We start from the raw sequence: 51,781 nt of genomic DNA, 5'->3' as shown, positions 1-51,781 counted from the left end.
CCCTTTCATTTATTATCAAACTTTCCTATTTTACCAGAGAAATCCATATTTACATCTCAAATGGAATTGCTATAGAGGGATGATATGGAGAAAAAGTAGCAGGAAATGCCCAGAATGCAAATCCAATAAAACAGTGCGTAAAGTTTTGTAACTTTGATATATTGGTATCTTGGATGCAATCTAGAGCCTTCTATATCAGAAGTTGAAAAAACGGATGAACGCTATAATTATTGGTTGTGGCTATGTTGGAAGTGCCGTTGCCCAGCATTGGCGGAACCTGGGTCACGTAATTACTGCAACGACGACAACGCAAGACCGGATGGGGGAGTTACAGAAAGTGGCCAACGAGGCGATCGTCCTGAAGCGCTGCGATGAAGAGACATTACACACGATCCTGCAAAATCAAGATGTGGTCTTCCTGAGTCTCGCTCCTACAGCAAACCACCAAGTAGATTCCGATATGTACGAGGAGACATACCTGCATACGGCCAACAACCTTGTTCTTGCCTTGAAGCATTTTCCCAACATAAAACACCTCATATATACCAGTAGTTCGGCGGTGTATGGCAATAGTAATGGAGCCTGGGTGAGTGAACTTTCACCTGTGGCACCAGCTAACAGACATGGAGAGATTTTACATGAGACAGAGCAAGTTTTGCTGTCAGCATCCAGCCAAGATTTGAAAGTATGTATCTTTCGCCTAGCAGCCATTTATGGACCCGATCGCGAGTTCAAGAAACGGTTAAGTAAGCTTGCAGGCACAACTCGCCCAGGCACAGGCAATCATTTCACGAACTGGATTCATCTGGACGACATTGTATCAGCAAGTGAGTTGGCGCTCGCTCGTCAATTACAAGGAGTTTATAACCTAGTGAATGATGTTCCAATTACTGCTCGTGAATTGTTTAAACAACTCTGCGATCGCTACGAATTACCTGAAGTAGAATGGGATGGGTCAGATACAACCGAGCGATCGAATAGTCGGCGCATATCGAATCAGAAGCTCAAAGCAGAAGGATACCAGCTCATTCATCCAGAAGTGGAAATTTGAGGCTGTTAAATGGCGAATACATCAGCCTTTTGATCCGGTTGTTCGTAGATTAAAGTACAGCTTCGCTGTGTATCAGTGGTATCTGGGGTCCAACGCATGGAGGCATAATATGGAGTCTTGAATCGATCGCTCGAAAGAACAACCTCTATGGCATCTGGAAATTGGATTTGTATAAAATCGCCTTGTATTTCACTCGGTTGAGGAGGAACTGGCAGTTGAGCCATCTCATCCAATGAAACATAGGTCGCGCCTGTGGTTTGAGCAGGAAGCTTGAGGCCGTTGACTCGATCGATCCTGCAGTGAGTTTGTTGGGACCACCAAGGTTCCGCTACCTCTTCCTTGCTCTCTCTAAACAATGAAAACAGGTGAGGCTGAGAGATATTGGCGGCGTCTTTGTAGTACATCACCACCACACTTGTTCTTTTTCCTGATGCCAAGAGGTAAGGCTCAAAATAGAATCTTGAACCTGTTCGATCGTGCCCAACCATTGTGTCAGAAGAATGGGGATTAAAAAGCAGATAAGCCTCTGGATCGACCGGATGGATAATCAGCGGAGTACCCAAGGTCAAAACCCATTGTTTCTGCGTTACTGTTTCTGTCATCCGACTCCTGAAGTCGAGGGAATGGGTGACAGTTTGCCGATCGTCAGAAGGAATGAAACTCCGTACAGAATCAAGAATATCGAGAACCTGCCCTGCGGCATCATATCTAACCAATACCCCTTGCCAACGTCCGCAGTGATCGGCCATGAAAGTTTCCCACTGCTGTTGAGCAGTTAAAGGTACTTTGGCGGTGATGGAAACTCTGTTCTCTGACATAGGCGTATCCCTGTTTTCCCTATAGATTGTTGTCAATAATTTAGTTTGGCGGATTTAACCTGCTCATTTATCCTACTCAAGACTGAGCCAGGATTATTTGCAACTGAGACTGGTATCATCGACTTCGACGCTTGTTTAACTGCAACTGACAAACCCTGATGATCTGGCGCCCATAATACCTATCCTACTCTCGGACGAAACCATTTTTGCTTCTCCTGATTTAAGATTGCCGATCGGTTCTCAACTATTATTGTAATTAAGGAAAATCTAATTTGCGCGATCGCCCAGTTGCGGATTGAGTTTGTGTTGATAGCGACAGGTTTCAAGCTGCCGCTAAAATCAGTATCTAAGCTGATACAGGATTAATGTTTAATTGATGAATTCAAAATTCACGCACTCAAAACTTAAGACTACTTTAAGCTTGAGTATTTTTAATTAGAGCCAATTCAATTTTGTCACCAGCCTTTTGACTCACTTGTGCGCGCAAACCTGGTCCAAAAAAAGTAGCTATTTTGTCTTGCTTTTCTTCCCACAGGTCGCTCGGCATTAGCGGCGAATAAAACTCTAGAATTAATCCATAAGCACCGTCAACATTAACTTCCCGCAACCCTTGCAGGAGTGGTCGTTCCTCGTCTGTCGGGGCCAGGCCCAGGCGCTCCAAAGCATCATCTAAGTGCGCTGGTTGGCCGTAGCGAAATCGGGTGATATCTTTGCGGACTTGGTTTTGAGTATCGGTGGCTTGACTTTCTCGCAGGAGAAGAACTTCGGGAGAAGTCGGTTCCGTGAACTCCACTGGTTCGAGTTCAGCCGCTTTCAGGGCCAAACCTCCCAGCAACAGCGGAATTCCATAAAAAAAACCGGCTAGGTTCAGGGTAGGTCTGTCTGTGAAGTAGGCTCCGAACCCGACTGCTGCTATAATACCGCCCACAACTAAGGCTAGGTTTGCTAAAGAAATTTTGCGTAACATATTAGTGAGGTAGTTAGCTGGAATCAACAATATACTTTAATTATTATCTGTCAAAAAGTCTTGAATAAATTTAGTTTTTTTGCCAAAAGACCTGCAAAAACTGCTAGCATCTATGAGCGCGGGAGCGGTGTGCATCCACAGTCTTGTCTCTAGGTTCAGAAGCTTATCCTGCCGGACTCGCCCGGGCACGCCATCGGTAAATATCCGTGTTAATTGCGCGGCGTTGGTTCCAGAAGGCAATCGAGATCGGCAGTATCATCAAAGTATACAGAGTGGCGATCGCAGACACTCTTGCCCTTTCAACCATTTTTCGGACATGATTAAAGACGAAGACAAACAAACTGCTGGAGCAAACAAGGCGGTTTTGGAGCAGATTAACTCGCTCAAACGCGAAGATGAAAGGCTTTATAATATCTTAGCGATCGATGTCTGGGCCCTAGCCAAGACGATGGATGAATATCAACCGGGATTTTGGGCTGCTTTTATGAAAAACCGGGAGAAGGCACTGAAGCGATTTTTAGCTGGAATGATGAAAAATAAACCCGCAGATACCAAACGTCCGCCTTTTTTGCGCTAAAATTTGGCTGAAGTTTGGGGGACGTTTTGATGTACAATCAAACTATAACACAGACCCAAAAACCCTGAGCAGGTTCATCACTTCCCATATAAAAACAGTGAAGGATTTGCCCAAAAAGGTATGTCGGTGGATTAAGAATCCCCGTCTGTTCGCAGGGGGGAATGTCAAATATTTTTGTTAATAGTAGCAAAGGCAAAAAACCATGGATGCACAAACACTCAAAGATCGCGTAGCACAGATCGAGAGCAAGCGGGAATCCCTCGTGCGGCTTTTAGATCGATCGGACTTGGGAGCCCTGAGAATAGATGTGAGTCAGGCGATCGAAGAAATTGATGATCTCTTAGAAGAATTCAAGCGCACTTTTAACAGTTAAGTAGTCAGTAGTCCGTTGTCATTAGTCATTAGTCAGTAGTGCGCTAACCTGCCGCGCATTTAATTTGCAAATAGCAATCCTTTCGTCAGTTATAAACGTGATTTGGGTTTCTAGTCGGGACGGGCTAGAAGCCCATCCCACAACTGGGAGGGACGGGCTAGAAACCCATCCCACAAATCCTGCAAGGATTGCTATAGTTGTGTTTACTAAAAATCTTGTGGGGTGGGCCGGAGAGCCCGCCCTAAAAGTGAAAATTAAATGCAGTACAGCTTAATAGCTAACCAGAACCGACCACTGCTAACTGCAAATTTGACTACTGACTAATGGCCACTGACAACTGACTGACTAATTCATCACCATATCCATCAAAATTTGCTGAGAACTCACCTCCGGGCAGTTAGCAGGCGGCCGCCGCTGAGAGTAGTGTCCCCCAGACTGCAAATCCCAAGCTTGGCGGTTGTCAGCCAGCATTACTCCCAAAATTTCTTGCAATTCCATGGCAATTGTCGGGTCTTCCACCTGAACTATGGCCTCAACCCGTCTGGTGAGATTGCGCTGCATCCAGTCAGCAGAACCAATATACACCTCTTCGTTGCCACCGTTGAAAAAATAAAACATCCGAGAATGCTCTAAAAAACGACCGATAATACTGATAACTCGGATATTTTCGCTAACACCCTCAACGCCGGGACGCAAACAGCAAATCCCCCGGATAATCAAATCAATTTTAACTCCCGCTTGCGAAGCTTCGTACAAAGCAACAATGATTTGAGGGTCAACTAAAGCGTTCATTTTAGCGACAATGCGGCCGCAGCTACCGATACCGCCTTCAGCCTGCAAGCGGCAGAATTCGGCTTCGCGGCGGATTAAAGCTAAAAATCGATCGCGCATATTGACAGGTGCCACCAATAATTTGCGATAAGATACCTGCCGCGAATAACCAGTCAAATAATTAAACAAATCCGCCAAATCAGATCCCAAATCTTCGCGACAACTCAACAAACCCACATCGGTATACAGTCCGGCTGTTTTGGGATTGTAATTACCGGTGCCGATGTGGACGTAGCGGCGGATGTACCCGTCCTCGCGACGCACTACCATCACAATCTTGGTGTGGGTTTTGAGTCCCACCAAACCGTAAACTACGTGGACTCCAGCTTGTTCTAACTTGCGAGCCCAATTAATATTATTTTCTTCGTCAAACCTAGCTTTGAGCTCTACTAAAACGGCTACCTGCTTGCCGTTTTCCGCTGCTTGAATTAAGGCGCTGACGATCGGCGAATCTCCAGAAGTGCGGTATAAAGTCATCTTAATCGCTAACACGGAGCGATCGTTCGCCGCCTCAGTAATAAACCGCTGTACCGTCGCCGCAAACGAGTGATAGGGATGGTGCAACATCAAATCCCCCTGCCGGATGGTCGTGAAAATATCCTCACCATCTTCAGCATCCAACCTCGATTTGTCTAAAATCCTTGCCGATTCAGAGTTCCGCAAGCGCGGCGGCACAACCGGAGTCCAAGGCGGGTCTTTCAGTTCCGGCACCGGCAACCCCACAAAAGACATCAAATCCTTGAGGCCTAGCAGCCCCTCTACGACGTAAACATCTTGCTCACCGAGATCCAGCTCTTCCATTAGCATATCTCGCAGCGCAGGCGGCATAATCGCTTGAATTTCCATCCGCACCGCAGAACCTCCAAACCGGCGCTTGCGGAGTTCCTGTTCTATTGCCAGCAGCAAATCCTCTGCCTCATCTTCCTCCACCGTCAAATCGGAATTGCGAGTAATGCGGAACGGGTGATATTCCTCAACGTCCATCCCCGGAAACAAAGCTTCTAAATTGTGGGCAATCACCTGTTCTAGGGGCACGCCAGTCCAAACAGGAGATTTGCCCCTCTGCTGCCACTGCAAATCCCCCGGCAGCGGCAAAAACCTCGGCAAAACCTGCGGTACTTTGACGCGGGCAAATAATTCTTCCCGGGTGTCGGGGTCTCTGACTACTACTGCTAAATTGAGGCTGAGATTGGAAAGGTAGGGGAATGGGTGGCTGGGGTCAACTGCTAGGGGAGTGAGTACGGGAAATACTTGTTCTTTGAAGTAGCGGTGCAAGTAATTGCGCTGTTCTTGATTGAGGTCAATGTAGTCGAGAATGTAGATTTCGCTTGCTGCTAGTTTCGGGCGCAGGGTTTGCTCAAAATACGAGTGCTGCTGAGTAACCATCGGCAAAAGCCGCTTGTTAATGGCATCTAGCTGTTGTTGAGGCGTGCTGCCGTCGGAGGTCAATTTGCTGACTTTTGCGTGTACTTGCTGTTTGAGGGCGCCCACGCGCACCATAAAATATTCGTCTAGGTTGGAGCTAAAAATAGCGAGAAATTTGAGCCTTTCTAGGAGGGGCGTGCGGGGGTCGAGGGCTTCGTGGAGCACCCGGTTGTTGAATTCTAGCCAGCTTTGTTCTCGGTTGAAGTAATATTGAGGATCGCTGAGGTTGATTTCAGTGTAGGTTTTGGCGGGGGTCTTTTTTGGCTTGGGCATGGTTTGGGGGAGTCTTTGGGAGGCTCGGTGATGGCATCTTTGAATTAGTATTGTAGGTTAAAGAATTTGTTCGCATCTGCCTTTGGTCGATCGCTCAAACATTGAATTTAGGCAAAACTTTCCACTATTTTTCGAGGATTACCACGAAATCCTCAATCATCACATCAAAAGTTCGAGCCAGCTTGTGGACTGCTGCAAAGTCAACCATTGCCATCCCCTGAGAACGGGCATAATTGCTAATCGTACTGTAGCCCACGCCCGATCGCTCCGCAACTTCCTTGAGCGTCCATCCCTTCTCGGCAGCCAACTCTCGAACCCGCAACCTGACTAAGCCTTTGCTCATATTCACTCTTTACAAAATTTTGGATTTAGTATAATATATCAAAAAGCGATCGCCCCCGGTCTGCAAACTAAAGACGATCGCCAGTTAAAATTAATCCCGACAGATAATTTCTGTCGATCGCACTTAGCAGAGATAGATTTAGCTACCACCACCAGATGCAACTACAATGATATCAGAAAATCAGCTAAGATCGTCAGCGATCGGCGCATCAAAAATTATTCACAAATCGTCGATCGTCAATCCGCGATCGAGATTTGTCACCGAAGAAACAGTGGCACTCCTGTTCAACATATCACCCGAACAGATATACCGGATCGAATGCTGCCACAACGTGGTGTACGTTCATGCCAAAGGCCTCAGTCGATTTGTCAGCTACGCCGATTTTCCGCCAATCCTAGAAGTAAAAGCGCCCTGTACTCAAGATTTTGTCGCATGGTACAAACGCTGGAAACGGACACAAGCACCAGAATTTTGGACTAAATTCTATACGTACAACTTCAAAGCCGCTGTTTCAGTTGACAGCTTGCTTGAGTGGGGCAAATTAGTAGCGACAGTTAAATCGGTAATTTCTGCCTCAGCACTGCAACAGCTACGAGATGTTTACGCCCAAGAAAAAGCATTGATGGAAAATTTTTAAACAGTTTTCAAGCGTAAGGTGAGCACGGAGCACCTTACGCTCAGGAGTGCGATCGACTGATTTGTCTCATTGTAGACGTTGGCGATCGACAATAAACAAGATTTATTCATAATCAGTGGTTAAAAAAAGAGATTTTGAGTGATCGCTTTTATCCGGGTGAATTGGCGGCGAATGATTTGATGGAATGAGGGAGGGGGTTAGATGTTATTTTTTGTAAAATTTGAGTGATTGACAGCGGTAGCTGTAGTGATTGAAAGCGATTAAGTTAAAATAATAAGTATTTGGATTAATCTTCAGTTAAAAAGTTGGGATTTTGACTCCGGGCGATCGCGGAATGCTCGGAGATGCATGTGTAGCAGCTAGAAGTATAAATCAACTTTGACCATGAGCAACGACGATTTGCAAGTCCGGGTGCAACATTTTGCAGCCCTTAAATCCAAGTATCAAGCAACTAATTATGAAGATTTATCACCCTCTAGTCTTCTCTATCTCATTCTGCGAAAAGCTGATTTAGAATTTGAAATTACTGACTTCGAGTGGAATTGGTTACAAGAGCAAGAGCTTTTGAAAACAATAGAAGCTATCGAGTATGAACCCCAACGTAGAGCAGAAGAACTCCGAAAAGTCGATACAGAATTTTATCAACTGAAGTCTAAGTTCAAAGTCACAAAGCGTCACGATTTGCGGCTATCTAGTCCTTTGTATCCTATCCTTTGGAAACTTGACTCTGAACATCAATTAATCCAGTCGGAAGTTAATTATCTAAAAGAGCAAGGGCTAACTGAGACGCTAGCGATTGCTCAAGAAATGGCACAGTTTGCAGCCCTCAAGGATAAATACAAAGCGACTAGATATCAAGGTGCTTTTCCTGATAGTCCGTTGTATAAAATTCTGAATAAACTGGAAGCAGGAGAGCATTTAAGCGATGCTGATTGTAACTGGATTATAACTAACGACTTGCTAGAAACACTTGAAATGTATTGGCAAGTAGAGGCTGAAAAAGAAGCTGACTTTTCCCATCTTAAGGCTAAATATCAAGTCAGTAGGAATCAGGGGAAATTTTCCGATAGCATTCTATATCCTATTCTGCAACAAGTAGATTCAGAAGAATTGCTGAATGAATATGAAATTAACTGGCTAGTGCAGGAGAAACTGTTTGAAATTGTTACTATCAATCAGCAAAGAGCGGAAAAGCGGGAATTTGCTCGATTGAAAGTTAAGTACAAAGCCAATCAGTATGAAGATTTATCGCTTTCTAGCCCTCTTTACAAAATTCTCCAAAAGCTGGAAGGAGATAATCATTTAGAGGAGGAAGAAATTTGCTGTCTGCAAGAACAAAGGCTGACTGATACTTTGACAATTGCTCATGAAAAGTATGCTACCTCCCTCAAGGAGAAAATAAAATTAGGAGAAAAATTAAATGAGTCAGAAGTTGAATGGATAAAACTTAACGAATGTAAAGATATCCTTGCTTTTTTAAAGCAAAAACACTTTGCAGCACTCAAGGCTAAGTATCAGTTTGTAGCTCTAAGGAGTGAAATACCGCCCGAAACTCTTTACGAGATTATGCTACAATTAGAGGAAGGAAAAAGACTCGATCGCTTGATGGTTGCTCAACTAATAGTTAATGATCAGCTATCCCCTAATGGAAAAATTGCTATAGCTCACCACACGCTTGAAGCAACTTTCTACGAACAGGAGTACAAGCGTACTGGCAATAAATGGAACTTGGTCAGTGCTAGCAGTGATTGGCGCAAGGCAAAAAATCCCCAAAAAGCATCGGAACTGACAAATAATTTGAATTTCAATAAAATACCAGGAGATGAACTAAAATCAGCACTGTTAACGACTAGAGGTACAGCCTTCCGAGATGTTGAAAATTTTAGTGAGGCAGAAAAGTGTGCAAAACAAGCTATTGACTATTGCCCTCACGGTTATGAACCTTACCTTCTCATGGCAACAATTTGTAAGAGACAACAGAAATACGAGGACTATGTATTTTGGGAAAACGAGGCAATTAAACGGGGTGCTGAACTGGGAGATGAGGATTACGAACTCAAACGAATGGTCAAAAATATCAAGGATGAGGTCAAGCTTCAAGAAGTTGTAGAGTATCTGCTGAAAGAAGACCCGCGTCAGTATGCTTGGGCTAACTCTTATCTAAAGCAACCAAAAGACCAAGGTAACTAAGTATAATTATAGGGAATGGGTGCTGTCGATCGCACTTATTCTCTCTAACGGATAAGTTGCGATCGCTATCCTCAAGATATAATCGCGATCGCAACTTCACGCTCACCCTTTACCTTCCAATACCCAGATATTGGAAACCAGCCGCTTCTAAAGCCTTCTTGTCTAAGAAATTGCGACCATCAATCATCACCGGATGATTCATCAACTTCGCCATTTTCTCGTAATCTAAATTGCGGAACTGTTCCCAGTCAGTCACCAACACCAAAGCATCGCAACCGTCGGCCAGTCTTTCCGGATCGGTTTCTACCAAAACTCCCGACAAACCGTGACGCATCCCTGTTTGAGAAACAATCGGATCGTAAGCTTTAACTTTCGCTCCCAACCGATTCAAATTGTCGATTAAATTCAGCGCTGGAGCATCCCGCAAATCGTCAGTATCCGGCTTGAAAGTCAAACCCAAAAGGCCGACAGTTTTTCCTTTGAGAATCTTCAAAACTTGCTGCAACTTTTCAATAGCAATCAACCGCTGGCGTTCGTTTACTTCCACTGCCGCTTTCAGCAAATGCGCCTCGTAACCGTAATCCTCGGCAGTATGAACTAAAGCTGAGACATCTTTCGGGAAACAAGAGCCGCCCCAACCAATGCCAGCTTGCAGAAACTTGCTACCAATCCGCGAATCTAAACCGATACCTTTCGATATTTGGGTAATATCTGCACCGACGCGATCGCAAATATTAGCAACTTCATTAATAAAGCTAATCTTCGTAGCCAAAAAAGCATTAGCTGCGTACTTAATCATCTCCGCTGAACTGATATCAGTCATCACCACAGGAACCTCCGGCAAAGACGGATTTTCTGCATACTTGCGATCGACAATCGGCCGGTATAACTGTAGCATCATATCCATCGCCCGCCGAGAGTTGCTGCCGAGAACAATGCGATCGGGATTAAAAGTATCGAAAACAGCACAGCCCTCCCGCAAAAACTCCGGGTTGCTAACTACATCAAATACCACACCTTTTTTTGCGGCTACTTCCTCACCCGTAGCCACATCATTGGTGTGAGCTTTTTGACGTTCCGCCAAACCGTCGAGGACAATCCTCCGCACCCAGTCCCCGGAACCGATGGGCACCGTAGATTTATTGACAATGACTTTGTAATCGCCCTCGAGGTGAGCTCCTATTCCACGAGCAACCGCTTCCACGTAGCGAGTATCGCTTTCCCCAGTAGGCAAAGGAGGCGTCCCCACGGCAATAAACAAAATGTCCCCGTGAGCCACTCCTGCTGCTAAATCCGAAGTAAATTCTAGATTGCCCGACGCAGATGCAGAGGACATTAATTCAGACAGTCCGGGTTCAAAAATAGGCGACTGTCCAGACTTCATTAATTTAACTTTTTCTTCGTTGTTGTCTACGCAAATCACGTGGTGGCCGATGTGGGCCAAACAAGTGCCGGTGACTAAGCCAACATATCCTGTACCGATGACGCAAACATGCATACAAATGTCCTCAAAGTTAGTAAAAAAATTAGATGGCAATCGGGAATTGGGAATTGGGAATTGGGAATTGGGAATAAGGAAGATTTTTTCCCTGCCCCACTCTCCCAGTCTCCCCTTCTCTCAGTCTCTACTTTTGGTTGCCCTCAATGCGATCGCGAAAATCTTTCACAGTCAACTCTAAACCTTGATCCAGCGGCACAGTTGGCTCCCACCCCAACCAAGTTTTAGCACGAGTAATATCCGGTTGTCGCTGTTTTGGATCGTCTTCCGGCAGCGGTTTAAAGATAATTTCTGCCCCTGGATTAATCATATTTTGAATTTTTTCTGCCAGTTCTAAAATAGTGTATTCACCGGGATTCCCCAAATTCATCGGCCCGATTTGGTCGCTATTCATTAAACGAATAAATCCTTCCACCAAATCAGAAACGTAGCAAAAACTCCGTGTTTGGGAACCGTCGCCGTATACTGTCAGCGGTTGATTCCGCAAAGCTTGAGCAATAAAATTGCTCACTACTCTGCCGTCATTTTCCAACATCCGAGGGCCGTAGGTATTGAAGATTCGCACAACTCGAATGTCTACCCCATTTTGACGGTGGTAATCAAAAGATAAGGTTTCAGCTACTCGCTTCCCTTCGTCATAGCAACTGCGAATTCCGATACAATTAACGTTGCCGCGATAATCTTCTGTTTGCGGATGTACGTCAGGATCTCCGTACACTTCGGAAGTGGAAGCCAGAAAGAATCTTGCTTTCACCCGTTTAGCCAGCCCCAGCATATTCATCGTGCCGATGACGTTGGTTTTAATTGTCTTGACAGGGTTGTACTGATAGTGTATCGGGGAAGCGGGACAAGCCAGATGGTAAATCTGATCTACCTCTAACCGAATCGGTTCCGTGATGTCGTGGCGGATTAGCTCAAAATACGGGTTGTCCAGCCATTTGAGGATATTGCGTTTAGTCCCCGTATAAAAATTATCCAGGCAGACTACCTCATGTCCTTGGGCCATTAAGCGATCGATTAGGTGGGAACCGAGGAAACCCGCACCGCCTGTGACTAAAATTCTCATTGTGGAAACTGCCGTTCTGTTTAGGGGTAGGACTGGGGTACAAAAATTCAGTCGCTAGAATGAAACTTACTAATAGAATAACAAAATTGCGATCGACAATGTAAAGACTTATGCGTCACTTTTATTAAATCTTTAATTAACTTAGCATTTTCAAAAAATTTGAACAAAGTGCTATATTTCGCCACTCTCAGTAGCAATTTTTATTTAAGCTTTAATATTTCCGAAAAAACACTGTTGACAATAGTTCTTTTATTTGTTATTGGTTATTTGATGACTTCGCTCTGAGGCTGGGCGATGCCCTAGGGGATAGCTGCGCTTCACGGGCTTATTTGAAAAAACCAGGGTCGATTTATCTGAAAAGCAATATGAGAGAAATTATGTCGAGCTAAAAAATTAGGTAACAATCTCTGGAAAACTGTAGTTTTGCCTGAACCATTAGGGCCGCCAATAATGTAAATATTTGGCAGAATAGTAATATTAATTTTATCGCTTGTCTCTTAGTCCCCATCTGCTGGGACGAGAGTGTGTGTAGGATTGCTTTCAACCGCCGAATACTCAAAGGGATAACTAACTATCCCTTCCCTCCCAATGACATCTGAACCCAGCGGCGGAATAGTTCGACAGTAATACAGTAGCAACCATCAACTTCTCGAACCACATCGTGGCGTTCGAGAGTTTTTAGTGCTTCCTGTAAACTTGTCTCATCCATCCCTGTTTCTTGACTCAGCGTGTCGAGGTTCATTCCTTGTAAGTGAGGTGCTAATGCTCTTAAAATCTCCTGTTGTCCGGATGGGCCTTGCGTTGCTTGACCCCAAACTCCTGTAAAATAGTAGCGACCTCTGCTGAAGAATTCCGGGTCATTGATGACAGTTGCTACGTCTTCTAGTGTAAACATTGGATCGCGGGGGCGTCCCATTTCAAATACTTGGTCGTTGTAGAGGCGGACTAACAGAAATCCTACCAATTGCGTGAGGTAGGGTTGGCCATGAGTTAGTTCATAAATGCGATCGAGTGCTTCTGGTTTGTAGTCGAGGAGAAAATCCTCATCGGGATTGGCTAAAACTTGGCGAGTTGCACCTTGACTCAGGAAACCTACTCGGATGGGGATAATGCTAGCAAAAAAAGGATTGAAATAATCCTCGGTCATTTCATCCAAGGTGTGCAATCCGGCAAAAGCAAAGGCTACTTTAGAACTCATTTGCACCATCCCTCGCAAAAAACCGATAAAATCTTGATTGATGTTCCCAGCGTCTATCAATTCTTCAATTTTTTCAAACTCGTCTAAAGCAACGATCAATCCACTTTCTACGTTTGCTATTACTTGTTCGATGTAGCGTCCAAAAGTGAGATAGGGTAAATCGAGTAAATCGCGATCGGCAGGAGGTGCAATCTTGACTGTTTTGGCAATGGCATCGGTGATGAATATTAGCAGTTCGCCGACTCCTTGAGAGCAATCTCCTACGCGCAGCAAATTGACATAAGCCACCTGTACTTTTGAGCCTAAGCAGTTGCTAGCATTCAACAAAATCGAAGTTTTTCCCATCCGCCGATGACCGTAGAGAGCCACAGATTGAAGCTGATTGCCTTTTACCCACAACTCCTCTAGCTGTCTGATGATGTCTTCGCGGCCGACAAATAGCTTGCCTTGGACTGGATCGCCAATTACATAGGGAATACGGACAGGTTGAGTAATCGAAATATCTCCGATTTTACCTGTCAATGGTAGTAATATGTCTATCCATTGTATGACAGTTTTAATAATTAAAATTCGTTCGGCTTGTGGTATAATATCTGCATTCTTGAGGATAGTTGCAAGCTGACCTAATGCTCGGTTGAGGGCAAAGGAACGGGCAGAATGAGATAAGCTATTCTGGACAAGTTGAACATCGGCAATTACCCGCCGTAGAGAGGCAATTGCTTTCCAAGAAGTCTCACGCAGCAGAGGTGGATTTGGGGAAGCAGGCAGTTTAAGGGAAGCAATCTCCGCTAGTTCTGCTGTTTGGTGAAAATCTGTGAGAATCTGCGCTAAGGTAAACATCTCGTCTCCATAAAGCAGATCTCGCACTACAGCGAAAGCCTCTGTAGCTTTGTCTGGTTCTTGCTCGTGGAGATACCAGAAACCAGCAGCAGAGGCACGCGCAGGAGTATCTAAACGAATTTCTGTTTGAAAAAGAGCTTTAATTTGTTGTAGCCAAGGTGTGATGATAAAAAAACCTGCTACTGCTTCTGACTTCATTACTTCACTGAGAGAAGCGGAGGCAAAACGCACTAACTCGCAATCATAAGGATCTTCTGATAATTGAGCGACGCGATCGATAAGTTGTTCTTTTGGCGTCTCTGCTAGCACGCTATTTACAGCTTTAACAACAGGGATAAACTGAAGGGTAAATCGTAGTAATTGGTTAATGTTGTGCAATCCTGTTTCCCAATCCCCCTTCAGCCAATTAGCTATTTGAGAAGACAGGTAGGGAAGAGGAAGTGGGGTAATGTGGGGAAATTGTCTCTTTTGCTGTTGACGCTGGAGTAGGCTAAACGGTACAGCGAAAAGCCAATTTTCAGGACGTGCGAACGCCACGCCGAACGCCACGCCCAACACCACGCCCAACCCCACGCCCAACCCCACGCCCCACGACACGCCCGACGCCATGCCCAACCCCACGCCCAACTCCACGCCCAACCCCACACCCGACGCCACGCCCGACGCCACGCCCGACGCCACGCCCAACGCCACGCCCAACACCACGCCCAACGCCACGCCCAACGCCACGCCCCACGCCACGCCCGACGCCACGCCCGACGCCACGCCCGACGCCACGCCCGACGCCACGCCCGACGCCACGCCCAACGCCACGCCCAACACCACGCCGAACGCCACGCCCAACGCCACGCCCCACGCCAGGCCGGACACCACGCCGAACGCCACGCCCAACCAAACGCCCCACGCCATGCCCAACGCCACGCCCAACCAAACGCCCAACCAAACGATAGAAATGCCTATTTCCTCGAAAAGTCTACTCAAGCCTACGGGGATAACAATGATTAATATCAAGGCTTGTAGAATTAACTGACGCTGGACGGAATTTTGACGCAACCACTCCCACTTTTCTCGCCAGGTTTTGGCGTCTTGTAAATTAGATTCCCCCCCAAAGGTAGACTCATACCACCGCACAGCTTGAGGAAAGAAAAACACCCAATATAACAATCGCAGGTAATCTAAAGGATTCCACAAAGAAAGAGGACGCTTCAGTTTGGGAGCTAAATCTAAGCGAGGAACAGGGCGATGGTTTTGACTCATAAATAGGTGGGGATGAATAAACAGAACTTACGCACGGGTGGTGAGAAACCTAGTTCTTTACCGAATCTGCGGTGCTCTAACGAAATATTTTCGTAAAAAACCCGGTTTCTGGGCCCCCATGTGTAAATCCTAGTTGATATAACGGGCATAAGTTTGATAGCACAACTGCATCAATTTCTGAGGATAGCCGCCACTTTCAGCAATTAACCCCGCAATTTCTGCCTCAGTAAAATTCACTGGCTGAGCAACAGGTGTTAACCAGGAAGCCTGGAGGCGGCTAGCAATAAATTCACGGCAGATTTTTTCATCCCATTGCTTCAGAGTTTCCTCATGTCCTTTGAAAGGAGATGTCATATTTGTTCCAGGAAATAGGATATCTAGAGAGGTGCGCGCAGCGATAACTAGACGCAAAGGTGGGTTAGATCCCTCAGTCAAACCCCGCAATAAGCTGCGTGTTGGATTAGTAAACCCATCCCATCTCATATTCTCAACTTCATCTAAAAGTAACAGCAGCGGGTTCGATTCTAAAGCCCGTGACAGATTACCTCCTTTCGCTTTCTCGATACCTGCTTTGTGGCATAAATCGCCATAAAAGTCATCTTCATCGCAAACAATTTGCAAATCGATGTAAATGGGTTGGCGTGCATAACGCAGTTGATTTGGTGCTTCTCGGTAAATAGCTTGCAGCAGAGAACTTTTGCCCATCGCGCTTTCACCAATAACTGCTACGTTACTGCCACTATTCAGCGTCTCGAATACCCGCCGAATTTCCCTTTCTCTCCCAAAGAAAAATTTTGGATCGTCTATCTTGCCATGCTGGGGAATAAAGGGATTATTGTGGTTGATATTTAGCTGTTCTAATTCTGCTATTGGATTGTTATTTGGTAATGAGTTTTGGGGCGATGGCGTTCCATTGGGTTCTCGAATTTCTTGCCAATCCAATCCTAAAGCCTTGCAAATTCCCACAAATAACTGGGACTTGATATCCTTACAGGTGAAAAAATTATTAACTGTACCAAGACTGATGCCTGTCTGTGAATGTTTGCCTTCCCCCAGCACAACACGATCGGCTAAGTCTTGGCGACTCCAGCCTTTACCTGTTTGAGCTGTTTTTGCTTTTTCGATTCCTGCCTGGGATGCTTTGAGCGTTGGTTGTGGCATAGCCAAATTACAAACCTTTTAAGTATTATAGCGAGCGATCGCCAACCAAACGCATCCTAAACGCATACCAAACTCATACTAAGTGAAACCTATACACAGGCTGACTTTCAAGCTTTTCCTCTTTAAGATTAAGACATATCCAATAAGAAAGTAGCAATCATGAAAGCTAAACCAAATATGACACTTGCTAAACCCAAATCTACTAAAATGACTCGTAAAAACACTCCTCCTCAATCTCCCTCTCCTTTCCAGTACGTCTTCGCCACTGTTATCTTTTTTACCTTACTTTCTGGAGGAGTCTCTTTACGAATTAGTACCGAAGATCGGCCATCTCCCCAACAAGCTCGCATTTTTGAGACTTGCAATAGCACTTGGAATATGGGTGTGGGTGCGATTTTCGGACTTTTAAGTAGTAAGGTAGTTCAAGATAATGATGATGATAATGAGTAATCTCTGATAGTTTATTTGCAAAAGGGCGATCGCCCTTCATGTCCAAAAGTGCGATCGCTCTTAATCTCACTTCCCTTAATTACAAAACAAACTCGGCTCTACATGAAAAAAACTCCCCAGAATCAATGCCAACTCTTTACCAATATCTCGATGGCCATTAACCACTTCATACACTCTTTTTTCAGATCCAATAACTCCCACCAAGTCAGCAGGTTGTAACTCTCTTTGTTCCATCAAAAACAGCAGTATTGAATGAGGCGTTGCTGTGGTTCCTGGTGCGTAATATTCCTGCTCAAATTTTTCAATCAATGCAATCAGCAATTCATATAACTCATTTTCTTCAGGAGTGCGCTCGCGCTGGTGCATCAACTCTTCCACAATAGCAAGAGCTTTCTCATTATCCGCTTCATTTCTAATTATTTTCGGCTGGTACTGAGACAATAACTCTTTGTATTTATCTGGATTAAAAGTAAGGGTCATTTTTCCATTTCTCCTTATCATACTCAGCATGGGTGAGAATATATTTGATATAAATTAATTGACTCTCATAATCAATACTAACTATTAATCGATAGTTGTTACCTTTGATATTAAAAACTGTAAACCCCCCAACAGCTTCGGCTTTCGGAAAAACAGATTGTACCTCAACTAAGTTAGACCATTTAGCCTTGCTAGCAATTTTAAACCAGTTATCCAAAGCTTCCCGGCAATCAGCATGAGTTTCGGTGTATTCACGCACCCGTCGGTAGCTGATTATGTGCATCTACTATAAGAAATTTAAACTAAATTTTAGTTTAGCTCAACCAATTCTTTTGGTCAATGGCGATCGCCCTTCATGTCCAAAAGTGCGATCGCTCTTTCAAAAACCCTAACTCCTACTCAGACAGTTGAGGTGCTACACTCAGAGTATTGTCACAGCCACAAACAGAATGCAAACGATTACCATCACAATTCCAGACGATCGCCTGCACAAGCTCCCAGAAACCGCCAAAATCCTCGGCGTTTCCCTAGAAGCATTACTGCTTGCCGGCGCTGAAAACTTGCTCGCACCACCCGAAGCATCCTTCCAAAATGCTATGGAATACGTCCTCAAAAAGAATGCTGAACTTTACCAAAAGCTCGCGTAATGCGCTATCTAACTTTAACAGAAATCTTAGAACTTTATCGGCGCATTATCGAGCAGTCTGGCTGCGCTGTCATATTGTTCCTAATTCTATTTGATAAATTCTGGCTCTGAAAACTAAACTTTATTATGCCACAGTGCGATCGCCCTTTTGCTCCAAAAGTGCGTGAAGCGTAGTTATCCCGTAGGGAAGCGCTCTTAATCTAACTTCCCTAACTCTTTGTATTTATCTGGATTTAAACACTCCTGGACGCACTCCGACAAAGAAACCGGGTTTTTTACCGAATTTACCGTGTGTAACGCGTCTTTCGGGAAAAAAACCCGGTTTCTGGGCCCCCACAGGGACGGGCAAGATGCCCATCCCACAAGAAAACAGACTCTTTGTGGAACAGGCATCTTGCCTGTTCTAGATGACTGCAAACAACTACAAAAAAACAGACTCTTTGTGGAACAGGCATCTTGCCTGTTCCTGACAAAATGCCACACAGATTACGAATCTCGATCGAGCTTCAGCACAGCCATAAAAGCCTCCTGCGGCACATCCACAGTACCCACAGACTTCATCCGCTTCTTACCCTTCGCCTGCTTTTGCAGCAACTTTTTCTTCCGCGAAATATCACCGCCGTAACACTTCGCCAACACATCTTTCCGCAAAGCCGGAATGTGCTCCGAAGCAATCACCTTCGCGCCAATTGTCGCTTGAATCGGCACCTTAAATTGATGGCGAGGAATCAACTCCTTGAGTTTTTCCGTCAACCCGCGGCCCACATTGTAAGCCTTATCCCGGTGTACGATCATCGCCAAAGCATCAACCGGATCGCCATTAATTAAAATGTCCATTTTCACCAACGGATTTTCGCGATAACCGATAAGGTGATACTCCATGCTCGCATAGCCGCGCGATCGCGATTTCATCTGGTCAAAAAAGTCCGTCACCACCTCCGCCAAAGGCAACTCGTAAACCAGCGTAGTTCGGCCTTGACTCAGATACTTCATATCCATAAAAATGCCCCGCCGACTTTGAGACAGTTCCATCAGCGCGCCCACATAAGTTTCCGGCGACAGCATTTCTACCCGCACATAAGGTTCCTCAATTTTCTCGCGATACTGAGGATCGGGCAAGTGGCTGGGATTGTCAATTGTTAATACTTCTCCCTTAATTGTTGTGATTTGATAAACCACAGAAGGAGCCGTAACAATCAAATCCAAATTGTATTCTCTCTCCAGTCTTTCTTGCACAATTTCCATGTGCAGCAAACCCAAGAAACCGCAGCGGAAACCAAATCCCATCGCACTCGAAGTTTCCGGTTCGTAAGAAAGCGCCGCATCGTTGAGTTCGAGTTTTTCTAAAGCTTCCCGCAAATCGGGAAATTGGTCAGCATCGATCGGGAACAAGCCGCAAAAAACCATCGGTTTTGCTTCTGTATAACCCGGCCAAGGCTCCGGTGCAGGCTTTTTGACCAAAGTAATCGTATCGCCGACGCGAGCATCAGCTACTGCTTTAATTGCCGCGCCCAGATAACCCACTTCCCCCGCGTGCAGTTCGTCTACTTGAACTTGAGTCGGTGAAAGGATGCCCAATTCATCGATGACATATTCCTTACCCGAAACCATCAACAAAACTCGATCGCCCTTTTTGACACTTCCGTCCATCACCCGGAAATACACAATTACCCCGCGATAAGGGTCGTAATAACTGTCAAAAATTAGCGCCCTGAGCGGTTTATCAACAGTATCCTGCGGCGGCGGCACCAATTCGACGATCGACTCCAAAATCTCATCTATACCAATTCCTTCCTTAGCAGAAGCCTCAATCGCCCCGCTACAGTCCAGACCGATAATTTCTTCAATTTCCCCTTTTACCCGTTCCGGTTCTGCCCCGGGCAGGTCAATTTTATTTAAAACTGGAATAATTTCCAAATTATTTCCCAAGGCAAGGTAGACATTTGCCAGGGTTTGTGCTTCCACGCCTTGAGATGCGTCTACCACCAGCAGCGCCCCTTCGCAAGCAGCGAGCGATCGCGACACCTCGTAAGAAAAGTCCACGTGTCCGGGAGTGTCGATCAGATTCAGCACGTACTCCTGACCGTCCTTGGCAGTGTAATTCATTCGAGCCGCTTGCAGCTTGATCGTAATGCCGCGTTCGCGTTCGAGATCCATATTGTCTAAAAACTGCTCCTTCATCTCCCGTGCCTGCACAGTCCCAGTCGCCTGCAACAGGCGATCGGCCAAGGTGGATTTTCCGTGGTCGATGTGAGCAATAATCGAAAAATTGCGAATGCGAGATACAGGGACGTTAGTCATGTTTTTTATCGAAGAGCTAATCGGCAAAGGATACTTTTTGTTGTATGATCACACAAGCAAGAGTAGAGTGCTTACTTCAACCTCTTACTGGGGATTGAGATGAAACCACAACTGAGGCAAACCTCAAGAGTATCAGTTATTAGCCTTTCAAGTGTCCAAACGAGCCCGGACACCCAAAAGGAAAAAACTTTTCTCTCTCTCATTGTACAGAAAGCGGTTAAGCGGTTGAGGAAAGGTTGGGTGCAAATCAGGGACTTCCAATATCTAGTCCAGTCGGTTGTCATCAAAAGAATTGAAACTTAAGAATTAAAACTAGGATTTTTAAACTATGAGCGAATCAAGAATACCTTCCCACAGTTCGTCAGAAAAAGTCGAACTGTCCATCCATATCGATTCTGAACTGCTAGACCAAATTAAGCACTTGACGAATGACCCCAGCAAAGTCATTGAAACAGCAATCAAGCAGTGGCTCAGAGGCGAGCGCCGCGAAGACGAACTGGCTCTGGGTTTGCGTCGCAACCCGCCAGTCCCGCCCCGCGGTGAATGGAACGACTGAGGTGCTCTCGCCCCCGACGGCGCGCGCAAATCTGCAGGCTGTGAAATTTAGATCGCGCGGGCGATCTCCTGCAGATTTCGTGGCTAAAGCTACAGGTGGTGGGCGAGTGAACTCGGCTAAATCACAACCTCGGAACTATTCCAGGTGAGGGAAAAAATGCGTGAGCCATTCCCTGATTAGAGTTGTTCGCAGCCTCATATTTTGGCGTAATTTTCACACTAGATAGTTAATCGGTGCAGATTCCTAATTTCTCAATCTTAATTTTTATCTTTAAATTACCCAAAACGACTGAGAACGAATAGTTTTGAGTGGTGAGTTGAGTTCAAAATTAAAGAATTAATATTTGATGAGTTCATTAATCACTCAAAACTCAACAGTAGAAGTCTAAAATTTTTGCAAATTGTGAGTTTTGAGCTATTAATGTTTTAATGAAAAAGCCAACAACTTTTTAATTGATAACTCACAAATTAACAGTAGAAGCCCCAAAAAATGGGTAGTATTGAGTTCTTTATTAAAAACTCAATACTCCAAAATCCGAACTACTTTCATCCCCTACTCTGATGGACTCTAACACAGATTTCCGGCGATCGAGCCTCGCCTCTACAGTTTTTTTTCAAGAGTTAGGGGCAGAATTAGTATTTACCCAAGACGCCTCTGGTCGATATCTATCTTTTTACTGGCAAAAAGCCGAGCAGTACAACCTTACAGCAGAACAAATTGTCGATCGCCCTCTCAGCGAAACCCTGCAACCCCTCGTCCCTGCTCCTTATCTCGATATCCTGCGGCGGGTACTCGAAACCCTCGTACCGCAAAGGTTCAGCTATCCATTTTGCCACGCCGGACAATATTTTCTCTTCGATATGACACTCACTCCGGTGATCGACTCAAACGGCAAAGCTGCAAAAGTCTTAGTTATGGGAAGGCTGCTGTCTGACAAACCCACAGACAGACGGCCCGACTCCCCAGAATTCATGCTCTATCGAGCTTTGCCGTCCCCTTGGGACGCCCGCCAACTAATGTCGCTTCCAGCGAGCCGTATCCCCGGTCGTCGATCGCTCCCTCCCTACTCGGAAATCGACCGTAAAGTCATCTCCCAAATTGCACAAAACCTGCACAAAACCCTCGATTTAGACACAATTTGGCAGCAAACTGTTAACAGCTTGGGTCAAGTTTTGAACGCGAGTCGCTGCATCATCTGTTCCTACAAAAAAGACAGCGAAAATCTCGAAACCTCCCCCTTCCTTGCCTCGGAAAATCAGCAAAAATCGACCGCCGCAACAGCCGAATTACAACACTCAATAGCTAGCGACCCCTCGCCCCCGCTTTCCCCAGCTCAAATCGAAAATCTTCAATCGAAAACTTTTAAAGTAGTAGCTGAGTACCGCCAAGAAGCTTACTCTTCTATGCTGGGATTAGAACTGCGCGCAGCCGAACAGCCAGGATGGATTCAAACTTTAGCCACCTTAAAACCAGTAGCAGTCGATTACGCCTCCCCCGCCACCGATCCCTTCCACCGCCATTCCGTACTCGTAGCAGCTACCTCCTATGAAGACCAACCCAATGCACTGATATGTTTGCACCGCTGCGGCAGTTCCCCGAAATGGAGTCATGTCGAACTCGAATTCGCCCGCGAGTTAGTCGCTCAAGTCGGCAGTGCGATCGCCCACGCTACACTTTACCAAGAATTAGAACAGGCCCGCGCCGAAGCCGTGGCTCTTTCCCAACTTAAAAGTCAATTTCTTGCTAATACTTCTCATGAACTCCGCACCCCCCTCAACGGCATCCTCGGCTTCCTAAAACTGCTTGTGGACGGCATGGCAGATGACCCCGAAGAAGCGCACCAATTTATCGAAGAAGCTTACCGATCGGCAGTACATTTGTTCAATGTGATTAACGATATTTTGGATATCGCTAAAATCGAAGCTGGCAAAATGGAGTTAGACCTCGCTCCCGTCAAACTCGGCGAACTCTTGCAGCAAGTTGAGAATTTTACGCGGGTTCAGGTGCAGCAAAAAGGATTGCAATTTCAAATCCAAAAACCCCCTGTGGAGGACGACATTATTGTGTACGGCAACTACCAACGCCTGCTTCAGGTAATCTTGAACCTCACGGGCAATGCTATTAAATTTACCGGGGAAGGGGGAATTCGCATCAGTGCCGAGGTTATTAAGAAAAAGGTGACTGTTCACAACCAGCAATTCCCCGGAATGGTGAAAATTAGAGTTGCTGATACTGGCATTGGCGTTTCTCTCGACAAGCAGGATAAATTATTTGAGTCGTTTTTTCAGGTAGACGGCGCTCGTACCAGGCAATACGGCGGCACTGGTTTGGGATTGGCTATTTCTCAAAAACTGGTAGAAGCAATGGGGGGTACAGTAAATTTTTACAGTATGGGGGAAGGACTGGGAGCGACTGTTACTTTTACGGTGCCGCTTTATCAAGAACCACTATTTAAAAATTAATCATCGGCCGTCAATCATCGGTAATCGATTATCTGGACGTTGAAGGAATCAGCAAGAAGCAAGAAGCAAGAGGGAATCAGGAATCAGGAAAAAAACAGCTATAGCGGTTCTAAACTTTCGTGAGGTACTCGCCAGCTTTCTTACCAATTACCAATTACCAATTACCAAACTGTACGTTACTTATAAAAATCGCTATATTCGTGTATCCGTGAGTTCCGTTTCGTGAATAAAGGTCATCGATAATTGATAATTATCTTACAACACAGTTCGATCGTCCCTGTATCAATTTTAACTTTTCTCCATCGCAAATCTCCCTCCTTGGGAGCTTGCAACTGAGATCGATCGCCCCTGCCACTTCCGACCCCACCCAGAATTCGCATCAATGGAATCCGGGGTACGGATAACAAAGCTCATCTTTATTTGTGCGCCGGGATCTCACAGATCCGAGTAAACCCGCGCACACCGCCAGCTTTACAAAAACTTAATGCCAGCTTATACGACTGATTCAGCTTCCCAACCCCCTACTGTAAAGGATTATTAAGCATACTGGACGCTCTCAGTTCTCTGGGAAAATCATAAAGATCTTGTAAAGACACCGAAACTACTTAGTAATGTTTAACGGCGTGTGGGAAGATTTAAGTAGAATTACGTAATCCCTAAGTCGGCCAGCGGCAGACTGGCAAATTCAGTAATTCCTGCTCTGTTGGCGGAATGGTAAACTTTTGCCAGTCTATTAGAAAAAGGGTTGCTATGAATCAGCAAATATCAGCTCAATCGCAAAAACTTTTACTCCAAATTGGCAGAAAGATTCGTCGAACCTTGGATCTCGATAGCATCTGGCAGCAAACAGTTAACAGTCTGGGAGAAACACTAGGCGTCAGCCGCTGCATCATTTGTCCCTATGAAAGTTCTAGCCTGCAAGTCAAAGTAGCTGCTGAATACTGCCAAGAACCATTTTTACCCATGCTGGGAATGGAAATCTCCCTCACAGCAGCACCTCATTTCATTCAAGCTCTAGCCACCCTCGAACCGGTGGTAGTAGAGTCCTTTGCAGCCAATGACCCTTTTGGGCCGCAGTCGCTGCTAGTGGTGGCTACCGCTTATCAACAGCAAGCTAACGGCATAATTAGCTTGCATCAGTCCAAGGGCCGATCGTCGCGGAAGGGTAAGACAGATCGACCTTGGACTCAATCGCAGATCGAATTCGCACAAGAACTTGCCGAGCAAGTAGGAAGTGCGATCGCCCTCGCCACCCTCTACCAAGAGCGCAGCAAGCGAGTACAAGGACTATCCCAGCTCAAAAAGCAATTTTTGTTGAAGGCGTCTCACGAGCTCCGCACTCCCCTAAATCACATCATCGGCTATCTACAACTAACCATAGACGATCAAGCTGACGATCCGATAGAGGAGAGAGATTTTATCCAAGAAGCTCACCGTTCGGCTATCCACCTTTCTAAGGTAATTTCCAATATCTTAGATTACATTGAGTCAAGTGAAGCTTGCCAAACTCACGCAGAGTTAGCCACTTTCAGGAGTCAGGAAAAACCTGGGCATCAGTAAACCTTCTAGTGGCGTATTTAACAAGTCTAATATTTACCGCGCCAACAAGTTTTACCTTGGAAAAAGCTGACACTTTATCGATAGATTCCCTCACTAAATTCGGTAGCTGGTTCATCAATTATTTTTAGGGAATTATAGTTTTACACAGTACAGCATAGCAACTACTACACGTAGTAGCCCGGTGTATTTATCATATTATGTCTGCTCGAACGACTTCCATCAAATAGGTTATTTGACCGGAAAGGATATTGCAAGCATAAGATTGCACTTTCGCACTTTTAATGATTTTAACTTGTGCTTGATAGAATTACCCACTGCCCTTTTTTTTCGGAGTTTTTGGAGGGCTGACATAGCGCGCCCAAAAAGGTTCCTCCATATCTTTCATAGCTGCTAGTTTTTGGCGCTCTTCCTCTATGCGCTTGCGTTCTGAAAGATCGGAAAAGATGTTGATACTGCCGACAGTCTGGCCGCCCGGATCTCGCACGCGTGCGGCCCAAAGCCAAACATCGATCGAACTACCGTCTTTTTTCAACAAAGATATTTCCAAACCGTTTTGCGGTTGGCCATTAGACGCAGACTTTAGCAGCGCGTAAAAATCTTGCTTTTGGCCTTCAGGAATATTCGGTAAAGGTTTCCCTAAAACCTCAGCCGCAGTCCAGCCAAAAAGTTGTTCGGCGGCGCGGTTCCAAACAACGGTATTGCCGTCATTGCTGGTACAGTTAATCGCCAGCGGCGCCGATGCTATCTGGGCTTGCAAAACTTGGTTAACGAGTTGCAGTTTCAATTCTACTTGCTTGCGATCGGTAATTTCCTGACAAGCGCCCCACAAACGGACAACCCGCTCAGCAGTTTTGTCCCACACCACTTGCCAGTAGTCCCGCACCCAGCGCACCTCGCCTTTTTGATTAATAATGCGATACTCATTAGCTCCAGTGCGGCTGAAATTACAGCCTTCTAATTGTTTAATTAACATTTCCCTATCGTCGGGATGAACGAGTTCGGAATTCCACCAACCAAACGATTCTAATTCTTCAGGAACGATCCCGGTGCAGCGCTCAAAAGCTTCTGTCGCCCACTCGCAGGCGAACTTGCCGTCGGGCAGTCCTTTAAAAGAATAGGCAAAATCCGAAGTAATTTGCGACATAACTCTGTAGTGGAGTTCCGACTCTCGGACTGCAATTTCGGCTTGCTTTCGTTCCCCTATTTCCCGCGAATTAATTATAATTCCCTGCACGCTAGAATCGTAAAGCAAACTGTTACCTATCGACTCCATGTAGATCCAAGAACCGTCAGCGTGGCGTTTCCGATATTCGATTGCCCCCCCAATTCCTGGAGATTCTAACAACTTACCAAAATACGTCTGCCAAGCCAGCAAATCGTCGGGATGGATTAACTCGCCGTGAAATTTGCCAATTCTTTCTTCTGGGTTGTAACCCAAAAGCCGCTGTAGGGTTCCGCTGTGGTATCGAACTCGCCCGTCCGAGCCAACAATGCTAATTAGATCGGGAGAATTACGCAGCATAGCTTGCAGTTTTGCTTCACTTTTAGTTAATGCTTGAGTGTCCCTGCGATGCTGGCTGATTTGTTTTTCCAACTGCTCCCGTAGCTGTCTGATTTGCCCTACTTGCTGGGCTACAGTGCGTTCCAAGAGGCGATTATTTTTTTCAATTTCAACCAGCTTAGCCGCGTTATTTGTGGCGCTTTCAAACAAGCGGCTCCCTGCCATTTCCTGTAAAGAATTTGATAAATCTTCCAAAATTTTTGTGAAAATTGCCTGTTGCGGCTGTGGCAATTCCCTAGCTTGTTCCTGCAATGTTTCTAAGTGTTTGTAGACAGTTTCTAGCATTTTATTAAGGGGGGAATCTAATAGTTGCCTGCGGGTGCAACCCCTAAAAAGCGGACACAAGTTTTTTCAAGATAACCCATAACTAAGACTGGTGTCTGGCTTGCGACCCATCGCGCTCTCAATAACCAGGCATTTTGTGACTTTATTTTCAAATCATAGCAACCGATAGAGAAAGTAAATTATTGTTGCGCCCTAATTGCCAGCCCAGCAGCACCGCCAACAAGTGCTCGCCAGGAGTGCGGGTAACTCCCCTACCCAGTGAATGTGGGGCTTCTCGCGGTTAAGCTAAACTAGATGGGTGTCAAGAGAAAGAGGGATTTATGACAGAGCAAGCCAACGCTCGCGATTTGTTTCGCGCTGCTTACGAACACCGCTATACCTGGGATGCCAATTTTCCCGGTTACAGTGCGGATATTGAACTCAAACAGGGCGACGAAGTATATACGGGTCATGTTTCCATCAAACCCGACATGAGCGTGGAAGTCAGCGGCATTCAAGATGAGGAAGTGCAGCAAAGCGTCTACACTCAAATGCGCGATATTGTCACCCACCGCAAACGCTCGACATTTGAAAAATCTCACGGCAAAAATAGCTTTACCCTGGGCGAGAAGGACAGCACCGACGCTGTGGACATCTTGGTGCAAGGCGACTCAATGGGCTCGAATTATAAAATCCGAGGTCTCTCAATTTGTCAAGTCAGCCGGGTGATGGGCCGCATGGCTTTCGTAATTGACACGCACAAAAGCTTAGAGACACCCGAAGGTTCTTTGGCAACCCACTACGATGCCGTTTTCCGCAACCCCCAAACCGACGAAATCATCAAAGAACTCGAATTTGAAGATACCTTTGACAAGATAGGCGACTATTATGTCATGACCAAGCAAGTGGTTCGAGCCAAAGAAAAAGGTCAACAGACAACAACCGAGTTCAACTACTCCAACGTCAAACTGCTAGAACCAGCAGTAGTGTAGCGCGATCGAAAACCCAATTTCTTAAATAAAACGGGTTTTTTTGGATAACGTATCAGAATCAACTTGATTTGGCAGCAAGTAACGCTACGATCGAACGAGAGAGCGAACTCAGATCGAGCATCAGCGTGACAGAAACCGGGTTTCCTGCCGCGGGCTCACCTGAGTGCCTAAGTATTTTATCAAAAAACCCGGTTTCTTAAATCCGCGCGGGTTGAGAATGCTGTACTTGAGTCAAATCGAACTTTCATCAACTGCAAGAAATCATCACAGAGGCGAAATATGACACTAGCACTAACCAGAGATAACGTCGAAACAGTTCTCGATGAAATGCGCCCCTACCTGATATCCGACGGTGGCAACGTCGAACTCGTAGAAATTGACGGGCCAGTGGTACACCTGAGACTGCAAGGAGCTTGTGGCTCTTGCCCGAGTTCCACAATGACTCTGAGAATGGGCATTGAACGTCGCCTGCGCGAGGCTATCCCAGAAATTGCCGAAGTCGAACAGGTAATGTAATTAGTCAGTGGGCAATTGGCAGTTGGCAGTTGACGGTTGACGTTTGACAGTTGACTGTTGACTGTTGACTGTTACCAATTACCAGTTGACGGTTGACAGTTGACTGTTGACTGTTACCAATTACCAACATTTAATTGCCAATTACCAATTACCAAATTTAATTACCAATTACCAATTACCAATTACCAAATTCAATTACCAATTACCAATTACCAAATTCAATGTCTCACCCCCTTTATGTAGCCTTCATTTGGCACCAACACCAACCGCTCTACAAATCCCGAGTATCAGGTAGCGCAGGAGCAGCCCAGTACCGACTGCCTTGGGTGCGCTTGCACGGAGTCAAAGACTACTTGGATTTAGTGCTAATGCTGGCAAAATATCCCAACCTGCATCAAACCGTAAACTTGGTTCCCTCCTTGATTTTGCAGATAGAAGACTGCATCGCAGACAGAGCATTAGACCCTTACTTGGCGGTGACATTAAAGCCAGCAGAAACTTTAAATATCGAAGAACAAGAGTTCATTTTACAACACTTCTTTGACGCCAATTACCACACCCTGATTCAGCCACACCCCCGCTACGCTCAACTCTACACTCAGCGGCAGGAAAAAGGCATTCAGTGGTGTTTGGAAAACTGGAAATTGCAGGATTTTAGCGACTTGCTGGCCTGGCACAATTTAGCTTGGATTGACCCGCTGTTTTGGGACGACCCCGAGATTGCAGGGTGGCTGAAACAAGGACAAAATTTTAGTTTGGTAGACAGAAAAAACATCTACTCAAAACAAAAAGAAATCCTCGCTCGCATCATTCCCCAGCACCGTAAAATGCAAGCTGAGGGACAGTTGGAAGTCTCCACAACCCCCTACACACACCCGATTTTACCGCTGCTTGCCGACACTAATGGCGGCCGCATAGCCATTCCAAACATGACGCTGCCACAACACAGGTTTCAGTGGGAAGAAGATATTCCCCGACACCTGAGAAAAGCCTGGGAAATGTATCAAGACCGGTTTGAGTGCCAACCGCGCGGTTTGTGGCCGTCGGAACAAGCAGTCAGCCCGGAAATTTTGCCCTACATTGCCAAACAAGGCTTTAAATGGATAGTCTCGGACGAAGCAGTATTGGGGTGGACAATTAAACACTTTTTCAACCGCGACGCGACAGGGAATGTCTACGAACCAGAATTCTTATATCGCCCTTACCGTTTAGAAACTCCTGACGGTGATTTAGCTATAGTATTTAGAGACCACAGATTGTCCGACTTGATCGGGTTTACCTACGGTTCGATGGAGCCGGAAAAAGCAGCATCAGATTTAGTGGGACACTTAGAAGCGATCGGCAGAACTCTCAAACACCGACAGTCCGACGGCCAAACCGCTTTAGAAAATCCCTGGTTAGTTACGATCGCCCTAGACGGCGAAAATTGCTGGGAATTCTATCCCGAAGACGGCAAACCGTTCTTAGAATCCCTCTATCAAACTCTCAGCGATAATCCAGATATAAAATTAGTCACAGTCTCGGAATTTCTCGACAAATTCCCAGCAACCGAAACAATTCCCGCAGCCCAACTGCACACCGGTTCTTGGGTAGACGGTTCCCTCACAACTTGGATCGGCGATCCCGCGAAAAACCGTGCTTGGGACTTGTTAGGGCCCGCGAGACAAATGCTGGCAAACCATCCAGAGGCCACAGAAGAAAGCAACCCAGAAGCTTGGGAAGCGCTTTACGCTGCCGAAGGTTCCGACTGGTTCTGGTGGTTTGGCGAAGGCCACACGTCGAACCAAGATGCCATGTTCGACCAGCTATTTCGGGAACACGTAGCGGCGATTTACGAAGCTCTCGGCGAGCCCGTACCCTCGGAAGTGCGACGGCAAGTAGAGGTCCACGAGGTTCAAGGCGACCACCTGCCGCTGAGCTTTATTCACCCGGTGATTGACGGTATCGGCAACGAACAGGATTGGGACAAAGCCGGCCGGATTGAAGTTGGGGGAGCAAGGGGTACGATGCACCGGAGTTCGGCAATTCAGCGCCTTTGGTACGGGGTTGACCACTTGAATTTTTACATTCGTGCCGACTTCAAGGTAGGGGTGCGGCCGGGAATTGATTGCCCGCAGCAGTTAAATTTGTTCTGGTTTTATCCCGATCGCACGATGAACAACAGTCTGATTCCGCTGTCGGGTTTGCCTGACCAAGCACCGCTAAACTATCGATTCCACCATCAGTTAGAGATTAATTTGCTGACGAAATCAATTTGGTTTCAGGAAGCAGGAGAGGGCGATGAGTGGCAGCCTCGCATCAGCAGGGCCCAAGTGGGAGTGGATAAATGTTTGGAGGTAGCAGTGCCCTGGGCTGATTTGCAGATTATGCCAGACTGGCAGGTGAGGCTGATTGCGGTTTTATCGGAAGGGGATTGTTACTCTAGCTGTATGCCGGAAGATGCTTTAATTGAGATCGGAATGCCGTAAAAAGTCATTAGTCATCAGTCTTTAGTCATTAGTCTGTAGGGGCGGGTTTAACAAACAAAATAGAACAGCAAACCCAAATACATATAAACCCGCCCCCCTCACTGAATTAGTCAACAGTCATCAGTCATTTTTTGAAGTAACAAACAATTAAATAATTATCAAATTTTATTGCATAGAGACTTCTACTCTGGCTGCCTAATGCCTTGATACTTTCGATATCGTCCGGTCGATATAGGGCTATAAAATTTGTTTGTAGTGAGGACTTCAGTCCTCATAAACAAGAGGACTGAAGTCCTCACTACAAACCGTATAATGGTTAATTTACCGTACATCATATCATTAGTCATGGGGAAATTAACACACTAATGAGCCGCATTTTACTCTTGGTCGATCGCCACCAACAACTTAATTTGCCGATCGCCAACCTCAACACCGAGCATGAGGTGATCGCACTCGATCGCGGTTTAGATCCAAACTCCGAATTTCCCTTTCCCCAAATCGCTTTTGACTTGTGCATTCTCGACGAGGCAAATTTCGATCGCATTGGGCCGCTGGTAGAATCATTGAAAGCTGCCGCCGAGCCGATATTTTTACCGTTTTTGCTTGTTAGTAAATCCCAAACGCCTGCTGTTTTTGAGCAGCCCTTTTCGCAGCAGGCAAAACAACTCGAACGCAGAATAGACGATTTGATAGTAAGTCCCGTCGAACCCACCCAACTGCACTTGCGGGTAGAAAATTTGTTGGCCCGCAGGCGGCTGTCGCTAGAACTCCACAGACTTCAGGAAGTAATTAAAGAAAGAACTTTTACAGAAAGTTTGTTAAAGGACTCGCTGCAAACGGCAAACGAAAACCTGCAACGGGAAATCGCCAAGCGGGCGGAGCTAGAAACTGCACTGCGAGAAAACTCCTATCTTGACTCGCTGATCAATGCCATGCCAGATATTGTCTGCTTCAAAGATGGCGAGGGCAGGTGGCAGGAGGCAAATCAAGCCCTATTGGAAGTGTTCGAGCTAGAAAAGATAGACTACCGCGGCCTCAAAGATTCTCAGCTAGGAGAACTCAGCATTTTTTACCGCGAGGCGCTACAGGCGTGCGAGGTGAGCGATCGAGAAGCGTGGGAAAAAGGTGAGCTTTCTAGGGGGGAAGAAGTGATTCCCCGCTCAAACGGTACTGTGAAAATCTACGATGTGATTAAAGTACCTGTATTTCACCCCGACGGCAGACGCAAAAGTATAGTGATTTTGGGTCGGGACATTACCGAACACAAGCAAACTAGAGACGAACTCGTGCGCTTGGCGTCGATTGTCGAGTCTTCCGACGACGGCATCGTAGGCAAAACCCTCGCCGGGACAATTCAGAGCTGGAACGCAGGAGCAGAGAAGATTTACGGCTACTGTGCCTCGGAAATCAAGGGGCAGTCGATCGAGATTTTAGCCATACCCGAACGCCCCAAGGAAATGCCTCAAATATTGGAAAATATTAGGGCGGGAGCCAGCATCGACCATTACGAAACCGTGCACTTGCGGAAAGACGGTCAACAGATAGATGTGTCCCTGACGATTTCTCCGATTAAAGACGCCACTGGAGCGGTAACGGGGGTTTCGACAATCTCTCGCGACATCAGCGACAGCAAGCGAGTCGAAAAAGCCTTTGAACAACTCCGCCACCAAACAGAAATGATTTTGTTCTCCGCAGGAGAAGGAATTTGCGGGTTGAACAAAGAGGGAAAAGTAACTTTTGTCAATCCTGCGGCGGTGAGAATGGCTGGGTGCGAATCGAAGCAATTGATCGATCGACCACTCTATGAAAGCTTACACCGTGTACAGGAAGAATCCTCAAAGCCGATCCAGCGACTCTCACCTGCAACAGACATCAATTCAGGCTCTGAACTTGTCCCACACTGCGCCGCACAGCAGGCGGGCAAACTGCTGCCGAACCGGGTAAGTTCTCAAATTTTAGCCACCTTGGAAGACGGAGAGGCGCGGCGCGTCACCGATGAGGTTTTTTGGCGGCGAGACGGCAGCAGTTTTCCGGTTGAGTACGTTGTGGCTCCGATGCGAGAAGAAGGCGAAATTATTGGAGCTGTGGTGACTTTTAAAGATATCACGGAGCGGCTTGCCGTCGAGCGCATGAAAGATGAATTCATCTCTGTTGTCAGCCACGAACTGCGGACGCCCATGACCTCGATTCACGGCGCTCTCGGCCTCCTCAACAGCGGCCTGCTGGACGCTTACCCCCAGAAAGCCAAGCGGATGCTGGAGATTGCTGTCACTAACACTGACCGTTTGGTGCGCTTGGTCAACGACATCCTAGATTTAGAGCGGATGGAGTCAAGTTACAGCACTGCCGTCAAACAAACTTGCAATGTGGCTGAGCTGATGTTGCAGGCGGCTGACGAGATGCAGGGAATGGCTCAGCAGGCGGGAGTTACTCTGTCGGTGAAGCCTGTGGGGGCGCAATTGCAAGCTGTTCCCGATCGGCTAATTCAAGCCTTGACAAATTTACTCAGTAATGCAATAAAATTTTCTCCTTCCGGCGCTACGGTTTGGCTGAGCGGGGAGTTGACCCACAATCTGGATTTGGCAGAAAAAGCAGGGCACAAGTCGGTGTCGTCTCCGTCTTTGTTGTCTCCTGAGCCTACCACCGCGCCTCCGCACTTGCTAGTTCCGAGCTCGTGGTACATCGTGATTGCTGTGAAAGACCAAGGGCGGGGTATTCCGCCAGACAAACTGGAGATGGTCTTTGAACGCTTTCAACAGGTTGATGCTTCTGATTCTCGCCAGAAGGGAGGTACTGGTTTGGGGCTGGCTATTTGTCGCAGTATCGTGCAGCAGCACGGGGGGCGGATGTGGGTGGAGAGCGTTTTGGGGGAGGGCAGCACTTTTTTCTTAAGTCTGCCACTTCTCAGGGAGGGGCTTGCAACTGAAAGTTAATTTCTACCCAGGTGTACCCAAAGTTACTGATTTTGTGCAGATTGTTCGATCGAGTCATCGACAAACAATCTCAGCCTTTTCTGCTGTTTGGGGACAGCAGGCAAAAAGCGCGATTTGAGGTCAAAAAGCGGCTTTTTCTGGGTGGGATGTTTTACAGCAACCGCGCCAGACGGTTAGGTAGGATGTTCTTAGTTGAAATCCTGCCGCTCGATTGCAACTTCGGTCTTCCTTCTTGCTTCTTTCTTCAACATCTGCTATACAGTTTTGAAAATTTACTGTAAAGTCCGATCGGCTAAAATAATTTGCTTTACAAAATATTCACATTTCGCCTCTAATCTGTGATCAGTTCTCATTTCTAAAAAAATGTTAATTTTGACTGCCAAGCGCATCTTGGTTATTGACGATGCGGAAGATATTCGGGAAGTAGCTCAAGTCAGTCTTGAACTGGTGGGGGGCTGGGAAGTCCTGACAGCGAGTTCGGGCCGCGAGGGGGTTGCTAAGGCTCTTGCCGAACAGCCTGATGCTATTCTATTGGACGTGATGATGCCCGACCAAGACGGGCCTACTACTTTTCTACAGTTACAAGCTAATAAGGCTACGCAGCACATTCCGGTAATTTTATTGACAGCTAAGGCTCTGGCTGGGGACAGGCGGATGTTCGCGGATTTGGGGGTGGTGAGCGTGATTGCTAAGCCTTTTGAACCGATGTTTTTGGCGGCTCAGGTCGCTGAGGCTTTGGGCTGGGAGCAAGAATAGATCGATCGCGCGCATTGATTTGTGCAGCTTTTCAACCAGTAGTTTTGCAGGCAAAGAGAGTTAAAAAAACTTGGTTTCTTTGGTATGGCGCCGAGCGATCGAATCGGGTCGATCGGACAGGATATATGTAGCGACTTAGGCGCCGTACCTTTCGTCCTGTCAGCTTAAGACTAAAAACATCAGTCCGGTATCAGTTTCAACCTTGTCGGTCTTGGGGTGAAATTGATACCAATTAGGAATGTCTAAGTCCCTATGGGTAGTGCCTTCATTTAACCGAATTCGACCTCAGCCATGAACTGAATATTCCTGTAGATTTCTCGGACAAATATAAGCTGGCAGGAGTATTTTACTTTTTGTGACAACCCACTCGTCTTCATAAGTTCTTCAGGTTTTAGTTTTAAGTTAAAACAGAACGTCAGGGATCGCTCCTGACTGTTGGCAGACACCTTGGGAGAAGACGACTATGCCCTCAGCTTACATTTTGCTACTAATAGTTTCTCTGGCAGCAGTCTGGATTTACTGGCAAACCTCTCAAGATATTTTTGTTCTTGTGGCTTGGGCCGGACTGGGTTGTTTTATTTGGGGTTTCTCTTGGGCTCCTTGGAGCGTTCAGCTTCTGATTGTTGTGTTGCTGTTGGGACTCCAAAAGTTCTACTTGCGAGACGCTCAAAGTTGTGAGTGAAAGAGATTTTTTATTGTTGTGTCAGAAGTTGAGATGCGCCGGCATTGGTCAATCTTTGTAATGATTCGGTTATCGCTGCATTATCTGAAAGAAGGTTTAAAATATCATGAATAGTTGCCCTTGTTGCTCCTCTAAATTACTCCGCCACGCTCGCCACAATCGCGTTTATTGGTTCTGCTCGCACTGCTGGCAAGAAATGCCGGATCTGTCGGAGATGATTTTAGGTAATAACAGTGCGGGGGTTCACAAACGAGACGCTTTGGTAAAGCTTCCTGGTTTGACTCCTAAATTGAGAATGTTGGATTCAGTAGGAATTGCTTAGTTTACTGGAGTTAGTCTCGCGATAAATATGGAGACGGAAAAGATTTTTGATTGTGCCATCTGTTGGATTGTTTGAGAAAAAATGCAAAAGCCCCCTTCCGTGTGAAGTGAAGGGGACTTATTAGCGGGGGGGCTTTTGCACTTGTGAAGGGGTCGATCGCCTGAATTTCAGCTCTTGTATGCAGTTAAGCTGATTACATCAAACCGATTTGAGAGAGAATGCCTTGACCGGTGAGGAATTCGGTAGCTAAGCCGATAACGAAGCCCAACATTGCCAAACGGCCGTTCCAGGTTTCAGCGAACTCAGTAAAGCCCAACTTTGCGTCTTTGTTTTCCATGACCAGAAACCTCGTTTAATTTCAACCTTATGTAACTAAACTTAACACAACCGTACAAAGTTTGCAACATATTTTTACATTTACTGTTCAAATGCCGGAGATAAGCGGGATGGGCCCGCAGGGAGAGGGGTTCGCGGGGGGAGGAGGAGAGGGTTTTTGATGTGGGGACGGGCGATCGGGTAAAGTGTATCAGGGCGCTCGGTGTCAAGTTAGCCACAACCTTGGTGAGATGTATAAGGATGTAAAAAAATTAGTTTGAGTTAATACTTGACATCCAATAATTAGAAGGCTAGGTTAAAAATGCAGCTAAAACTAAATATCACATTCAAAATGAAGGAATGTTGATTGAGTCGTCTTAGCTACACGGTTTATAAAACTGGGACAAGTTTCTAGCACCCCGTTGAGCGGAAAGAAGGTCTAATGTCGTTTTAACAAGTTCATACAAGCTTGAGAAAATCGAAACATTATTGAGTTCCATTTCCCTTCAACGGGCTGCTACAAAGCTCGTTCCAGTTCTGTAAACCCTGTAGCTAAGACGCTAATCAAATCCCTACAAAATTATAGTGTTTTGTTGTAACAGATTGTCCTGTGCCGAGATGTTCATTTTTGAGCAAATTCACAGATAACGTTCCATTTATGCTAGATGCGCGATATGTCGAGGCTGTCGAGTCAACCTCTTTATAGGACATAATCAAATGACGGACAATCATCGAACCACAGGCAAACAACAAACCCAGTCTCAGCTAGTTGCCATGTTGTTGGATTCTCAGGGTGTCCACTTAAACCAAAAGCAAGCTGAATTATTGGTCACTTTTGCCAAATCAAAAGGGCGTTTAGAACCACCGAAAAATTACTATAACTCGCAGCACAAAAATCAAGTTAACGACCAAATTCGGCTCGAAAAGCTGGGTTTTATTGGCGTTGATGTTCCCGATTCAGGCAAAAATAGTGCAGATAAACAATTGGTGTTTGACTGTATCAAACGAGTTGCAACTAAGCCTTCTCCTGACATAATTGTCCTAGGCTTAGCAGATCGAGACTTTGCAGGTTTAATCACCGTTTTGAATGCTTTGGGTATAAGAGTCATCGTTTTTGCACGGCGCAAGAGTGCAAGCCAAAAACTGATTAACCTTGTTGGTGAGGCTAACTTTCATGATGTAGACGAATTGTCTAGTTTGTGTGCAGGATTGAAACCGCCACTTGAAAATCAAAAAAAGTTATCAAGAGAAGCAGATAACTTATCTGCTTGAAGCAACACAGTCCGCCAGGGAATGAATTCCCTGTCTAATAGCTAAAGTCGGTTTTAACCGACTGACTGACAGTTAGAAAAACACAATCTTTAGTCCTCTTTAGAGGACTTTAGCTATGAGGCAGGGGTTTTAACCCCTGGCGGACTGACGGACTAACGGACTAATAGTATAACCGCCAAATATCTGTTAAAATTCATTTAACCGCCGATAGCAAAAATCCAGTTTATTTGATAAACTAGATTCTCCCAACCTACCGCTATCGGCGGCTCTTTCATGTCCACATAACAACAAAAAAGTCTACAAACAATAACCATTACCAAACTCCTATGCCATTAACTAATTCAACACAAGAACTCAAAATTACCCTTCCCGAATTCAAAAATGAAAAACTGCTGCGCCAAGCGCTCACCCACCGTTCCTACGTCAACGAAAACCCCACATTCCGCGAAGAAGACAACGAACGCTTAGAATTTCTCGGCGATGCTTTGCTGACTTTTCTCAGCGGCGAATATCTCTATCAGCGTCATCCAGAAATGGGAGAAGACCAACTGACTCGCCGACGTTCTGCATTAGTAGATGAAAAACAATTAGCCCGATTTGCTACTGAAATAGGTTTAGACTTAAAAATGCGGCTCGGAAAAGGAGCTTATCGAGAAGGTGGGATTACTAATCCAAATTTGCTCAGCAGCACTTTTGAAGCATTTATTGGCGCTTACTATCTCGACACGCAAGACATGGACAAAGTTCGCAACTTTGTGCAACAAATGTTTGATTCTGTTCCCGAAAATGTGGTGGAAACTAGATCGACTGTAGACTCGAAAAATCGCTTTCAAGAATGGGTACAGGCCAATGGTGACACGACTCCCCCGAAATACGTGACAGTTCAAGCAGGAGGCACACCCCACAAGCCGGAATTTCTCGCTAAAGTTTATGTTGCAGAGAAACTTTATGGAGAAGGTAAAGGCAAAAGCAAAAAAGATGCTGAGAAAAATGCAGCAGAAGATGCGCTAGCAAAGCTGAAAAAACGCGGACTGATCTAAACTTGAAAAGGGGGGTAAAAACTACTAGCTTTTTTGTGCGATTCCGGCGTTGGCCAAGCCCTCCAAGACGATCGCCCGAATTGATTGCCAGAGTACACAATGGGCTATAATCAGGACTTGTGCAAGTGTTACCGCCGTCGATTGAGGGTTGCAATGACAGAAATTCGTTGACGAGTGCCCGATGGTCGATCGTAATTTTGGGAAATATCAGAGCAATTCATGTCTACTCACAACCCGACTACTCTAACTGTTGAAGAAGCACAGCAAATCCTCAAAGATTTCACTTGTCTGGATATGCAATCTGTAGCATCGCCCCTCGAAAAAAAGGCACTCCGTCAAGCGATTTTGCTGGTAGCAAGTTTGTCGGATTATCAAATGTTGGGAGTGTGCGCTTCTTCGACGGATGAGGGATTTTTAGCTTTAGAAGCTTATTTAAAAGCTTTGGGATATCAAGTTGTTTTAGATCCCAATGCTGTCTCGACCTTTGCTGGTTCGGTTTATATTAAGTTCAATACTTTGAAGGGTTCGTATTATGTTGACGGCTATCCCGGAACTTACCGGGGCGTTTTGGTGTCGTGCCAATCTTCCTCAGAAGGTGGAGTTAGCGGAACTTACGGTCATTTACCTCTCGATTTATTTGTTGATTAATTTGTCAGTAGTCAGTCGATCGATTAAATTGAATTAAACACCGACTGATGCACCTTACTAAGCTGTAAGCTGTGTCAGCCGATCGCCCTTCGATTCATTTGAATCAAACACCGACTGACGCACCTTACTAAAATTAACCCTTGCCAACGCTCAATTCCGGCTCTTGTTGCGGAGCGGTTTCTTCGGGTGGCAGTCCCAAAATATCGCTGTACAAGTTGATGTATTTCCGGGCCGAAATATCCCAGCTAAAATCTTCTCTCATGCCGCGCTGTTGCAGTTCTCTCCACTTATCTTTGTAGCGGAAACCTTCCCAAGTTCTGATCATGCAGGTGAACAAATCGAGGGGCTCGTAGCGATCGAAACAGTAACCTGTACCAGTATTGTCGATCGGGTTGTTATGAGAAACGGTATCGACTAAACCGCCGGTGCGGCGAACCATTGGCACGCACCCGTAGCGGAGGGCGAGCATTTGGCTGATGCCGCAGGGCTCGAAACGGCTGGGCATCAGGAAGCTGTCGCAGCCTGCGTAAACGCGCCGGGAGAGGGCCTCGTTGTAAAGTAGTTGGGTGGACATCCGGCCGGGATAGCGGGCTGTCATTTGCCAGAGTTGGGTTTCGTAGTAGCGATCGCCCGTTCCGAGTACAATAAATTGAGCGTCGGTATAGGCCATGAACAGATCGAGCATTTGAATTATCAAATCCAATCCCTTCTGTTCTACCAGCCGCGTCACCATGCCGATCAAAAAAGCATTTTTATTCACTTCCAAACCGACTTCTTCTTGCAGCGCAATTTTATTAGCGGGGCGCTTTTCAATAGTATCAACACTAAATTGTTGATGGAGGTACTTGTCAGTGGCGGGGTTGTAAGATTCTGTATCAATTCCGTTCAAAATGCCCGATACTTTACCGCCGATGTAAGACAGCAAACCTTCCAAATTTTCCCCATAAGCTGGGGTTTTGATTTGTTCGGCGTAAGTCGGGGAAACTGTATTTACTCGATCGGCAAACTGTACTGCGGCAGCCATGGTATTGTGACCTTGCATATACCAAGGACACCAAGTCATCTGCTCCAAACGCCAGCGCCACGGCCCTTGATAAGCTAAATTGTGAATAGTAAAAACTGTGCTGATATCAGGATCGTGGCTCATCCAAACAGGTATCATCCCCGTATGCCAGTCGTGACAGTGGATAATTTGGGGCTTCCAATGATTCCAGGCAAATTCAGCCGCAGCATTGGCAAAGAAAGTGAACCTCCAATCTTCATCTAAACCGCCGTAAACGCGGCGCGGCAAGAAAGATGGATGTTGCATTAAGTATAAAGGTACATCGGTTCCCGGCAAAACAGTTTCAAACACCGAGAAGCTTTGGAACATGGCAGCCCCATCCCAAACAGGTTTTTTGGGAACGTCCATTTTGTCGGGGATAAAACCGTAGTAGGGCATGAAGATGCGGACATCGTGTCCCATGCGCCGCAGAAATTTAGGCAAAGCGCCGACGACATCGCCCATACCGCCGACTTTGGCGAGAGGTGCTGCTTCGGCGGATACAAATAAAATACGCATTATTTTTTTGTGTTCCTTGAAATTGTTAGTCTAGATTAAGTTTAAATGGCGAGCGACACAATATTAACGCGCCGTCCAAAAACAAGTATAAATCTGAGTTGCTGTAGCGATCGCAGTTTATTCAAGAATGCGATCGCCCTTTTTCCATCCACGTCGCTGTGCGGTGACAAAAAGAGCGATCGCCCGTACTCTCCTCCCGCGAGAATTTTCACGATCTAATCAAATTTATCTGTCACTTTCTGAGGGACGGTAAACATCAAAAATTGTATGCAGTCTGCTCACCTTTACGCATTAGTAAAACTGCACGCAAAGCCCTCAGTATGTAATTAAGGAAATAGCGATCGCCTTTTTCATCCCCTCTGAGAAAAAGAGCGATCCTCTTCGAGGGCCTCGCCAACGCCCGAATCACATATTACGGACAACGGGAGCATCTCAATGAAAGCAGCCAAGCTAGAAATTGCAGTTTTGAGGCAGGAGACAGGAGGAAAGAAGAAGAAGGAAGGAGCCACAAGAAATGTTTTTACAAATATGAGATGCTCTCCGGATAACTCCCGACTAATTCTGAGAATTGTCCTCAAAAGTCTCCTCAAATCCCGCTAGAAAATCATCCAAAGCTTCAGAGGCGATCGCCAAATTAATATTATCAGCATCTTCCCATCCCCACGTATTCACCCCAACCACTTGACCTGCCATATTAATCAGCGGCCCGCCCGAATTGCCCGGATTAATCGCCGCATCAGTTTGCAACACCTTCACCTCAGCAACATCATCTTCGTCGTCGCTTTCTTCATATTCCTCGGGTTCGCGAATTGCACTCACAATACCTTGAGTTACAGTTGAAGCAAACTGCCCCAAAGGATTGCCCACAGCAATTACTCTATCTCCCACTTTCACATCAAAAGACAACTCTAGGGGAGGATATTCTTGGGGAGAATCCACTTGTTCCCCTGTTTTCGGGTCGAAGGTAAAATCGCTAATTAAGAGTAATGCTAAATCTTCTTCAGCATTACCAGTAAACACCACCTCGGCCAATCTCAATTTTCCGTCGTGAGTTTCGACTAAAACCTGTTCGATTTCATCTTCTTCATAGAAGTAATCTTGATCGGCAATATCTTCTACAACGTGATAGTTCGTGACAATTATGTCCGGCGATACAAAGAACCCGCTTCCAGAAGAAATCTCTTCTTCTGTATCCCAATCCATGACGTAAATTGACACTATCGACGGCAAGACTTGCTCGACTACATCCGACAAATTTCCTGCTTGAGTTTTGAACTCTTTCAATTGCTTCTGCAAAGCTTGTTGGTCGGCCTGCATTTTGCTATACAGTTGCTGAACCTTTTTCAATTCCAGCTTTAATTGAATTTCTCTAGCGCTCATATTGGGCCTTTACCTGAAATAAATTGCTGATTAATTTTGGATGTTTGATTGTAGATTGTGGATGGGTAGGTTAAGAATTATACGACTTACGAAAAAAAACCGGTTTTTACCATAAATCTTGGGCTATACAGCGAGACTTACATCAGAAACCGGGTTGCTTAACACCCGTGCGGAGCGTCCTAAATTAGTCAGATATTTTTGAAATCTATCGCGCAAGTCCTACCTAAAATCCCATCAAAAATCTACAACCAGACTGCTCCTCTACCTGTTTTGCCAAAGCAAACCGCCTGTTATTTTTATTTTACAAAAGGCGATATATCACGTCTAAAAGCATTGACAAAGAGATGCGGAGCGGTTTTAGGAACCACGTTGAACTTGGACAAATATTTCCTCCAAAATTGCACTAGCACCCTGTTGGCGCAGTCGGTGAGCGAGGTCAATTCCCAGCATTTCCGCAGTCTCGGCGGCGCCGGAAACAGTATCTTTGACGAACCGCTTGCCGTCGAGACTCGATACCATTCCGGTTAAGGTTAATTGACCGTTTTCTATTTTGGTATTGACGCCGATCGGCACTTGACAGCCACCTTCTAATTCCCGCAGAAATGCGCGTTCGGCATAACATCTTTGGGCAGTTTCCGAGTGTTCGAGAGCTTTAATCACTGCCATGATTTCTGTATCTCCAGCGCGGCATTCGATGCCCAAAGCACCTTGTCCGACGGCGTGAAGGGAGATTTCAGCAGGGATAATTTGGTGGATGCGATCGCCCATTCCCAATCTTTCCAATCCGGCAACTGCTAAAATAATCGCGTCGTAACCGCCCTCATCTAATTTAGCGAGTCTAGTATTGAGATTGCCGCGAATATCTTTAAATTCAAAATGAGGGAAATGGTGCCGCAGTTGAGCTAGCCGCCGCAGGGAAGAAGTGCCGATTACTGCACCTTCTGGGAGGGTGTCGAGTTGCTTGTCTTTGTGCTTGGAGTGAACTACCAAGGCGTCAGCGGGATTTTCCCGTTCGGTGACGCATCCTAAAATTAAACCTTCAGGCAAATTGGTAGGCAAATCTTTGAGGGAATGAACGGCAAAGTCCGTTTCATTGTTAATCATCCCCGTTTCTAATTCTTTGGTGAAAAGTCCTTTATCGCCAATTTTAGCGAGGGCGACATCAAGAATTATGTCCCCTTGGGTTGACATGGTGTGGACTTCAAAAGTGTGTTCCGGGAAGTGTTTCTGTAGCTGTTCTTGCACCCAGTGCGTTTGCACGAGAGCGAGTTGGCTTTTGCGGGAACCGATGCGAACGGTTCGGGAAGGGGCAGATGTGGTTGGGGACATAAGATCGATCGGAGGATAGCTTGAAATCAGCCAATATATTCACCTGATCTAGCGTACCGCAGGTGGGGACTTTAATTGCTGGTTGGGACAATTCGGGCGATAAAATAGAAATACCAGGTTTTGACCGTCAGTAGCAGTGAGCCTTGATGATGTTTCCCATCCAGCATTGCCCGTCGCTGGCGCGGGGGCGATCGACATTCCGAAGCAAAGGTGACCGGCGATGTAAGATTTACCTAGGGTCGAACCCGATGAACCTGGTTGGCATGACGAGTTAGCTCAGCAGCAGCTCGCAAGAATTAGCTCAAAGGTTGCGAGATTTGGAGAGAGAAATGTAGTGGCGAGGGGAAAAGGGCGATCGGATTTATTTGTAGCAGCTTCGGTGACCAAAGGGCGATTCCCTACTCTTCAGGAACCGCTGCGGGAAGATAGCTTCGCTGGCGCGTACCTTTTCCATTTCTAACCAAAATTTAACGCTGTCCTGCTTGAAGTGCAGAATTTGCTATCTGGACAACTTCTTGCTGCCGTGCGTTTTTCCTTGTGACTCGGTATAACACCCCCAGCCTTTGCCACTCAACAAAAGCAGTGCAGTAAGCACCGCAATTATTGAAATAAATCCCCCTGATGCCGCCGGCCAATTCAATGCTTCTGTAAGTATCCTGCGGTAATTGCGAAGGAGGCGAAAACGGTTCATTTCTTTTAGCTTCGATGGTGCCGAAATAACAGGCTCCGGCGCGGCATCCTTTGCCTAAATACATTTCCACAATGTAACCGTGGGAACCTGCTTGCACGTCAAAATCAACTTGCTGAGTGTTAGATAAAGGAAGTATGCTCGGAAGAAAAACAGGCACTCGCGTTTTGCCTTTGATTTGCCTAGAAATGTTACTCGCAGGAAAAATACTGTTAGCTTGGTTTGCTGACTTATCGGGGATTGGGGGAAACTTTTGCACAAAATCCCTCCACTGCACAACTCTATTTTTAGCAATGTTAAAAGTGGGAATCGAATATTTCTCTACCGCAATAGAAGGGCGGCCGTTGTTCAGGTTGAAGTGGCGGCGAATCACTGTAATTTCTGGTTTCCCTAAGCCGTAAGCTGGAGCTATGGAACGGGCGAGATTGCAGCTAATTTTGAAGCGTCCCATCTCAATACTGCCATTTTCCGCTTGATAAGACCAATTGTAACCTTCAGAAGCACGATCGCGATTGCACAGAAAATGAGAAATCTCAAACATCTTGGCAATATGAACATCGTACAACCGCAACTTGCGGCTGCCGGCAGATTTTGCAGTGTTGCGATCGGGCACAATAAATTGTATCGGTTGCCAGCTATCTTCAGGGGAATAATTAAACCAGCGGATCTCTGTAATCGGGAGTTCAGTCCTTGCTAACGCTGAGTTTGGTGTCAAAGGTGCGTGAAGCGAAGCTATCCCGAAGGGAATCGTAAAAGCAGTCACCACACAAGCAAAAATCGCCGCAAATAGCCATCTTCCCCTCATCCTGATTTCCCCCTAAGTAGGTCAGCGCAAAAAAAACAATAGCATCTTGTAAGGGGCGAGTGCGAGTTAAGATATATCATACAATAACGGTAAGGTGCGCCCTTACGCACCCTACATATAGAAGTTGTGCCTCCCCGACTGCTAAACTTAACGCTTCCCAGCTTGAATAGCAGAATTTCCTATTAAAATTAAATCAGATTCTCGTCCGTTCTTAATGGCTACGGTATACATAAAACCCTGAGTTTTCCACTGAAGAGTTGCTGTGCAGTAAGCCCCGCAACCGTTATGAAAAACTCCTTTCACTCCGCCCGCAAGCTTGACATTTTTTAACGTCTTAGTTACCCCTTCTAGTTTTGTAGTAAACTCCCCGCCTTTTTGACCTTGAATTGACCCAAAAGTGCAAACAGTCGTACCACCGCAATCTGGTTTATACTCGATTGAAATACTATAGCTGTTTGCTTCTGCTGTAGTGGGATAGTACATTTTTTGCGGAACCGGAATCCTGCTGGGAATAAAAATAGGCACTTGCGTTTTGCCTTTTAACTTTGGCAAAATTTCCTTTACCGGAAACGCAGTGCCTCCTTGAGCAATTTGTGTTGTTCCCGATTGTCGCTGCGACAATTGCGAAGATCCAAAAACAACCGAGGGAGGTACTAAAGCCGTCAATACACAAGCAGAAGTAGCCAAAAGTAATAATTTATTCTTCACGGTCTTTTCCCTTAATATTCCAATAGTTTAGTTGGGCGGCGAACCGCATTCACGTATGTACAACCATAATTCAAAATACCAAATTAAGACTCGCTTTTCCGGGAAAAATGTTTTTTGACTATCTTGACAAGGTTGGCAGAATATGAAGTCATATATAATATAGAGAAGGCGAGCAATTTAGGAGTCGATCGTGGAACTGCAAGATTATTTACGCCAGCACGGATTGGAAACCTTGTCCGAAACTTATCATATCAAAGTTACCCGCCACCGCCAATATCCCGATCTAGTCTGTCTGAAATACTCGCAGATAGAATCTCCCCTGGGCGAAAAAATAGTCCAGCAGTGCCGAGGCATTATTTTAGATTCATCTCAAGATTGGCAGATAGTTTCTTATCCCTACGACAAATTTTTTAATTACGGAGAAATTCACGCCGCTGCAATTGATTGGAGAAATGCCAAAGTTTATGAAAAACTAGACGGTTCTCTGACTGTACTGTATTTTTACAAGGGAGAATGGAGAGTGCAATCTAGCGGCACTCCCGACGCCGCCGGCGAAGTTAATGGTTTTGGGTTCAGCTTTGCCGAACTTTTTTGGAAAGTCTGGCAAGAATTGGGATATCAATTGCCGGAAGAAACCGACCAGTGTTTTATCTTTGAATTGATCACGCCTTACAATAGAATAGTTGTCCAGCCAAAAAACAATCAAATCGTGCTGCACGGGGTTCGCAACACTCAAACGCTAGTAGAAACAGACCCGAGTCTTTGGGCAAATAAATACGGATGGGAATTGGTCGCATCCTATCCTTTAACTAGCTGGAAAGAAGTTATCGAAGCGGCTCAACATTTAGATCCGATGGATTCGGAAGGGTATATTATCTGCGACGCTAACTTCAACAGAGTTAAAGTTAAGTCTCCGCAATATGTCGCGATTTCCCATCTGCGCGAAGGGTTTTCGACCCGCCGCCTGATAGAAATTGTTTTAACTAATGAAGGAGAAGAGTTTTTAGCTTATTTTCCTGAGTGGAGTGAGTTGTATCAAAAAGTTAAGAACAAATATCAATCTTTGGTTGAAGAAATCGAGGAAGCTTACCGACAGCACGAACATATCGAACTTCAGAAAGATTTTGCATTAGCTGTGAAAGATTTGCCGTATTCCGGCATTTTGTTTTCTTTGCGGGCCCGAAGAGTTGCGGGAGTGAAAGAAGCTCTCCGTGATGTTACAATCCATAAAATAGAGGAGCTATTGGGTTTAGATTACCTCCATCTAGGTTTGTAGTAACGACTACAGTCGTTTCTTGAAGGAGGACTAACATCCTCACTACGAACGAAGATTAACATTATATTTAGGTGACAGAATAAAGAAGTCAATGCACCTAATTAAACCTAAGATACAGGTGGCTAAAAAGCTTGCTGTATGAGCATTATTCCTTCTTCCTTCTTCCTGACATCCGTTACATCCGTTACATCCGTTACAGAATCCGTTGCCGAACTTCCTTCTACTTACCATGAAAAGAGTTATTGTACTTGTTGGTTTGCCTGCTTCGGGAAAATCTCAATTTGCTAGGGAATTGCTGCTGTCTGAACCTGCAAAGTGGGTGCGTAGCAATAAAGATTTGCTCAGAGAAATGGCTCACGCTTCTCATTGGTCGCCGGCCAATGAAAAGTTTATTGTGAAATTGAGAGATACGATTATTTTGATGGCTTTGGAAAGTGGCAAACACGTCATTGTTGATGATACTAATTTTGGCCCTCACATCGAGCATATCAAGGAGTTGGTTAAAGGTAAAGCTGTTGTGGAAGTTAATGATTCTTTTCTCCAAGTTCCGGTAGAGGAATGTATTAAACGGGATTTGAAAAGACTTAATTCGGTGGGCAAAGATGTGATTATGAAGATGTACAATAAGTACGTTCGTGTTCCGGTTGCGCTGCCGGAATATAACCCGGATTTGCCGGATGCAATTATTGTCGATATGGACGGTACCCTGGCACTTCTCAACGGCAGAAATCCTTTTGATGCTTCTACGTGCGATCGCGATTTGCCAAATCAGCCAGTTTTAGATACCGTTCGCAAGTGGCAGTCTAGCGTTAATATCATTGTAGTGTCGGGCCGAACAGATGACTGTCAGCCTCAAACTAAAAAATGGTTGCAGCAGTACGAGGTCAATTATGCCAGTCTTTATATGCGGAAAACCGGAGATATGAGGAAGGATTCGATTATTAAAGAGGAGTTCTATCGGCGACATATTGAAGGAAAATATAATGTTAAGTTTGTGTTGGACGATCGCCAGCAAGTTGTTGATATGTGGCGGTCGTTGGGAATGACTGTATTTCAAGTAGATGAAGGGGATTTTTGAAATACCCAAATTGTCTCAAATTATCCCAAATGCGGTTAATGAACGGGTTACGGGTAGGGACACGGCATTGCCGTGTCCTACAGATATCGCGTGCGATCGACCGGATTGGATATTATTTATCGCGTCCAAGCCAGCCATTTATTAAACAAATTCTTCACAAAGGGAGTCAAACGAGTGCGATTGTAAGCATCTCCGGCTTTGCGAATTGCCTCAGCTTGTGTCGGATACGGTTGAATTGTGCTAGCAATCTTTCCCAAACCAATATTGTTAACCATTGCCAAAGTAATCTGGCCGATCATATCCCCAGCGTGTGGCGCTACAATAGTTGCACCTAATATTTTATCGCTGCCTTTTTTGACGTGAATTTTCACAAATCCTTCCTCTTCGCCGTCAATAATTGCCCGATCGACTTTATCGAAAGGAATCAAAAACGTATCGATATCAATCCCTGCGGCTTGCAACTCGCGATCGCCCAATCCGACGCGCGCAATTTCCGGGTTTGTGTAAGTACACCAAGGTATCGTCAAAGCGCTGAGCTTTTTGCGTCCGAAAAATAGAGTGTTTTGAATTACCATTCTCGCGGCAAAATCAGCAGCGTGAGTAAATTTATGTTTCATGCAAATATCGCCGGCGGCATAAATGCGGGGATTAGTAGTTTGCAAATAATCGTTGACAAAGACGCCTGTTTGTGTATCGTATTCGACACCGATCGCCTCCAGATTCAACCCTTCCACGTTGGGCGATCGCCCTATACTAACAATAATTTCATCTACTGTTACCGATGCTTCCTTACCTTGAGATTTATAATAAATTACTCTGCCTGCATTTGTTTTCTCAACGCGCTCTATTTGGGATTCTAGTATTAGTTTAATTTCTTCGCGTACAAAAGCCTGCTGCACGATTTTAGCACCATCCGCATCTTCTTTGTCTAAAATCTGAGCATTTTTGTGCAGCAATACGACTTCCGAACCCAGCCTGCGGAATGCTTGAGCCAATTCGCAGCCGATCGGCCCTGCGCCAATTACTGCCAAACGGTGAGGTCTTTGTGTGAGGTTAAAAACCGTTTCATTTGTCAGATATCCAGCTTCCTGCAAGCCGGGAATTTGCGGTTGTAGCGCCCTTGCACCTGTGGCAATTACTGCTTTTTTAAAGCGGAGAGTTTGACCTGCAACTTCTACTGTATTATTGCTAGTAAAACGACCGGAACCTAAAAAAACATCAACTCCTAATTTGTGCTGGTAGCGTTGAACAGAATCAACATCGCTGATTTCCGCCCTGATGCGGCGCAGCCGTTCCATCACAGCAGCAAAATCAACTTCTGCACCGTTAGAAACGTTAACACCAAATTTATTTGCTTCCCAGATATCGCCGACAATACGAGACGAACGAATCAGCGTTTTTGACGGCACGCAACCGACATTCAAACAGTCGCCGCCCATTAAATGTTTTTCAATCAAAGCAACTTTCGCGCCCAAACCTGCCGCACCCGCAGCCACAATTAATCCGGCGGGGCCAGCACCAATTACTACTAAATTATAACTGCTAGCGGGCTGCGGGTTTACCCAATCGGGCGGATGCAAATAGGAGACTAATTTCTGGTTGTGTTCGTCCATCGGGGGGACAGTTACGCGATCGACTTTTGACTCCGGCATTCGCAAATCCTCCTAATTAAATACTTTCTTCCAAAGCTTTGCTGGCTATCCTAGTGAGAAAAACAGTTACCGCAAAAGTAGCCAGAAAACCGAGGATATTGAGCGACCATTTTGCTGCTTCTGTTTGGGGATTTGTTGACTGACATATCGGGCCTATCGCCGCAATATTACCCACCAAAGAACCGGAGTAAACGTACATAATTGTACCCGGTATCATGCCCAAGGAACCCAGCACGTAATCTTTCAAAGAAACCTGAGTAATTCCCAGAGCGTAATTCAATAAATTGAAAGGAAATAAAGGACAAAGACGAGCCAAAAAAACTATTTTTAATCCTTGTTGGGAAACTGCGCGATCCAGAGCTTTAAACTTGGGGTGAGATTCCATATATTTTACCACGCGATCGCGGCACAAATAGCGCCCGATCGCAAAAGCAAATACAGCACCTAAAGTTGACGCCGCAAAAACGTAAACAGAACCCCACCACAAACCAAAAATCGCCCCCCCTCCCAGCGTCAGTACCGAACCCGGTACAAACAGCACAGTAGCCAAGTTGTAAATAGCTACAAAAGCCACTGGCCCCCACCAGCCTAAATCTTCGATCCGCATTAACAGAGTTCTCAAAACATCTTGAACGTAGGCAGATCTAGTTGCTACAATTAAGAGAGCGAGTAAAAGTGCGATTGAAAAAAACAACACTATGCGTTTAAATTTTACCCTAGCATAATCTTGGATTCGTTCTTTAGCCATGATTCACCCGCAAATATTTATCAGCATTATACTGCAAACTTAAATTATTACTGTAAACTACCCTACAAGCGATAGGTCATGACACCAAAAGCCCAACTCCCAACCCCCGAACATTTCGACCCGAAAAAAGTAGGCGAAGTCTGGCGAGTCCCCTACCGAGAACGCGCCGCCCAAGCGAAAGATTGGGCCAAACAGCACAACATCCAGCCAGCCGCAAGGGACACAAACCGCATTTGTTTGATGATAATCGATGCCCAAAATACCTTTTGTTTGCCCGAATTTGAATTATTTGTCGGGGGGCGTTCCGGTAGCGGTGCAGTTGATGATAACCTGCGGCTGTGCGAATTCATCTATCGCAATTTAAATGCAATTACCACCATTGCACCGACAATGGACACCCACACCGCCCTGCAAATTTTTCATCCAATTTTTTGGATCGACGAAGCAGGCGAACACCCCCTACCAGCGGCAACTTCTATTACACTCGAAGATGTCCAAAAAGGCATATGGAAAGTCAATCCAGCCGTCGCCGACAGCATCAGCTGCGGCAATCTTTCAGCACTAGAAAAACAGGCTTGCCACTACGTCAAACAACTCAGCGACGATGGGAAATATCCCCTGACAATTTGGCCCTATCACTCGATGCTGGGCGGCATCGGACACGCCCTGGTTTCTGCGGTGGAAGAAGCAGTATTTTTTCATACTATAGCCCGCAACAGCCAAGCACTTTTTGAAATCAAAGGCGGGAATCCACTGACAGAAAACTATTCGGTTTTGCGGCCGGAAGTTTTAGATGGATTCGACGGCAATCCGATTGCGGAAAAGAATGCTAAGTTTATTGATAAATTGCTCGATTTTGATGCAGTAATTATTGCGGGACAAGCCAAAAGTCACTGCGTTGCTTGGACAATTGATGATTTGTTAACGGAAATTTTGGCGCGAGATCCGAATTGGGCAAAGAAGGTTTATTTGCTGGAAGATTGCACTTCGCCTGTGGTTGTTCCCGGTGTTGTGGATTTTACGGAACAAGCAGATGCAGCTTTTCAAAGATTTGCGGCGGCGGGAATGAATGTTGTTAAATCGACTCAGTTTGAGGTAACATCAAGATAAGTTAGCAACTGGCTGTGAGTATGAGCTTAGTATCTAATAAGCCGCCGGCTATTATCCGTACAGAGCGTGGATTGACGATCGCAGGTACGCGCATCACTCTCTACGACGTGAGGGACTACGTAACCGTAAATATCCCCCTAAATTTATTCGAGCCCTGTTTGATTTGACAGAGGATCAAATTAATGCAGCCCTCTCCTAAATAGATACAAATTGGGCTGAATTTGAGGCTGAATACCAAGTTGTTCTTAAGGAAACTGAGGAACTTCGGCAATACTACGAAGAACAAAATCGCGAGATCGTGGCCCGCATTGCTACCCTGCCACCACCACCTGGGTTGGAAGCAGCCTGGAAAAAGCTTCAAGCATCGAAGGCACGTCACCAACTTCAGTCATGATTTTTTGATTAAATGTAGTTAAATCAATAATTTCTAGTCAGCCTTAAGCTTCTTCTCCAAATCCTCAATTTGCCCATCGAGTTGCGTTCTTTCTGATTCAGCTTTCTCAATTTGTCTTTCTAGCTTAAACTTTTGAGCAGTGTCGGATTCGATCGCTGAATCTTCTCGTAAAGCAGCTATCTTTTCGCTTAACACATCATACTGGTTTTCGAGGCTATCGAGTTGTTGTTGGATACGCTGATGTTTGGGAGCGTGTCACTTTTGCGATGAGTATTTATACTAAAGTATTTCTTCGCTTACCAATTAAGTCATTTAAGTAAGCA

General features: G+C 45.7%; 46 protein-coding genes. 24 read left to right on the top strand and 22 right to left on the bottom strand.

Going from position 1 to position 51,781, the window contains the following annotated elements:
- Nucleotides 1-214: 214 nt before the first annotated feature.
- Nucleotides 215-1,051 carry an SDR family oxidoreductase gene (locus tag QUA62_RS23110; RefSeq protein ID WP_333407020.1) on the top strand — a complete coding sequence of 279 codons (837 nt, stop codon included), beginning with the start codon at nt 215-217 and terminating at the stop codon, nt 1,049-1,051.
- A gap of 5 nt (nt 1,052-1,056) precedes the next feature.
- Here QUA62_RS23110 and QUA62_RS23105 read toward each other — a convergent pair whose 3' ends face one another.
- Nucleotides 1,057-1,869, bottom strand: coding sequence for a DUF3598 family protein (locus QUA62_RS23105; protein ID WP_333407019.1), 813 nt, complete (start codon nt 1,867-1,869; stop codon nt 1,057-1,059).
- A gap of 415 nt (nt 1,870-2,284) precedes the next feature.
- A complete protein-coding gene (locus QUA62_RS23100; protein WP_333407018.1) occupies nt 2,285-2,836 on the bottom strand; it encodes a DUF2854 domain-containing protein in 552 nt (183 codons plus the stop codon).
- Nucleotides 2,837-3,152: 316 nt separating this feature from the next.
- On the opposite strand from QUA62_RS23100, the gene QUA62_RS23095 reads away from it, so the two are divergent.
- Complete coding sequence (locus tag QUA62_RS23095; RefSeq protein WP_006632500.1) at nt 3,153-3,413, top strand: hypothetical protein; 261 nt, start codon at nt 3,153-3,155, stop codon at nt 3,411-3,413.
- Between the two features lie 202 nt (nt 3,414-3,615).
- Entirely contained in the window at nt 3,616-3,786 is a 171-nt protein-coding gene (locus QUA62_RS23090; RefSeq protein ID WP_333407017.1) for a hypothetical protein, read from the top strand.
- 345 nt (nt 3,787-4,131) lie between these two features.
- Here the strand turns inward: QUA62_RS23090 and ppk1 are convergent, their stop codons facing one another.
- Nucleotides 4,132-6,315: a polyphosphate kinase 1 gene (ppk1, locus tag QUA62_RS23085; RefSeq protein WP_333407016.1), complete on the bottom strand. Its 2,184-nt coding sequence runs from the start codon at nt 6,313-6,315 to the stop codon at nt 4,132-4,134.
- Between the two features lie 124 nt (nt 6,316-6,439).
- On the bottom strand, nt 6,440-6,658 hold the full coding sequence (locus tag QUA62_RS23080) for a helix-turn-helix domain-containing protein (RefSeq protein ID WP_006632503.1): 219 nt from the start codon (nt 6,656-6,658) through the stop codon (nt 6,440-6,442).
- A gap of 166 nt (nt 6,659-6,824) precedes the next feature.
- Here QUA62_RS23080 and QUA62_RS23075 point away from each other — a divergent pair, with 166 nt between their 5' ends.
- Nucleotides 6,825-7,295, top strand: coding sequence for a hypothetical protein (locus QUA62_RS23075; protein ID WP_333407015.1), 471 nt, complete (start codon nt 6,825-6,827; stop codon nt 7,293-7,295).
- 384 nt (nt 7,296-7,679) lie between these two features.
- Nucleotides 7,680-9,485, top strand: coding sequence for a hypothetical protein (locus QUA62_RS23070; RefSeq protein WP_333407014.1), 1,806 nt, complete (start codon nt 7,680-7,682; stop codon nt 9,483-9,485).
- A 109-nt stretch (nt 9,486-9,594) separates the two neighbouring features.
- Here the strand turns inward: QUA62_RS23070 and QUA62_RS23065 are convergent, their stop codons facing one another.
- The 4 genes from QUA62_RS23065 to QUA62_RS23050 all read right to left on the bottom strand — a co-directional run bounded on the left by QUA62_RS23065 (nt 9,595) and on the right by QUA62_RS23050 (nt 16,505).
- Nucleotides 9,595-10,983 (bottom strand): UDP-glucose dehydrogenase family protein, encoded by a 1,389-nt coding sequence (locus QUA62_RS23065; RefSeq protein WP_190657789.1) that lies wholly within the window; start codon nt 10,981-10,983, stop codon nt 9,595-9,597.
- Between the two features lie 127 nt (nt 10,984-11,110).
- A complete protein-coding gene (locus QUA62_RS23060; RefSeq protein WP_006632506.1) occupies nt 11,111-12,049 on the bottom strand; it encodes a UDP-glucuronic acid decarboxylase family protein in 939 nt (312 codons plus the stop codon).
- A gap of 571 nt (nt 12,050-12,620) precedes the next feature.
- On the bottom strand, nt 12,621-15,344 hold the full coding sequence (locus tag QUA62_RS23055; protein WP_333407013.1) for a helix-turn-helix domain-containing protein: 2,724 nt from the start codon (nt 15,342-15,344) through the stop codon (nt 12,621-12,623).
- A 129-nt stretch (nt 15,345-15,473) separates the two neighbouring features.
- Nucleotides 15,474-16,505, bottom strand: a complete 1,032-nt coding sequence (locus QUA62_RS23050; RefSeq protein WP_333407012.1) for an nSTAND1 domain-containing NTPase — start codon at nt 16,503-16,505, stop codon at nt 15,474-15,476.
- A gap of 159 nt (nt 16,506-16,664) precedes the next feature.
- Here QUA62_RS23050 and QUA62_RS23045 point away from each other — a divergent pair, with 159 nt between their 5' ends.
- Entirely contained in the window at nt 16,665-16,955 is a 291-nt protein-coding gene (locus QUA62_RS23045; RefSeq protein WP_333407011.1) for a hypothetical protein, read from the top strand.
- Nucleotides 16,956-17,030: 75 nt separating this feature from the next.
- On the opposite strand, the gene QUA62_RS23040 is transcribed toward QUA62_RS23045, so the two are convergent.
- Both QUA62_RS23040 and QUA62_RS23035 read right to left on the bottom strand, forming a co-directional pair.
- Nucleotides 17,031-17,435, bottom strand: a complete 405-nt coding sequence (locus QUA62_RS23040; protein ID WP_333407010.1) for a transcriptional regulator — start codon at nt 17,433-17,435, stop codon at nt 17,031-17,033.
- Complete coding sequence (locus QUA62_RS23035) at nt 17,419-17,718, bottom strand: type II toxin-antitoxin system HigB family toxin (RefSeq protein ID WP_333407009.1); 300 nt, start codon at nt 17,716-17,718, stop codon at nt 17,419-17,421. The genes QUA62_RS23040 and QUA62_RS23035 overlap by 17 nt, the downstream gene beginning before the upstream one ends.
- 166 nt (nt 17,719-17,884) lie before the next feature.
- Between QUA62_RS23035 and QUA62_RS23030 the strand changes: the two genes are divergently transcribed.
- On the top strand, nt 17,885-18,082 hold the full coding sequence (locus QUA62_RS23030; RefSeq protein ID WP_333407008.1) for a DNA-binding protein: 198 nt from the start codon (nt 17,885-17,887) through the stop codon (nt 18,080-18,082).
- 485 nt (nt 18,083-18,567) lie between these two features.
- Here QUA62_RS23030 and lepA read toward each other — a convergent pair whose 3' ends face one another.
- Nucleotides 18,568-20,382 carry a translation elongation factor 4 gene (lepA, locus tag QUA62_RS23025; protein WP_006632512.1) on the bottom strand — a complete coding sequence of 605 codons (1,815 nt, stop codon included), beginning with the start codon at nt 20,380-20,382 and terminating at the stop codon, nt 18,568-18,570.
- A 328-nt stretch (nt 20,383-20,710) separates the two neighbouring features.
- Between lepA and QUA62_RS23020 the strand changes: the two genes are divergently transcribed.
- The 3 genes from QUA62_RS23020 (at nt 20,711) to QUA62_RS23010 (ending at nt 24,960) form a co-directional block, all read left to right on the top strand.
- Complete coding sequence (locus QUA62_RS23020; protein WP_006632513.1) at nt 20,711-20,938, top strand: type II toxin-antitoxin system CcdA family antitoxin; 228 nt, start codon at nt 20,711-20,713, stop codon at nt 20,936-20,938.
- 560 nt (nt 20,939-21,498) lie between these two features.
- Nucleotides 21,499-23,400: an ATP-binding protein gene (locus tag QUA62_RS23015; protein WP_333407007.1), complete on the top strand. Its 1,902-nt coding sequence runs from the start codon at nt 21,499-21,501 to the stop codon at nt 23,398-23,400.
- Nucleotides 23,401-24,150: 750 nt separating this feature from the next.
- The gene (locus tag QUA62_RS23010) at nt 24,151-24,960 is read left to right on the top strand and encodes a GAF domain-containing protein (RefSeq protein ID WP_333407006.1); all 810 of its coding nucleotides are present in this window, start codon (nt 24,151-24,153) and stop codon (nt 24,958-24,960) included.
- Between the two features lie 307 nt (nt 24,961-25,267).
- Here QUA62_RS23010 and QUA62_RS23005 read toward each other — a convergent pair whose 3' ends face one another.
- Nucleotides 25,268-26,806: a PAS domain S-box protein gene (locus QUA62_RS23005; protein WP_333407005.1), complete on the bottom strand. Its 1,539-nt coding sequence runs from the start codon at nt 26,804-26,806 to the stop codon at nt 25,268-25,270.
- 320 nt (nt 26,807-27,126) lie between these two features.
- Here QUA62_RS23005 and QUA62_RS23000 point away from each other — a divergent pair, with 320 nt between their 5' ends.
- From QUA62_RS23000 to QUA62_RS22970, 7 genes are all read left to right on the top strand, one after another.
- Complete coding sequence (locus QUA62_RS23000) at nt 27,127-27,777, top strand: DUF3386 domain-containing protein (RefSeq protein ID WP_006632518.1); 651 nt, start codon at nt 27,127-27,129, stop codon at nt 27,775-27,777.
- 279 nt (nt 27,778-28,056) lie between these two features.
- Entirely contained in the window at nt 28,057-28,293 is a 237-nt protein-coding gene (locus tag QUA62_RS22995; protein WP_006632519.1) for a NifU family protein, read from the top strand.
- A 221-nt stretch (nt 28,294-28,514) separates the two neighbouring features.
- A complete protein-coding gene (locus tag QUA62_RS22990) occupies nt 28,515-30,761 on the top strand; it encodes a glycoside hydrolase (protein ID WP_333407004.1) in 2,247 nt (748 codons plus the stop codon).
- A 365-nt stretch (nt 30,762-31,126) separates the two neighbouring features.
- Nucleotides 31,127-33,694: a PAS domain S-box protein gene (locus tag QUA62_RS22985; protein ID WP_333407003.1), complete on the top strand. Its 2,568-nt coding sequence runs from the start codon at nt 31,127-31,129 to the stop codon at nt 33,692-33,694.
- A 363-nt stretch (nt 33,695-34,057) separates the two neighbouring features.
- A complete protein-coding gene (locus QUA62_RS22980; protein WP_190655560.1) occupies nt 34,058-34,450 on the top strand; it encodes a response regulator in 393 nt (130 codons plus the stop codon).
- A 463-nt stretch (nt 34,451-34,913) separates the two neighbouring features.
- Complete coding sequence (locus tag QUA62_RS22975) at nt 34,914-35,132, top strand: hypothetical protein (protein ID WP_333285760.1); 219 nt, start codon at nt 34,914-34,916, stop codon at nt 35,130-35,132.
- A gap of 106 nt (nt 35,133-35,238) precedes the next feature.
- The gene (locus QUA62_RS22970) at nt 35,239-35,454 is read left to right on the top strand and encodes a hypothetical protein (protein WP_333214914.1); all 216 of its coding nucleotides are present in this window, start codon (nt 35,239-35,241) and stop codon (nt 35,452-35,454) included.
- 193 nt (nt 35,455-35,647) lie between these two features.
- On the opposite strand, the gene QUA62_RS22965 is transcribed toward QUA62_RS22970, so the two are convergent.
- A complete protein-coding gene (locus tag QUA62_RS22965) occupies nt 35,648-35,791 on the bottom strand; it encodes a chlorophyll a/b-binding protein (protein WP_006632525.1) in 144 nt (47 codons plus the stop codon).
- 695 nt (nt 35,792-36,486) lie between these two features.
- On the opposite strand from QUA62_RS22965, the gene QUA62_RS22960 reads away from it, so the two are divergent.
- The 3 genes from QUA62_RS22960 to QUA62_RS22950 all read left to right on the top strand — a co-directional run bounded on the left by QUA62_RS22960 (nt 36,487) and on the right by QUA62_RS22950 (nt 38,729).
- Complete coding sequence (locus tag QUA62_RS22960) at nt 36,487-37,041, top strand: NYN domain-containing protein (RefSeq protein ID WP_333407002.1); 555 nt, start codon at nt 36,487-36,489, stop codon at nt 37,039-37,041.
- A 326-nt stretch (nt 37,042-37,367) separates the two neighbouring features.
- Nucleotides 37,368-38,081, top strand: a complete 714-nt coding sequence (gene rnc, locus QUA62_RS22955) for a ribonuclease III (protein ID WP_190655554.1) — start codon at nt 37,368-37,370, stop codon at nt 38,079-38,081.
- Nucleotides 38,082-38,300: 219 nt separating this feature from the next.
- Nucleotides 38,301-38,729 (top strand): DUF1824 family protein, encoded by a 429-nt coding sequence (locus tag QUA62_RS22950; protein ID WP_333407001.1) that lies wholly within the window; start codon nt 38,301-38,303, stop codon nt 38,727-38,729.
- A gap of 133 nt (nt 38,730-38,862) precedes the next feature.
- Here QUA62_RS22950 and glgA read toward each other — a convergent pair whose 3' ends face one another.
- The 6 genes from glgA to QUA62_RS22920 all read right to left on the bottom strand — a co-directional run bounded on the left by glgA (nt 38,863) and on the right by QUA62_RS22920 (nt 45,200).
- Nucleotides 38,863-40,290, bottom strand: a complete 1,428-nt coding sequence (gene glgA, locus QUA62_RS22945; RefSeq protein WP_333407000.1) for a glycogen synthase GlgA — start codon at nt 40,288-40,290, stop codon at nt 38,863-38,865.
- Between the two features lie 41 nt (nt 40,291-40,331).
- Nucleotides 40,332-40,502, bottom strand: coding sequence for a hypothetical protein (locus QUA62_RS22940; protein WP_158307965.1), 171 nt, complete (start codon nt 40,500-40,502; stop codon nt 40,332-40,334).
- Nucleotides 40,503-40,845: 343 nt separating this feature from the next.
- Nucleotides 40,846-41,670: a trypsin-like peptidase domain-containing protein gene (locus tag QUA62_RS22935; RefSeq protein ID WP_333406999.1), complete on the bottom strand. Its 825-nt coding sequence runs from the start codon at nt 41,668-41,670 to the stop codon at nt 40,846-40,848.
- Between the two features lie 357 nt (nt 41,671-42,027).
- Nucleotides 42,028-42,999 carry a hydroxymethylbilane synthase gene (hemC, locus tag QUA62_RS22930; protein WP_333406998.1) on the bottom strand — a complete coding sequence of 324 codons (972 nt, stop codon included), beginning with the start codon at nt 42,997-42,999 and terminating at the stop codon, nt 42,028-42,030.
- A 467-nt stretch (nt 43,000-43,466) separates the two neighbouring features.
- The gene (locus tag QUA62_RS22925) at nt 43,467-44,492 is read right to left on the bottom strand and encodes a hypothetical protein (protein WP_333406997.1); all 1,026 of its coding nucleotides are present in this window, start codon (nt 44,490-44,492) and stop codon (nt 43,467-43,469) included.
- A 147-nt stretch (nt 44,493-44,639) separates the two neighbouring features.
- Nucleotides 44,640-45,200: a hypothetical protein gene (locus QUA62_RS22920; RefSeq protein WP_333406996.1), complete on the bottom strand. Its 561-nt coding sequence runs from the start codon at nt 45,198-45,200 to the stop codon at nt 44,640-44,642.
- A gap of 190 nt (nt 45,201-45,390) precedes the next feature.
- Here QUA62_RS22920 and QUA62_RS22915 point away from each other — a divergent pair, with 190 nt between their 5' ends.
- Both QUA62_RS22915 and QUA62_RS22910 read left to right on the top strand, forming a co-directional pair.
- Nucleotides 45,391-46,476, top strand: a complete 1,086-nt coding sequence (locus tag QUA62_RS22915; RefSeq protein WP_333406995.1) for a T4 RnlA family RNA ligase — start codon at nt 45,391-45,393, stop codon at nt 46,474-46,476.
- 229 nt (nt 46,477-46,705) lie between these two features.
- Nucleotides 46,706-47,554 carry a phosphatase domain-containing protein gene (locus QUA62_RS22910; protein ID WP_333406994.1) on the top strand — a complete coding sequence of 283 codons (849 nt, stop codon included), beginning with the start codon at nt 46,706-46,708 and terminating at the stop codon, nt 47,552-47,554.
- A gap of 116 nt (nt 47,555-47,670) precedes the next feature.
- On the opposite strand, the gene QUA62_RS22905 is transcribed toward QUA62_RS22910, so the two are convergent.
- Nucleotides 47,671-49,206, bottom strand: coding sequence for a mercuric reductase (locus QUA62_RS22905; RefSeq protein WP_333406993.1), 1,536 nt, complete (start codon nt 49,204-49,206; stop codon nt 47,671-47,673).
- A gap of 16 nt (nt 49,207-49,222) precedes the next feature.
- Nucleotides 49,223-49,954 (bottom strand): TVP38/TMEM64 family protein, encoded by a 732-nt coding sequence (locus tag QUA62_RS22900; RefSeq protein WP_333406992.1) that lies wholly within the window; start codon nt 49,952-49,954, stop codon nt 49,223-49,225.
- 78 nt (nt 49,955-50,032) lie between these two features.
- Here QUA62_RS22900 and QUA62_RS22895 point away from each other — a divergent pair, with 78 nt between their 5' ends.
- Both QUA62_RS22895 and QUA62_RS22890 read left to right on the top strand, forming a co-directional pair.
- On the top strand, nt 50,033-51,064 hold the full coding sequence (locus QUA62_RS22895; RefSeq protein WP_333406991.1) for an isochorismatase: 1,032 nt from the start codon (nt 50,033-50,035) through the stop codon (nt 51,062-51,064).
- A 20-nt stretch (nt 51,065-51,084) separates the two neighbouring features.
- On the top strand, nt 51,085-51,231 hold the full coding sequence (locus QUA62_RS22890) for a hypothetical protein (RefSeq protein ID WP_333406990.1): 147 nt from the start codon (nt 51,085-51,087) through the stop codon (nt 51,229-51,231).
- Nucleotides 51,232-51,491: 260 nt separating this feature from the next.
- Here QUA62_RS22890 and QUA62_RS22885 read toward each other — a convergent pair whose 3' ends face one another.
- A complete protein-coding gene (locus tag QUA62_RS22885) occupies nt 51,492-51,692 on the bottom strand; it encodes a hypothetical protein (RefSeq protein ID WP_333407021.1) in 201 nt (66 codons plus the stop codon).
- Nucleotides 51,693-51,781: the final 89 nt, after the last annotated feature.

It is taken from the genome of Microcoleus sp. MON1_C1, assembly GCF_036701945.1.
Taxonomy (GTDB): domain Bacteria; phylum Cyanobacteriota; class Cyanobacteriia; order Cyanobacteriales; family Microcoleaceae; genus Microcoleus.
The sequence above is the reverse complement of the archived record's forward strand: the minus strand, read 5'-3'. Positions and strand labels throughout refer to the sequence as shown.

What these genes read in the sequence shown, in the direction of transcription:
- QUA62_RS23110 (WP_333407020.1), top strand. Translation starts at nt 215, where the DNA reads ATGAACGCTATAATTATTGGTTGTGGCTATGTTGGAAGTGCCGTTGCC.
- QUA62_RS23105 (WP_333407019.1), bottom strand. Translation starts at nt 1,869, where the DNA reads ATGTCAGAGAACAGAGTTTCCATCACCGCCAAAGTACCTTTAACTGCT.
- QUA62_RS23100 (WP_333407018.1), bottom strand. Translation starts at nt 2,836, where the DNA reads ATGTTACGCAAAATTTCTTTAGCAAACCTAGCCTTAGTTGTGGGCGGT.
- QUA62_RS23095 (WP_006632500.1), top strand. Translation starts at nt 3,153, where the DNA reads ATGATTAAAGACGAAGACAAACAAACTGCTGGAGCAAACAAGGCGGTT.
- QUA62_RS23090 (WP_333407017.1), top strand. Translation starts at nt 3,616, where the DNA reads ATGGATGCACAAACACTCAAAGATCGCGTAGCACAGATCGAGAGCAAG.
- ppk1 (WP_333407016.1), bottom strand. Translation starts at nt 6,315, where the DNA reads ATGCCCAAGCCAAAAAAGACCCCCGCCAAAACCTACACTGAAATCAAC.
- QUA62_RS23080 (WP_006632503.1), bottom strand. Translation starts at nt 6,658, where the DNA reads ATGAGCAAAGGCTTAGTCAGGTTGCGGGTTCGAGAGTTGGCTGCCGAG.
- QUA62_RS23075 (WP_333407015.1), top strand. Translation starts at nt 6,825, where the DNA reads ATGATATCAGAAAATCAGCTAAGATCGTCAGCGATCGGCGCATCAAAA.
- QUA62_RS23070 (WP_333407014.1), top strand. Translation starts at nt 7,680, where the DNA reads ATGAGCAACGACGATTTGCAAGTCCGGGTGCAACATTTTGCAGCCCTT.
- QUA62_RS23065 (WP_190657789.1), bottom strand. Translation starts at nt 10,983, where the DNA reads ATGCATGTTTGCGTCATCGGTACAGGATATGTTGGCTTAGTCACCGGC.
- QUA62_RS23060 (WP_006632506.1), bottom strand. Translation starts at nt 12,049, where the DNA reads ATGAGAATTTTAGTCACAGGCGGTGCGGGTTTCCTCGGTTCCCACCTA.
- QUA62_RS23055 (WP_333407013.1), bottom strand. Translation starts at nt 15,344, where the DNA reads ATGAGTCAAAACCATCGCCCTGTTCCTCGCTTAGATTTAGCTCCCAAA.
- QUA62_RS23050 (WP_333407012.1), bottom strand. Translation starts at nt 16,505, where the DNA reads ATGCCACAACCAACGCTCAAAGCATCCCAGGCAGGAATCGAAAAAGCA.
- QUA62_RS23045 (WP_333407011.1), top strand. Translation starts at nt 16,665, where the DNA reads ATGAAAGCTAAACCAAATATGACACTTGCTAAACCCAAATCTACTAAA.
- QUA62_RS23040 (WP_333407010.1), bottom strand. Translation starts at nt 17,435, where the DNA reads ATGACCCTTACTTTTAATCCAGATAAATACAAAGAGTTATTGTCTCAG.
- QUA62_RS23035 (WP_333407009.1), bottom strand. Translation starts at nt 17,718, where the DNA reads ATGCACATAATCAGCTACCGACGGGTGCGTGAATACACCGAAACTCAT.
- QUA62_RS23030 (WP_333407008.1), top strand. Translation starts at nt 17,885, where the DNA reads ATGCAAACGATTACCATCACAATTCCAGACGATCGCCTGCACAAGCTC.
- lepA (WP_006632512.1), bottom strand. Translation starts at nt 20,382, where the DNA reads ATGACTAACGTCCCTGTATCTCGCATTCGCAATTTTTCGATTATTGCT.
- QUA62_RS23020 (WP_006632513.1), top strand. Translation starts at nt 20,711, where the DNA reads ATGAGCGAATCAAGAATACCTTCCCACAGTTCGTCAGAAAAAGTCGAA.
- QUA62_RS23015 (WP_333407007.1), top strand. Translation starts at nt 21,499, where the DNA reads ATGGACTCTAACACAGATTTCCGGCGATCGAGCCTCGCCTCTACAGTT.
- QUA62_RS23010 (WP_333407006.1), top strand. Translation starts at nt 24,151, where the DNA reads ATGAATCAGCAAATATCAGCTCAATCGCAAAAACTTTTACTCCAAATT.
- QUA62_RS23005 (WP_333407005.1), bottom strand. Translation starts at nt 26,806, where the DNA reads ATGCTAGAAACTGTCTACAAACACTTAGAAACATTGCAGGAACAAGCT.
- QUA62_RS23000 (WP_006632518.1), top strand. Translation starts at nt 27,127, where the DNA reads ATGACAGAGCAAGCCAACGCTCGCGATTTGTTTCGCGCTGCTTACGAA.
- QUA62_RS22995 (WP_006632519.1), top strand. Translation starts at nt 28,057, where the DNA reads ATGACACTAGCACTAACCAGAGATAACGTCGAAACAGTTCTCGATGAA.
- QUA62_RS22990 (WP_333407004.1), top strand. Translation starts at nt 28,515, where the DNA reads ATGTCTCACCCCCTTTATGTAGCCTTCATTTGGCACCAACACCAACCG.
- QUA62_RS22985 (WP_333407003.1), top strand. Translation starts at nt 31,127, where the DNA reads ATGAGCCGCATTTTACTCTTGGTCGATCGCCACCAACAACTTAATTTG.
- QUA62_RS22980 (WP_190655560.1), top strand. Translation starts at nt 34,058, where the DNA reads ATGTTAATTTTGACTGCCAAGCGCATCTTGGTTATTGACGATGCGGAA.
- QUA62_RS22975 (WP_333285760.1), top strand. Translation starts at nt 34,914, where the DNA reads ATGCCCTCAGCTTACATTTTGCTACTAATAGTTTCTCTGGCAGCAGTC.
- QUA62_RS22970 (WP_333214914.1), top strand. Translation starts at nt 35,239, where the DNA reads ATGAATAGTTGCCCTTGTTGCTCCTCTAAATTACTCCGCCACGCTCGC.
- QUA62_RS22965 (WP_006632525.1), bottom strand. Translation starts at nt 35,791, where the DNA reads ATGGAAAACAAAGACGCAAAGTTGGGCTTTACTGAGTTCGCTGAAACC.
- QUA62_RS22960 (WP_333407002.1), top strand. Translation starts at nt 36,487, where the DNA reads ATGACGGACAATCATCGAACCACAGGCAAACAACAAACCCAGTCTCAG.
- rnc (WP_190655554.1), top strand. Translation starts at nt 37,368, where the DNA reads ATGCCATTAACTAATTCAACACAAGAACTCAAAATTACCCTTCCCGAA.
- QUA62_RS22950 (WP_333407001.1), top strand. Translation starts at nt 38,301, where the DNA reads ATGTCTACTCACAACCCGACTACTCTAACTGTTGAAGAAGCACAGCAA.
- glgA (WP_333407000.1), bottom strand. Translation starts at nt 40,290, where the DNA reads ATGCGTATTTTATTTGTATCCGCCGAAGCAGCACCTCTCGCCAAAGTC.
- QUA62_RS22935 (WP_333406999.1), bottom strand. Translation starts at nt 41,670, where the DNA reads ATGAGCGCTAGAGAAATTCAATTAAAGCTGGAATTGAAAAAGGTTCAG.
- hemC (WP_333406998.1), bottom strand. Translation starts at nt 42,999, where the DNA reads ATGTCCCCAACCACATCTGCCCCTTCCCGAACCGTTCGCATCGGTTCC.
- QUA62_RS22925 (WP_333406997.1), bottom strand. Translation starts at nt 44,492, where the DNA reads ATGAGGGGAAGATGGCTATTTGCGGCGATTTTTGCTTGTGTGGTGACT.
- QUA62_RS22910 (WP_333406994.1), top strand. Translation starts at nt 46,706, where the DNA reads ATGAAAAGAGTTATTGTACTTGTTGGTTTGCCTGCTTCGGGAAAATCT.
- QUA62_RS22905 (WP_333406993.1), bottom strand. Translation starts at nt 49,206, where the DNA reads ATGCCGGAGTCAAAAGTCGATCGCGTAACTGTCCCCCCGATGGACGAA.
- QUA62_RS22900 (WP_333406992.1), bottom strand. Translation starts at nt 49,954, where the DNA reads ATGGCTAAAGAACGAATCCAAGATTATGCTAGGGTAAAATTTAAACGC.
- QUA62_RS22895 (WP_333406991.1), top strand. Translation starts at nt 50,033, where the DNA reads ATGACACCAAAAGCCCAACTCCCAACCCCCGAACATTTCGACCCGAAA.
- QUA62_RS22890 (WP_333406990.1), top strand. Translation starts at nt 51,085, where the DNA reads ATGAGCTTAGTATCTAATAAGCCGCCGGCTATTATCCGTACAGAGCGT.